56 protein-coding genes (1 of these 56 cut by a window edge) are annotated in these 52,969 nt (G+C 66.6%); 24 read left to right on the forward strand and 32 right to left on the reverse strand.

All coding sequences use genetic code 11. The features are described 5' to 3' along the window. Nucleotides 1–477 precede the first annotated feature (477 nt). The 7 genes from ACLIIZ_RS16295 to ACLIIZ_RS16325 are packed head-to-tail and all read right to left on the reverse strand — an operon-like array spanning nucleotide 478 to nucleotide 7,719. Nucleotides 478–1,305, reverse strand: a complete 828-nt coding sequence (locus ACLIIZ_RS16295; RefSeq protein WP_416693831.1) for a substrate-binding domain-containing protein — start codon at nucleotides 1,303–1,305, stop codon at nucleotides 478–480. Beyond that, nucleotides 1,302–1,871 (reverse strand): globin domain-containing protein, encoded by a 570-nt coding sequence (locus ACLIIZ_RS16300; RefSeq protein ID WP_416693832.1) that lies wholly within the window; start codon nucleotides 1,869–1,871, stop codon nucleotides 1,302–1,304. Before ACLIIZ_RS16300 ends, ACLIIZ_RS16295 begins: the two co-directional genes overlap by 4 nt. Nucleotides 1,872–1,900: 29 nt before the next feature. Further along, nucleotides 1,901–2,686 (reverse strand): ABC transporter ATP-binding protein, encoded by a 786-nt coding sequence (locus ACLIIZ_RS16305; protein WP_416693833.1) that lies wholly within the window; start codon nucleotides 2,684–2,686, stop codon nucleotides 1,901–1,903. Further along, nucleotides 2,683–3,708: a FecCD family ABC transporter permease gene (locus ACLIIZ_RS16310; protein WP_416693834.1), complete on the reverse strand. Its 1,026-nt coding sequence runs from the start codon at nucleotides 3,706–3,708 to the stop codon at nucleotides 2,683–2,685. Before ACLIIZ_RS16310 ends, ACLIIZ_RS16305 begins: the two co-directional genes overlap by 4 nt. Then, nucleotides 3,708–4,457, reverse strand: a complete 750-nt coding sequence (locus tag ACLIIZ_RS16315; RefSeq protein WP_416693835.1) for an energy transducer TonB — start codon at nucleotides 4,455–4,457, stop codon at nucleotides 3,708–3,710. Before ACLIIZ_RS16315 ends, ACLIIZ_RS16310 begins: the two co-directional genes overlap by 1 nt. A gap of 4 nt (nucleotides 4,458–4,461) precedes the next feature. Next, on the reverse strand, nucleotides 4,462–5,478 hold the full coding sequence (locus ACLIIZ_RS16320; RefSeq protein ID WP_416693836.1) for an ABC transporter substrate-binding protein: 1,017 nt from the start codon (nucleotides 5,476–5,478) through the stop codon (nucleotides 4,462–4,464). Nucleotides 5,479–5,487: 9 nt separating this feature from the next. Next, entirely contained in the window at nucleotides 5,488–7,719 is a 2,232-nt protein-coding gene (locus tag ACLIIZ_RS16325; RefSeq protein WP_416693837.1) for a TonB-dependent receptor, read from the reverse strand. A 319-nt stretch (nucleotides 7,720–8,038) separates the two neighbouring features. Between ACLIIZ_RS16325 and ACLIIZ_RS16330 the strand changes: the two genes are divergently transcribed. Continuing rightward, nucleotides 8,039–10,834, forward strand: coding sequence for a cache domain-containing protein (locus ACLIIZ_RS16330; RefSeq protein WP_416693838.1), 2,796 nt, complete (start codon nucleotides 8,039–8,041; stop codon nucleotides 10,832–10,834). Between the two features lie 3 nt (nucleotides 10,835–10,837). Here ACLIIZ_RS16330 and ACLIIZ_RS16335 read toward each other — a convergent pair whose 3' ends face one another. Together ACLIIZ_RS16335 and ACLIIZ_RS16340 are read right to left on the reverse strand one after the other, a co-directional pair. After that, the gene (locus tag ACLIIZ_RS16335) at nucleotides 10,838–11,062 is read right to left on the reverse strand and encodes a hypothetical protein (RefSeq protein ID WP_416693839.1); all 225 of its coding nucleotides are present in this window, start codon (nucleotides 11,060–11,062) and stop codon (nucleotides 10,838–10,840) included. Between the two features lie 62 nt (nucleotides 11,063–11,124). Next, nucleotides 11,125–11,700 carry a cob(I)yrinic acid a,c-diamide adenosyltransferase gene (locus tag ACLIIZ_RS16340; protein WP_416693840.1) on the reverse strand — a complete coding sequence of 192 codons (576 nt, stop codon included), beginning with the start codon at nucleotides 11,698–11,700 and terminating at the stop codon, nucleotides 11,125–11,127. Between the two features lie 63 nt (nucleotides 11,701–11,763). Here ACLIIZ_RS16340 and hyi point away from each other — a divergent pair, with 63 nt between their 5' ends. Both hyi and ACLIIZ_RS16350 read left to right on the forward strand, forming a co-directional pair. After that, on the forward strand, nucleotides 11,764–12,537 hold the full coding sequence (gene hyi, locus ACLIIZ_RS16345) for a hydroxypyruvate isomerase (RefSeq protein WP_416693841.1): 774 nt from the start codon (nucleotides 11,764–11,766) through the stop codon (nucleotides 12,535–12,537). Further along, entirely contained in the window at nucleotides 12,534–13,820 is a 1,287-nt protein-coding gene (locus ACLIIZ_RS16350; protein WP_416693842.1) for a glycerate kinase type-2 family protein, read from the forward strand. The genes hyi and ACLIIZ_RS16350 overlap by 4 nt, the downstream gene beginning before the upstream one ends. A gap of 7 nt (nucleotides 13,821–13,827) precedes the next feature. On the opposite strand, the gene ACLIIZ_RS16355 is transcribed toward ACLIIZ_RS16350, so the two are convergent. Continuing rightward, a complete protein-coding gene (locus ACLIIZ_RS16355; RefSeq protein ID WP_416693843.1) occupies nucleotides 13,828–15,105 on the reverse strand; it encodes a GGDEF domain-containing protein in 1,278 nt (425 codons plus the stop codon). A 141-nt stretch (nucleotides 15,106–15,246) separates the two neighbouring features. Here ACLIIZ_RS16355 and ACLIIZ_RS16360 point away from each other — a divergent pair, with 141 nt between their 5' ends. Genes ACLIIZ_RS16360 through ACLIIZ_RS16380 form a run of 5 tightly spaced genes read left to right on the forward strand, consistent with a single transcriptional unit; the run spans nucleotide 15,247 to nucleotide 20,710 of the window. After that, the gene (locus tag ACLIIZ_RS16360) at nucleotides 15,247–16,725 is read left to right on the forward strand and encodes an FAD-linked oxidase C-terminal domain-containing protein (RefSeq protein WP_416693844.1); all 1,479 of its coding nucleotides are present in this window, start codon (nucleotides 15,247–15,249) and stop codon (nucleotides 16,723–16,725) included. Then, entirely contained in the window at nucleotides 16,725–17,780 is a 1,056-nt protein-coding gene (gene glcE, locus ACLIIZ_RS16365) for a glycolate oxidase subunit GlcE (protein ID WP_416693845.1), read from the forward strand. Before ACLIIZ_RS16360 ends, glcE begins: the two co-directional genes overlap by 1 nt. Further along, nucleotides 17,780–19,009, forward strand: a complete 1,230-nt coding sequence (gene glcF, locus ACLIIZ_RS16370) for a glycolate oxidase subunit GlcF (RefSeq protein WP_416693846.1) — start codon at nucleotides 17,780–17,782, stop codon at nucleotides 19,007–19,009. The genes glcE and glcF overlap by 1 nt, the downstream gene beginning before the upstream one ends. Then, the gene (locus ACLIIZ_RS16375) at nucleotides 19,006–19,899 is read left to right on the forward strand and encodes an HDOD domain-containing protein (protein ID WP_416693847.1); all 894 of its coding nucleotides are present in this window, start codon (nucleotides 19,006–19,008) and stop codon (nucleotides 19,897–19,899) included. The genes glcF and ACLIIZ_RS16375 overlap by 4 nt, the downstream gene beginning before the upstream one ends. A 49-nt stretch (nucleotides 19,900–19,948) precedes the next feature. Further along, a complete protein-coding gene (locus ACLIIZ_RS16380) occupies nucleotides 19,949–20,710 on the forward strand; it encodes a PP2C family protein-serine/threonine phosphatase (protein ID WP_416693848.1) in 762 nt (253 codons plus the stop codon). A gap of 9 nt (nucleotides 20,711–20,719) precedes the next feature. Here the strand turns inward: ACLIIZ_RS16380 and ACLIIZ_RS16385 are convergent, their stop codons facing one another. The 4 genes from ACLIIZ_RS16385 to ACLIIZ_RS16400 all read right to left on the reverse strand — a co-directional run bounded on the left by ACLIIZ_RS16385 (nucleotide 20,720) and on the right by ACLIIZ_RS16400 (nucleotide 25,636). Next, the gene (locus ACLIIZ_RS16385; protein ID WP_416693918.1) at nucleotides 20,720–22,093 is read right to left on the reverse strand and encodes a DEAD/DEAH box helicase; all 1,374 of its coding nucleotides are present in this window, start codon (nucleotides 22,091–22,093) and stop codon (nucleotides 20,720–20,722) included. 185 nt (nucleotides 22,094–22,278) lie between these two features. Continuing rightward, the gene (locus ACLIIZ_RS16390) at nucleotides 22,279–22,641 is read right to left on the reverse strand and encodes a response regulator (protein ID WP_416693849.1); all 363 of its coding nucleotides are present in this window, start codon (nucleotides 22,639–22,641) and stop codon (nucleotides 22,279–22,281) included. Then, nucleotides 22,634–25,174, reverse strand: a complete 2,541-nt coding sequence (locus ACLIIZ_RS16395) for a sensor histidine kinase (protein ID WP_416693850.1) — start codon at nucleotides 25,172–25,174, stop codon at nucleotides 22,634–22,636. The genes ACLIIZ_RS16390 and ACLIIZ_RS16395 overlap by 8 nt, the downstream gene beginning before the upstream one ends. A gap of 33 nt (nucleotides 25,175–25,207) precedes the next feature. Further along, a complete protein-coding gene (locus ACLIIZ_RS16400; protein WP_416693851.1) occupies nucleotides 25,208–25,636 on the reverse strand; it encodes a hypothetical protein in 429 nt (142 codons plus the stop codon). 95 nt (nucleotides 25,637–25,731) lie between these two features. On the opposite strand from ACLIIZ_RS16400, the gene ACLIIZ_RS16405 reads away from it, so the two are divergent. Continuing rightward, nucleotides 25,732–27,000, forward strand: a complete 1,269-nt coding sequence (locus ACLIIZ_RS16405; RefSeq protein ID WP_416693852.1) for an extracellular solute-binding protein — start codon at nucleotides 25,732–25,734, stop codon at nucleotides 26,998–27,000. Next, nucleotides 27,000–27,731 carry a glycerophosphodiester phosphodiesterase family protein gene (locus ACLIIZ_RS16410; protein WP_416693853.1) on the forward strand — a complete coding sequence of 244 codons (732 nt, stop codon included), beginning with the start codon at nucleotides 27,000–27,002 and terminating at the stop codon, nucleotides 27,729–27,731. Before ACLIIZ_RS16405 ends, ACLIIZ_RS16410 begins: the two co-directional genes overlap by 1 nt. Here ACLIIZ_RS16410 and ACLIIZ_RS16415 read toward each other — a convergent pair. Continuing rightward, a complete protein-coding gene (locus ACLIIZ_RS16415) occupies nucleotides 27,705–27,872 on the reverse strand; it encodes a hypothetical protein (RefSeq protein WP_416693854.1) in 168 nt (55 codons plus the stop codon). The two genes, ACLIIZ_RS16410 and ACLIIZ_RS16415, sit on opposite strands and share 27 nt — an antisense overlap. A gap of 166 nt (nucleotides 27,873–28,038) precedes the next feature. Between ACLIIZ_RS16415 and ACLIIZ_RS16420 the strand changes: the two genes are divergently transcribed. The 3 genes from ACLIIZ_RS16420 (at nucleotide 28,039) to ACLIIZ_RS16430 (ending at nucleotide 31,279) form a co-directional block, all read left to right on the forward strand. Continuing rightward, nucleotides 28,039–28,242, forward strand: coding sequence for a hypothetical protein (locus ACLIIZ_RS16420; protein ID WP_416693855.1), 204 nt, complete (start codon nucleotides 28,039–28,041; stop codon nucleotides 28,240–28,242). A gap of 113 nt (nucleotides 28,243–28,355) precedes the next feature. Beyond that, complete coding sequence (alaS, locus tag ACLIIZ_RS16425; RefSeq protein ID WP_416693856.1) at nucleotides 28,356–30,977, forward strand: alanine--tRNA ligase; 2,622 nt, start codon at nucleotides 28,356–28,358, stop codon at nucleotides 30,975–30,977. After that, nucleotides 30,974–31,279 carry a hypothetical protein gene (locus ACLIIZ_RS16430; protein WP_416693857.1) on the forward strand — a complete coding sequence of 102 codons (306 nt, stop codon included), beginning with the start codon at nucleotides 30,974–30,976 and terminating at the stop codon, nucleotides 31,277–31,279. Before alaS ends, ACLIIZ_RS16430 begins: the two co-directional genes overlap by 4 nt. A gap of 4 nt (nucleotides 31,280–31,283) precedes the next feature. On the opposite strand, the gene ACLIIZ_RS16435 is transcribed toward ACLIIZ_RS16430, so the two are convergent. Next, complete coding sequence (locus ACLIIZ_RS16435) at nucleotides 31,284–31,601, reverse strand: hypothetical protein (protein WP_416693858.1); 318 nt, start codon at nucleotides 31,599–31,601, stop codon at nucleotides 31,284–31,286. A 240-nt stretch (nucleotides 31,602–31,841) separates the two neighbouring features. Here ACLIIZ_RS16435 and ACLIIZ_RS16440 point away from each other — a divergent pair, with 240 nt between their 5' ends. Continuing rightward, nucleotides 31,842–32,453 (forward strand): OmpW/AlkL family protein, encoded by a 612-nt coding sequence (locus ACLIIZ_RS16440; protein ID WP_416693859.1) that lies wholly within the window; start codon nucleotides 31,842–31,844, stop codon nucleotides 32,451–32,453. Between the two features lie 41 nt (nucleotides 32,454–32,494). Here ACLIIZ_RS16440 and ACLIIZ_RS16445 read toward each other — a convergent pair whose 3' ends face one another. The 7 genes from ACLIIZ_RS16445 to ACLIIZ_RS16475 are packed head-to-tail and all read right to left on the reverse strand — an operon-like array spanning nucleotide 32,495 to nucleotide 38,722. After that, on the reverse strand, nucleotides 32,495–33,739 hold the full coding sequence (locus tag ACLIIZ_RS16445) for an EAL and HDOD domain-containing protein (RefSeq protein WP_416693860.1): 1,245 nt from the start codon (nucleotides 33,737–33,739) through the stop codon (nucleotides 32,495–32,497). A gap of 8 nt (nucleotides 33,740–33,747) precedes the next feature. Beyond that, a complete protein-coding gene (locus ACLIIZ_RS16450; protein ID WP_416693861.1) occupies nucleotides 33,748–35,127 on the reverse strand; it encodes a phosphomannomutase/phosphoglucomutase in 1,380 nt (459 codons plus the stop codon). 9 nt (nucleotides 35,128–35,136) lie between these two features. Next, on the reverse strand, nucleotides 35,137–36,105 hold the full coding sequence (locus ACLIIZ_RS16455) for a YheT family hydrolase (RefSeq protein WP_416693862.1): 969 nt from the start codon (nucleotides 36,103–36,105) through the stop codon (nucleotides 35,137–35,139). Further along, entirely contained in the window at nucleotides 36,102–36,545 is a 444-nt protein-coding gene (locus ACLIIZ_RS16460) for a YybH family protein (protein WP_416693863.1), read from the reverse strand. Before ACLIIZ_RS16460 ends, ACLIIZ_RS16455 begins: the two co-directional genes overlap by 4 nt. Further along, a complete protein-coding gene (gene waaF, locus ACLIIZ_RS16465; protein WP_416693864.1) occupies nucleotides 36,542–37,555 on the reverse strand; it encodes a lipopolysaccharide heptosyltransferase II in 1,014 nt (337 codons plus the stop codon). Before waaF ends, ACLIIZ_RS16460 begins: the two co-directional genes overlap by 4 nt. A 36-nt stretch (nucleotides 37,556–37,591) precedes the next feature. After that, a complete protein-coding gene (locus ACLIIZ_RS16470; protein WP_374327341.1) occupies nucleotides 37,592–37,780 on the reverse strand; it encodes a zinc-finger domain-containing protein in 189 nt (62 codons plus the stop codon). Nucleotides 37,781–37,801: 21 nt separating this feature from the next. Then, a complete protein-coding gene (locus ACLIIZ_RS16475) occupies nucleotides 37,802–38,722 on the reverse strand; it encodes a branched-chain amino acid transaminase (RefSeq protein ID WP_374327340.1) in 921 nt (306 codons plus the stop codon). Between the two features lie 90 nt (nucleotides 38,723–38,812). On the opposite strand from ACLIIZ_RS16475, the gene ACLIIZ_RS16480 reads away from it, so the two are divergent. The 3 genes from ACLIIZ_RS16480 to mnmA are packed head-to-tail and all read left to right on the forward strand — an operon-like array spanning nucleotide 38,813 to nucleotide 40,897. Next, nucleotides 38,813–39,259 carry an NUDIX hydrolase gene (locus ACLIIZ_RS16480; protein ID WP_416693865.1) on the forward strand — a complete coding sequence of 149 codons (447 nt, stop codon included), beginning with the start codon at nucleotides 38,813–38,815 and terminating at the stop codon, nucleotides 39,257–39,259. Beyond that, nucleotides 39,259–39,807, forward strand: coding sequence for a hypothetical protein (locus tag ACLIIZ_RS16485; RefSeq protein WP_416693866.1), 549 nt, complete (start codon nucleotides 39,259–39,261; stop codon nucleotides 39,805–39,807). Before ACLIIZ_RS16480 ends, ACLIIZ_RS16485 begins: the two co-directional genes overlap by 1 nt. Then, nucleotides 39,800–40,897, forward strand: coding sequence for a tRNA 2-thiouridine(34) synthase MnmA (gene mnmA, locus ACLIIZ_RS16490; protein WP_416693867.1), 1,098 nt, complete (start codon nucleotides 39,800–39,802; stop codon nucleotides 40,895–40,897). Before ACLIIZ_RS16485 ends, mnmA begins: the two co-directional genes overlap by 8 nt. A gap of 6 nt (nucleotides 40,898–40,903) precedes the next feature. Here the strand turns inward: mnmA and ACLIIZ_RS16495 are convergent, their stop codons facing one another. Then, nucleotides 40,904–41,476: an HD-GYP domain-containing protein gene (locus tag ACLIIZ_RS16495; protein WP_416693868.1), complete on the reverse strand. Its 573-nt coding sequence runs from the start codon at nucleotides 41,474–41,476 to the stop codon at nucleotides 40,904–40,906. Nucleotides 41,477–41,576: 100 nt separating this feature from the next. Beyond that, nucleotides 41,577–42,185: a glutathione S-transferase gene (locus ACLIIZ_RS16500; RefSeq protein ID WP_416693869.1), complete on the reverse strand. Its 609-nt coding sequence runs from the start codon at nucleotides 42,183–42,185 to the stop codon at nucleotides 41,577–41,579. 94 nt (nucleotides 42,186–42,279) lie between these two features. Between ACLIIZ_RS16500 and purB the strand changes: the two genes are divergently transcribed. From purB to ACLIIZ_RS16520, 4 genes are all read left to right on the forward strand, one after another. Beyond that, complete coding sequence (gene purB / locus ACLIIZ_RS16505) at nucleotides 42,280–43,647, forward strand: adenylosuccinate lyase (RefSeq protein WP_416693870.1); 1,368 nt, start codon at nucleotides 42,280–42,282, stop codon at nucleotides 43,645–43,647. Further along, a complete protein-coding gene (locus ACLIIZ_RS16510; protein WP_416693871.1) occupies nucleotides 43,647–43,919 on the forward strand; it encodes a hypothetical protein in 273 nt (90 codons plus the stop codon). Before purB ends, ACLIIZ_RS16510 begins: the two co-directional genes overlap by 1 nt. Before the next feature lie 11 nt (nucleotides 43,920–43,930). After that, nucleotides 43,931–44,248, forward strand: coding sequence for a DUF2322 family protein (locus ACLIIZ_RS16515; protein WP_416693872.1), 318 nt, complete (start codon nucleotides 43,931–43,933; stop codon nucleotides 44,246–44,248). Between the two features lie 98 nt (nucleotides 44,249–44,346). Continuing rightward, a complete protein-coding gene (locus ACLIIZ_RS16520) occupies nucleotides 44,347–44,895 on the forward strand; it encodes a hypothetical protein (RefSeq protein WP_416693873.1) in 549 nt (182 codons plus the stop codon). Between the two features lie 615 nt (nucleotides 44,896–45,510). Here ACLIIZ_RS16520 and ACLIIZ_RS16525 read toward each other — a convergent pair. Next, nucleotides 45,511–45,813, reverse strand: a complete 303-nt coding sequence (locus ACLIIZ_RS16525; protein ID WP_416693874.1) for a hypothetical protein — start codon at nucleotides 45,811–45,813, stop codon at nucleotides 45,511–45,513. A gap of 242 nt (nucleotides 45,814–46,055) precedes the next feature. On the opposite strand from ACLIIZ_RS16525, the gene ACLIIZ_RS16530 reads away from it, so the two are divergent. The 3 genes from ACLIIZ_RS16530 (at nucleotide 46,056) to ACLIIZ_RS16540 (ending at nucleotide 49,403) form a co-directional block, all read left to right on the forward strand. Then, on the forward strand, nucleotides 46,056–46,514 hold the full coding sequence (locus tag ACLIIZ_RS16530) for a c-type cytochrome (RefSeq protein WP_416693875.1): 459 nt from the start codon (nucleotides 46,056–46,058) through the stop codon (nucleotides 46,512–46,514). 85 nt (nucleotides 46,515–46,599) lie between these two features. After that, on the forward strand, nucleotides 46,600–47,292 hold the full coding sequence (locus tag ACLIIZ_RS16535; protein WP_416693876.1) for a cytochrome b/b6 domain-containing protein: 693 nt from the start codon (nucleotides 46,600–46,602) through the stop codon (nucleotides 47,290–47,292). An 83-nt stretch (nucleotides 47,293–47,375) separates the two neighbouring features. After that, a complete protein-coding gene (locus ACLIIZ_RS16540) occupies nucleotides 47,376–49,403 on the forward strand; it encodes a sensor domain-containing diguanylate cyclase (RefSeq protein WP_416693877.1) in 2,028 nt (675 codons plus the stop codon). Here the strand turns inward: ACLIIZ_RS16540 and nifM are convergent. The 6 genes in view from nifM to nifV are tightly spaced (at most 9 nt apart) and all read right to left on the reverse strand, a layout consistent with a single transcriptional unit that may run on beyond the window. Continuing rightward, a complete protein-coding gene (gene nifM / locus ACLIIZ_RS16545; protein ID WP_416693878.1) occupies nucleotides 49,369–50,196 on the reverse strand; it encodes a nitrogen fixation protein NifM in 828 nt (275 codons plus the stop codon). The genes ACLIIZ_RS16540 and nifM overlap by 35 nt on opposite strands. 4 nt (nucleotides 50,197–50,200) lie before the next feature. Next, nucleotides 50,201–50,656, reverse strand: coding sequence for a nitrogen fixation protein NifZ (locus ACLIIZ_RS16550; RefSeq protein ID WP_416693879.1), 456 nt, complete (start codon nucleotides 50,654–50,656; stop codon nucleotides 50,201–50,203). Then, nucleotides 50,653–50,994 (reverse strand): nitrogenase-stabilizing/protective protein NifW, encoded by a 342-nt coding sequence (gene nifW / locus ACLIIZ_RS16555; protein ID WP_416693880.1) that lies wholly within the window; start codon nucleotides 50,992–50,994, stop codon nucleotides 50,653–50,655. Before nifW ends, ACLIIZ_RS16550 begins: the two co-directional genes overlap by 4 nt. A gap of 9 nt (nucleotides 50,995–51,003) precedes the next feature. Next, a complete protein-coding gene (locus tag ACLIIZ_RS16560; RefSeq protein ID WP_416693881.1) occupies nucleotides 51,004–51,543 on the reverse strand; it encodes a hypothetical protein in 540 nt (179 codons plus the stop codon). A gap of 1 nt (nucleotide 51,544) precedes the next feature. Beyond that, a complete protein-coding gene (gene cysE, locus ACLIIZ_RS16565; protein WP_416693882.1) occupies nucleotides 51,545–52,312 on the reverse strand; it encodes a serine O-acetyltransferase in 768 nt (255 codons plus the stop codon). Then, nucleotides 52,305–52,969 carry the 3' portion of a homocitrate synthase gene (gene nifV, locus ACLIIZ_RS16570; protein WP_416693883.1) on the reverse strand. The gene runs 472 nt beyond the window's last position, so 665 of the gene's 1,137 nt are visible here — the last part of the coding sequence; its start codon lies off the right edge, out of view; it ends in the stop codon at nucleotides 52,305–52,307. Before nifV ends, cysE begins: the two co-directional genes overlap by 8 nt.

Below are 52,969 nucleotides of genomic sequence, written 5' to 3' on the forward strand. Positions count from 1 at the left end.
CGGTTAGAGCGCGGGGTGTGGCCGCCAAATGTTAATCGACCTCTCGTCCACCCTCTCCCACCCGCACATCATCGCCCATCGCGCGGCTTTCATGTTCGGGGGCGAGACTCTGAATCATGATGGTTAGGTTAGATCGTGATCGCGAAGCGAGCCGCGATCTGAACCGGTTGTTGAACAAGCCCGGTCCGATTTCTCTGGAAATAGCTTTTTGTGGTCAGCCCGGAAAGCGGGCCGGAGGCCCGGCAGCGCTGCCGGATGGCGCCGGATTCGGCGCTTGTGCCTGAAAGATCAGGCGATTTTCCCGCCTGATCGGGCGTTTTTCCCCGTTTTCCGGCCGAGCGCGGCCGTGGCGCCGGCGGGCGCGTCGTTTTGCCGGGCGGCTTGGCTTACCCGGCCGTCTCCGTGGCTGCTTCAGTGTCACGTCGTCGCTTTCCGGTGGGGGCGATGCCTCGCCGGGAAAAGGGGCCAGGTTCGTCTTTATTCCTCCAACCCGAAAACCCACGGCCCGTCGCGTTGCGCGGCGAGGCCGGCGAGCGCCTGCTGGCCGGCGGGGCTGAGCAGATATTCGGCGAGGCGGTGGGCGCGGGCGCGGCGTTCCGGGTCGGCCGGGTGGCGGGGGCCGGGTTCGGCGGCGACGTAGACGCGGCGCATTCGCGGGTCACCCCTGAACAGCACACGCAGGCCGGCGTCGGGCATCTTGCCGAAGGCGACCGGGATGTGGCCGACGACGACGTAGGCGTGCTGCGTGGCGGCGGCCTTGAGGATGCCTTGCGGCGATTCGTGGTCGTCGAAGCGCATCTGGTTGGCGCCCAGGCGTAGCCCGGCGGCGCGCAGCAGGCCGGCGACGATGGTGAAGCTGCCGGGATCGCGAAAGCCGATCATCGGCGCGTCGGCGGCGAGGATGCGGCGCAGCGCGTCGGTGCCGTCGCGGGCGTGGGCGATGTCGGCCGGGTCGTCGGGCGGGCCGGCGAAGACGTGCTCGTTCTTCGCCCAGGCGCGCAGCGGCGCGGCGTGGCCGGCGGCCTGCAGGGCATAGGTCTCGTCGCTGCCGTGCATGAGCAGCAGGTCGGCGTCGCCGTTGCGGAAGGCGGGGACGACGCCTTCCTTGGGCGCGGCGGCGACGGTTTCGATGGTCAGGCCGGTGGCTTGCGCGGCCTGTTCGGCGAGCGCCGGCCAGATGCCGCTGAGGACCAGCCCGCCGACCACGGCGACGCGCACCGGCGGTTCGGCGGCGACTGCCGGCGCCAGCGCGAGCAGGCCGAGCAGGGCGGCGAGCGCCGCCCGTCGCACCCGGGCCGGCCTCATGCGGCGAGCGCCGCGCCGTAGCGGGCCTGCGCTTCGCTCCAACTGATGCGCACCGGCTGCGCCTTCATCGTCCGCCGGTTGATCATGCGCACCGACATCGCTTCCAGCCAGGTCCACCATTCTTCGCGCAGTTCGGCCGGGAAGCCGGTTTCGTGCATGGCGATGAACAGGTGCTCGATCCACACCTCGCGGCTGCGTTCGTCGACGGAGAACGGGAAGTGGCGGGTGCGGATGCAGCCGCCGCCGCGCGTCGCGGTGTAGTTGCGCGGTCCGCCGCAGGTCTCGACGACGAAGTCGGCGATCAGGCCGCACAGCTTCTCGAACTGCGCGTCGGGAACGTCGAACATGTGGCCGATCTCGCTGTGGCGCAGGCGGCCGTGGTGGTGGAAGACGAGTTCGCGCAGACCTGTCTCGCCGACGGTGGCGAGGACGCGGGCGCTGGGAAACTGCACTTCGGGCAGGTCGAGGTCGTGCGCCGCCGGGACCAGGCGGCCGACTTCGGGGCGGTGCGTGCCGCAGGCATGGGGGACGGCTTCCGGGGTCGGGCTGGCGGACGATTGGCACATGGTGTTCTCCTGGGAATGGAAGGATGGAATCAAGTGGAAAGGCAGGGGGCGACGACCAGTCGCCCGTCGGGCAGGCGCACCGGCGCGATGGCGACGCCGTACAGTTCGCTCAGGCGCGCGGCGGTGAGGACGTCGGCCGGCGCGCCGTCGGCGACGATGCGGCCGTGCTGGAGCATGGCGACGCGGTCGGAACCGGCCAGCACATGGTCGGGGTGGTGGGTGGTCTTGAGGATGCCGTAGCCGTCGACGGCGAGCGAGTGCAAGAGGTCGAGCAGGGCGATCTGGTTGCCGTAATCGAGGCCGGTCGCCGGTTCGTCCATCACCAGCAGGCGGCTGCCCTGTGCCAGCGCCCGGGCGATCAGCGCCAGTTGCCGCTCGCCGCCGGAAATCTCGGTATAGGGCCGGGCGGCGAGATGTTCGATGCCGAGCCGGGCGATCGCCTGCTCGACGGCGTCGCGGTCGTCCCCGGAAAGCGCGGCGAACAGGCCGCTCGCCGGCAGCCGGCCGAGGCTGACGATCTGCCGCACGGTGTAGGGAAAGGGCGTGGCATGCACCTGCGGTACGTAGGCGAGCTTGCCCGCCAGTTCGCGGCGCGCGTAGGCGGCGAGCGGCTGGCCGTCGAGGCTGACGCGGCCGGCGCTCGGCGTCAGCAGGCCGAGCAGGATGCGCAGCAGCGTGCTCTTGCCGGCGCCGTTGGCGCCGAGCAGCGAGACCACTTCGCCGGGGCGCAGGGCGAGGCTGGCGCCATCCAGCACGACGCGGCCCCGGTAGGCGTGCTCGATCGCCTGGCCGCAGAGCACGGGCGCGCCGTTCACAGCCACCCCCGGCGCACGCGGCCGAGAACCAGGACGAAGGCGACGACGCCGATCAGTTCGGTGACGATGCCGATCGGCACTTCGGTGCTCGCCACGGTGCGCGCCAGGCCGTCGGCGGCGAGCAGGAAGCAGGCGCCGAGCGCGGCGCTGGTCGGCAGCAGCACGGCATTGCCGGGGCCGACCAGGAGGCGGGCGATGTGCGGCACGATCAGCCCGACCCAGCCGATGATGCCGGCCAGCGACACGGTCAGCGCCGAGATCAGCGTCGCCAGCGCGACGATGCCAAAGCGCAGGGCGCGCACCGGCACGCCGAGCGCGCGCGCCTCGTCGTCGCCCATGCTGAGCGCGTCGAGGCCGCGCCCGAGGGTGCCGAGGAGGAGCACGCCGACGCCGATCGGCACGGCCAGCACGCCGATCTGGCCGAGATCGGCGAGCGCCAGGCTGCCCATCAGCCAATGCACGATCGCCGGCAACTGGTTGTAGGGGTCGGCGGCGTACTTGACCATCGACAGCAGCGACGTGAACAGCGCGCCGGAAATCACGCCGCCGAGCACCATCATGATGATGCTGCCGTTGCCGAACAGCGTCGCGATGCCGACACCGACGCCGACCGCGGCGACGCCCATGGCGAAGGCCAGCGCCTGGACCAGCGCCCAGGGCAGGTCGAGCAGGATGCCGAGGGCGGCGCCGAAGGCCGAACCGGCGAGCACGCCGAGCAGGCCGGGCGACACCAGTGGGTTGCGGAAGACGCCCTGGAAGGCGGCGCCGGCGCTGGCCAGCGCGCTGCCGACGAGGACGGCGGCGAGCACGCGCGGCAGGCGGATGCGGACGATCAGGTTGAACAGCGTGTCGTACTCGCGCGCCGGCAGTTCGACGAGGCCGAGCGCGGCGCCGAGGAAACGCAGGATGTCGGCGAGCGGCAGCGGGTAGCGGCCGATGCACAGGGCGAACAGCATCGCCGCGGCGACCGCCGCCAGCAGGCCGGGGCCGAGACGCGGCCAGGGCAGCGCGGCGGCGCGCATCAGCCGGCCTCCTGCAGGCTGAACTGGATCGGCACGACGACCCAGGCGGCGATCGCCTGCTCGCCCTGGCGGGCCGGCACGAAGCGCCAGCGGCGCACGGCGTCGAGCGCCGCCGCGTCGAGCCGGTCGTGGCCGCAACTCTGCTGCAGCACGACTTCGTCGGGCTGGCCGGAAGGCAGCACGCGGACGCGCAGCAACACGCGCCCCGCCTCGCCGTAGCGGCGGCTGGTCGCCGGGTAGGCGGGCGCCGGGTTGCGCAGGTAGGCGGCGTTGAAGACGGGGGGCGAGGTGGGTTGCGGGCTGGGCTGCGATGCGGGTTGCGATGCGGGTTGCGATGCGGCCGGGGCGGTGCTCGGGGAGGCGGCTTGTGACAAGGCGGGCGACGCGGTGGGCGACGTGGCCGCTTCCGGGCTGGCGGTGGCTGGAGCGTTGGCCGGGAGGCTTGGGGTAACGCTCCTGGCTGCGGCGCTGGTGGTGATTGCCGGTCGTTTCGCCGGCATTTTGTTGGCGCTCGGGGCGCGTTTTTCTCTGGGGCTGGGGGGCTGCGGGCGGGGCGTTGCGGGGGGACTGTTGGTGACCCAGGTAAGCTGCAGCGGCCCTGGCGTCTTTGCCGCCAGCGGCCGCTCGGCGGTGATCGCCAGGCCAGCGCAGGCCAGCGTGTGGATCGCCGCCGAGACGGCGAACGCCGGCCAGCGCCGCGTCGTCTGTTCGCGGTAGGCTGGGCGCAGGCGGCAGAGCGCTGGGTTCATCGGCTTACTCGAACAGCCGGTCGATCTGCGCGTCGTCCGGGGCGACGGCGAAGAACAACTGGAGGAAGGCGCGCGTGTCGGCGTGCCGGGCGAAGCGGAAATCGCCCGGGTAGAAGACGCTCGCCAGCCATTGCGCGCCGAGCGCGCGCATCAGCGACGGCGGCCGGTCCATCCAGTTGTGCGGCCATTTCGGCACCAGGTGCACGCGGCCGTTGCGGATCGCGCTGATCTGCTGCCAGCGCGGATCGCGGCGGACTTCGGCGAAGAAGTTGCGCTCGTGGGTGACGATCACCTCGGGGTCGAGCGCGATCACCTGTTCCAGGCTGATCCGCTCCATGCCCATGATGCTTTTCTGCATGCAGCGATAGACGTTGTAGCCGCCGGCCAGCTCGATCGCCTCGGTGTGGAAGGAGCGGTTGCAGTCGGTGGCCAGGCCGTCCGGGCCTTCGGCGTAATAGACGCGCGGGCGTTTCGCTTCCGGCACGGCGTCGACGAAGTTGGCGAGCCGGGCGAGCGCCTGCTCGATGTAGCGGGCCTGCGCCTCGGCGGTCTGCTCGCGGCCGAGCAGGCGGCCGGTGTAGCGCAGCGCCGCCGGCCAGTCGGCGAGCCGGTCGAGTTTGACGAAGAGCACCGGGACGCCGGTTCTGGCGAAGGCGTCGCTGATCTTCTGGCGGTCGGCGAAGGCGTTCTGCCAGGCGAGCGCGATGTCGGGGCGCAGGCCGAGCACGGTTTCGGCGTTCATCTGGGCGCCGCTGCCGAAGCTGCCGCCGCCGACCGGCAGCGCCAGCAGGCGGGGCGGGAAGAAGGCCTTGCCCGGCTCGGCGACGGCGAAGCTGAGGGCGACCATCTTGTCCGGCGCCAGCGCGTGCAGCAGCACGCTGAGCGGCGGCGCGGCGGCGAAGACGCGGTCGATGCGCTCCGGGACCTCGACCCGGCGACCGTTCATGTCGGTGACTTCGCGCGCCGCCGCCGGCAGGGCGGCGAGCAGCGCGAGGAGGGCGGCGGCGAGCTGGCGTTTCATCGCTGTTCCTCAGAAGCCCAGGTTGAGCGAGGCGAACAGGGTGCGCGGCGCGCCGGGGAAGAAGATGCGGTTGCCGGCATTGACGTTGATTTCGCTGGTGCTGATCTGGCCGATGTACTTGCGGTCGAACAGGTTCATCACGCCGACTGTCGCCGTCCACCGGCCCCAGCCGGTCTGCCGGCCGTAGCTGGCGGTGAGGTCGGCGAGCCAGTAGCCGGGCACGCGCTGGTCGTAGTTGCTGCTCGCCCAGCGCTTGCCGACGTACTGCGCCATCGGCGCCACGGTGAAGCCCTGGTAACGCCAGATGGCGCCCAGGTTGGCCATCCATTTCGGGACGTCGGGCAACTGCTTGCCTTCGACCGGCAACACGGCACCGCCGACCGTCTGCATGTCTTCGACGAAGCGCGAGCGGCTATAGGAGAGCGCCGAGACCAGTTGCAGCGTCGTCGTCGGCGACCAGCCGGCGGCCAACTGGAAGCCGAAGGCTTCGGTCTTGCCGACGTTCTGCGACCAGACGGTGTTGGTCGCCGGGTCGTAGGCGCTGACGCCCTTGTTCTTCGAGCGGCTGTAATAGACGGTCGGGTCGAGGTAGAAGCGGTCGTGGCGGATGCGTGCGCCGATGTCGATGGCGGTGGCGATTTCCGGCTTCAACTGGTCCCAGTACCACTGGCTGGTGAAGCCGGCCGGTGGCGTCTGGTTGAAGGCGTCGAAGGACGGGCCGCCGATGGTCTGGCCGGCATTGACGCGCAGTTCGACGAGCGGCGTCAATTGGTAGCTGGCGCCGAGCTGCGGCAGCCAGCGGCCGAAGCTGCGGCTGTCCACGCTGCGAGCGGCGACCGGGGTGGCGCGGTCGGCGGCGGCGTCGGCCGAAACGTCCCAACTGGCGCCGGTGGTCGTGCTGGCGTCGTAGGCGGTGATGGCGGGCAGGGTTTCGCGGGCGTAGCGCAGGCTGCCGCTGAGCTTCAGGCGGTCGAACTGGCGCAGGGCGGTGAAATAGGTGCTGTGGAACTCGTGGCGGTCGGTCACTTCGGAGAGCAGCGCCCAGCGCTGGAAGACCAGCTTGCCGCCGACGATCTTGTAGAGCTTGCGGGTGGTCGGCGGGCCGGGCGGTTCGGTCGAGGTCCAGCTATGGCCGAACTTGACCTCGGTGCCGGCCAGGCGGCTGGCGAACTCGGCGGTGGCGCCGTAGGTGCTGTGATCGAGCAGCCATTCCTGGACTTGCTGAGCTGTGCTGCCCTCGTACAGGTACTTGCCCTTTTCCCTGGCATAGAAGGGCTTGAAGCTGAGGCTGGTGTCGCCGCTGAAGGCGTAGCGGATGTTCGCCAGCAGCGCTTCGTTGCGGAATTTCTGGCGGTTGAAATCGTAGTAGTCGGAACGGCTGGGATCGACGCCGTAATCGGCGCGCCGGTAAGTCGACAGGTCGCGCGCCTCGGCGTAGGTGAGGCCGCGATAGTTGTGCTGCGCCTGGTCGTTGCGGGCGTAGAGGACGTCGATGTCGAGCTTGCCGAAGTGCTGGCTGATACCGAGTTCGATGTTCTCGCGGTCGCCCGGCGCTTCGCCGTGGCCGCGCCATTTGTCGGCCTGGGTGTGCGAGGCGGAGAAGAAGAAGGCGGTGCCGCTCGCCAGGCGGCCGCTGTCGGCGCGCAGGAAGGCGCGCTGGAAACCGTCGCTGCCCAGGCTCAGGCCGATCTCGCCGCCGGCCTTGGCCTGCGGCCAGCGCAGTTTGCTGTCGAGGGCGCCGGAGGTGTTGAAGAGGCCGCCGCGGTCGGCGGCGATCGCTCCCTGCGCGAAATCGACCTGGCGCAGGTTTTCCTTGTCGAACAGGAAGAGGTAGCCGGGTCCGGGGCCGGGGCCGCCGAGCGTGAGCCCCTCGACGGTGCCGGAAACGCCGTGGGTGCTGACTTCGCCGCGCACCCGCATGCCCTTCTGGCCGCCTTGCGAATTGTTCAGCCCCCAGGCGTCGACCGGCGTGACCTTGACGCCGGGCACTTCGGCGACGCTGGTGTAGGGATTGCTGCCGCCCGGCGTGTCGAACAGGCGCATCGCCTCGCGGTCGACCCGGTACAGCGTGGCCGGCGTCGCCGCTTCGGGCAGGACGAACTCGCCGTCCGGGTTGCCGCGGGCGGTGACTTCCACGGTGTCGAGCACGGTATCGGCGTGGGCGAAGGCGGAGGCAAGCGCCCCGGTCAACAAGATCGCCAGACGGCGACGCTGGAAACCGCTGTTCCCTGAAGATTGCATGGCATTTCCCCTTGATGGATTTTCTGTGCTGAGTTGTTATGTAGTTATATACATAACGATAAGTCCGGATCAGCAATTGCCGTGCCCGCATCAAATGGTTGTTATACGGTGGATAACGCAGGGGTGGTTGTTTCGTTATGTTGTAATAAATACAACGATGTCGGGAGTCTGACAATCCGTGTCGGGAAACGGCGTTGATCTGTCGGCGATGCGCCGACGGTCTGTTCGCCACGGCGCCCGGAAAATTGCCCTGCACAACGCGGGCCTTCCCAGTACCATTGTTACTCCTTTAGTAATAGTTGGTCGGGCGCTCGTTGTAATGAAATCCGAATTCGCCGATGAGAAATCCGTCACCCGCACCCATCTGCTGGGGACGCTGGGGGTCATCGTCGTGTTGACCGTCGCGCTTGGCGCCTTCTTTTCCTGGAGCAGCCTGGCCCAGCATCGCCAGTCCCTGGATCGCCTGCAGCGCGTGGCGGCCGAGACGCAGCGCCAGCGCCTGGGCAGCGAGATGGCGCGGGCGCTCGAACATGTCGAGTTTGCCCGTTCGCGGACCGAGATCGTGCTGCGGCAGAACCTGCAGGCGCAGGTCGACGGCGCGCTGCAGGTGGCCGCGGCGATCCACGCCCGGGAGTCGGGACGTCGCCCGCCAGCCGAAGTGCAGCGCCTGATCATCGAGGCCTTGCGCCCGGTACGTTTCTTCGATGGGCGGGGCTACTTCTTCATCGACGACATGCAGGGCAAGTTCATCCTGCTGCCGACCTCGCCCGATCTGGAAGGGACGACCAAGCTCGACAATCAGGACGATCAGGGGCATTACATCATGCGCGGCCTGATCGCGGCAGCGCGCCAGCCGGCCGGCCTGGGCTTTTCCCGCTATCGCTGGTATTCCCCGGAAAATCCCCGGGAAATGGCCGACAAGCTTGCCTACGTCCGCCATTTTGCGCCTTATGACTGGCTGATCGGCACCGGTGACTACACCCACAAGTGGGAGGAATACCAGAAGGGCGAGGCGCTGGCGCGCCTGCGCGAACTGCATTTCGGCGAGAGCGGTCACGTCGCAGTGGTCGACGCCGAGGGGCGCATCCTGTTGGCCGAGGACGCCGCCAGCGAGGGCAAGCGGCGCAGCGAGCTTTCACCGCTGCAGGCGCAGGCCTGGACGGCGATTCTCGAGGCCCGGCAGAATGGTCGGGAAACCGTTTCCTATCTCTGGCAACGCGCTGTCGGCGGGGAAGCGGTGTCGCGCACGGCGCAGGTCAGGCTGGTCCAGCCCTGGGGATGGACGGTGGTGGTGGCGATCGACGAGGACGAGATGCAGCGGGCGCTGGCCGCCGAGGTGGAGCGTCATGTGCCGATCGATGGCGAGAAGCTCGGCAACCTGCTGCTCGCCCTTGGCCTGGCGCTGCTGCTCGGGCTGGCGGCGTCGTTCTGCTTTTCCCTGTGGTCGAACAAGATCTTCCGCCGCTATCACCGGCAGAACGCGGCCTACGCCCGGGAGTTGCTGGAAAGCGAAGCGTACAGCCGGATCCTGTTTGCCGGTTCGGTGGTGCCGATGGTCGTCATGGAACCGGACAGCGGGCGCTTCGTCGATTGCAACGACGCGGCGGTGCGCATTTACGGCTACAACAGCCGCGAAGCGGTGCTCGGCCTGACCCCGGTCGCCGTTTCCGACGTCACGCAATACGACGGCAGCGATTCGGCAAGCGCCGCCGCCCGTCACATCGCCGCTTGCCGGGCCCAGGGCAGCGTCGTCTTCGCCTGGCGTCACCGGCGCCCCGACGGCACGATCTGGGATGCCGACGTCACCTTGTTCGAACTGCCGCACAACGCGCGGCGACTGATGTTGTTCCAGTTGCAGGATGTAACCGCGCGGCGCAACGCCGACGCCGAACTGGCGCGTTATCGCGACCACCTCGAACATGAGGTGGCGATCCGTACCGAGGCCCTGACCGCGGCGAAGGATGCGGCGGAAGCCGCCAACGTCGCAAAGAGCGCCTTCCTCGCCAACATGTCGCACGAGATCCGCACGCCGCTCAACGCGATCACCGGCATGGCCTATCTGATCCGTCGCGATGGCGTCGGCGAGAAACAGGCGGACCGTCTGGACAAGATCGACGCGGCGGGGAGGCATCTGCTGGACATTCTCAACGCCGTGCTCGACCTGTCGAAGATCGAGGCCGGGCGTTTCGTTCTCGAGGATGCCGAGGTCGATGTCGCGCTCGTCCTCGACAACGTGATGGCAATGGTCATCGACCGCGCCCGCGAGAAGGGGCTGGAACTGCGCATCGAGGCCGGCCAGCTACCGGTCTTGCGCGGCGATGCGGTGCGCCTGCAGCAGGCCTTGCTCAACTATGCCGCCAATGCTGTCAAATTCACCGAACACGGCCAGGTGACGATGCGGGTTCGGATCGAGAGCGAGTCCGGCGACCGGGTTCGGTTGCGTTTCGAGGTCGTGGACAGCGGCGTCGGCATCGCGCCGGAGGTTATTCCCGAGCTGTTCGCCATCTTCACCCAGGCCGACAATTCGGTGACCCGGCGCTACGGCGGTACCGGGCTGGGGCTGGCGATCACCCGCCGCATCGCCCGACTGATGGGCGGCGACGCCGGGGTGGAAAGCACGCCGGGTGAGGGCAGCACTTTCTGGTTCACCGTCGAGCTGCCGAAAGCGCAGTCGTCCGTGGCGCCGCCCAGTGTGCCGGAGCGCAGCGCCGAGGCGCGGCTGGCGCGCGAATGCGCCGGTCGCCGCGTCCTGCTGGTCGAGGACGAGGAGGTCAACCGCGAGATCGCCCGCGAACTGCTGGAAGCGGTGAACCTGGTCGTCGATGTCGCGGAAGACGGGCTGGAGGCGCTGGAAAAAGCGGCGGCGACGCGCTACGACCTGATCCTGATGGACATGCAGATGCCGCACATGGATGGTCCGGAAGCCGCCCGCCGCATCCTGGCGCAGGTTGGCGGGCAGTTGCCGATCGTCGCCATGACCGCCAACGTTTACGCCGAGGATCGCGTCCGCTGCAGCGAGGCCGGCATGGTCGATTTCATCGCCAAGCCGCTCAAGCCCGAAGTTTTCTTCACCACGCTGTTGCGTTGGCTGGGGCGCGGCGAGCCAGCCGGCTGAGCCTCAGGCCATGCTCGACAGCGCGGCCAGCAGGTCGCCGTTGTCGGAGGCGTTGCCGGCCATGCCGGCATCGATCAGGCCGCCCTGGGTTTCGACATGGGCGACGTAGCCGTGCGCACGCAGGGTATGGGCCCAGTCGTCGGCGGTCTTGCGGGTGGGGTGCCACGGCCCCTGTTCGACGACGGGGCGGGCGGTACCGTTACGGTATTTGGTGACGACGCGATACACGATGGCTGCCGGTGAAAACTGCGTTTGAAATTATCGGTCAGTCGCGTCGTCCCGAGCAAGCTTCAGGCGGCGTTCTTGCCCTTCTGCCAGAGCACGTCGCCGCGCCCGCCGGCCCGGTTGAGGGCGCGCCCGAAGACGAACAGCAGGTCGGACAGTCGGTTGATGTAGCGGCGGGCGGCATCGGACAGCGTTTCGGCGTGGTGCAGGGCGACCATCGCCCGCTCGGCGCGGCGGCAGACGGTGCGGCTGAGGTGGGCGAGCGCCGCCGGCCGGGTGCCGCCGGGCAGGATGAATTCCTTGAGCATCGGCAGTTCGCTGTTGAAGGTTTCGGCCAACGCCTCCAGTCGCTCGACCTGGGCGTCCTTCATCACCGCCATGCCGGGCAGGCAGAGTTCGCCGCCGAGGTCGAAGAGGTCGTGCTGGATGTCGAGCAGCGCGCCGCGCACGGTTTCCGGTAACTCCTCGCAGAGCAGCACGCCGAGGCTGGAATTGAGTTCGTCGACCTCGCCGATGGCGGCGATGCGCAGGCTGTCCTTGGTCGTCCGGCTGCCGTCGCCGAGCCCGGTGGTGCCGGCGTCGCCGGTGCGGGTGACGATCTTCGACAGGCGATTGCCTTTGCGTTCATTTTCGTTATCCACGTTTGCCTTCTCCTTGGTGAACGGCGAATTATACTTTCGGGTCTCGTAAAGACTGTCGCCGCCATGCCAAAGTTCGCCGCCAACCTCAGTTTCCTGTTCGTCGACGTCCCTTTCCCGGCGCGTTTCGCGCGCGCCGCGGCGGCCGGTTTCGCCGGCGTCGAGTACCTCTTTCCCTATGCCTGGCCGGCTGCCGAAATTGCCGGCTGGCTGCGTGCCGCCGGCTTGCAGCAGGTGCTGTTCAACCTGCCGCCCGGTGACTGGGACGCCGGCGAGCGGGGTATCGCCTGCCTGCCGGGGCGCGAAAAGGAATTCGCCGCCGGCGTCGACACGGCGCTGGCTTACGCGCAGGCGCTCGATTGCCGGCAGGTGCACTGCATGGCCGGCTTGCGCCCGGCCGGCGCCGACGATGCCGCGCTCACCGCCACCTACGTCGCCAACCTGCGCCATGCCGCCGACCGCTTCGCCGGCATCGGCGCGACGGTGCTGATCGAACCGATCAACAGCCGCATCGACATGCCCGGTTACTGGCTCGACGACATCCGCCACGCGGTCGCGCTGCTGGATTTGATCGACCGGCCCAATGTCCGCCTGCAGCTCGATCTCTACCACGCGCAGATCATCCAGGGCGACCTGGCGCGCTGCATCGAGGCCAACATCGAGCGTATCGGCCACCTCCAGATCGCCGACAACCCGGGGCGTCACGAGCCGGGCAGCGGCGAAATCAATCATCCCTTCCTCTTTGCCTTGCTCGACCGGCTCGGTTACGGCGGCTGGATCGGCTGCGAGTACAAGCCGCTGACGACGACCGAGGCCGGCCTCGGCTGGTTGCCGCGATGAACGCCTGGCGCGACGAGCCGCGTGCTTTCCTGCGCCGCCTGTTCGACGCCGGACTGGCGGCGGCCGATCCGGCGTGTTGCGTGCCGCCGGCGCTGGCCGCGCTTGATCCGCCGGGGCCGGGCGGCCGGCTGATCGTCGTCGGTGCCGGCAAGGCGTCGGCGGCGATGGCCAGGGCGGTCGAGGAGCACTGGCCCGGCCCGCTGTCCGGGCTGGTCGTCACCCGTTACGGGCATGGCGTGCCCTGTTCGCGCATCGAAATCGTCGAGGCCGCGCACCCGGTGCCGGATGCGGCCGGCGCAGCAGCGGCGGCGCGTATCCTCGCTCTGGTTTCCGGGCTGAGCGCCAACGACCGCGTGCTGGCGCTGATTTCCGGCGGCGGTTCGGCGCTGCTGGCGGCACCGGCGCCGGGTATCACACTGGCGCAGAAGCGGGCGCTCACTGACGCCTTGTTGCGCTCGGGGGCGGCGATCGGCGAGATCAACTGCGTGCGCAAGCACCTCTCGGCAATCAAGGGCGGGCGCCTGGCGCTCGCCGCCTGGCCGGCACCGCTGCTGACGCTGGCGATTTCCGACGTGCCCGGCGACGACCCGGCGGTGATCGCTTCCGGGCCGACGGTCGGCGACCCGACGACGGCGGCCGACGCCCTGCGCATCCTCGACGCCTACGCGATTCCGCTCGCCGCGCCGCTGCGCGCCTGGCTGGCCAGCGGCGCCGCCGAGACGCCGAAGCCGGACGATCCGCGGCTGGCCGGCGCGACTTACCGCCTGCTCGCCTCGCCGCGCCAGATGCTTGAAGCGGCGGCGGCCGAAGCGCGCCGTTGCGGCGTCACGCCGCTGCTGCTCGGCGACGCGCTGGAGGGTGAGGCGCGCGAGGCCGGCAAGGTGCACGCCGGCATCGCGCTGGCCTGCGCCCGCCACGCTTTTCCGGCGAGCCCGCCGTGCGTCCTGCTGTCCGGCGGCGAAACGACGGTGACGCTGGGCGGCGCCAGCGGCCGCGGCGGGCGCAATAGCGAATTCCTGCTCGGGCTGGCGCTGGCCCTTGGCGGCGCGCCGGGCATCCATGCGCTGGCCGCCGACAGCGACGGCATCGACGGTAGCGATGACAACGCCGGCGCCTTTGTCGCGCCCGATACCCTGGCCCGGGCGCGGGCGCTTGGTCTGGACGGCCAGGCGGCGCTCGCCGCGCACGATGCCTGGGGCTATTTTGCGGCGCTCGGCGACCTGCTGCTGACCGGGCCGACGCGGACCAACGTCAACGACTTCCGCGCCATCCTGATCGCCTGAAGCGGCGTCAGACGACCCGGTTGCGGCCGCCGCGCTTGGCGGCGTAGAGCTTGCCGTCGCAGGCGGCGATCACTTCATGAACCAGGCGGGTGTCGACGACTTCGTAGGTGCCCGGTGCCACCTCGCTGACGCCGAAACTGGCGCTGAGCGGCAGCGGCGGATCGTGCGGGACCGGGCAGGCTTCGATGCGCAGGCGCAGCTTCTCGGCCAGCAGGCGCGCCTGCGGCAGCTTGGTTGACGGGCAGACGAGGAGGAATTCCTCGCCGCCGTAGCGGAAGATCAGGTCGGACTGGCGCAGCGTGTCGCGGACGATGCCGGCCAGGTGTTCGAGCGCCAGGTCGCCGGTCTGGTGGCCGTAGCGGTCGTTCAGGTCCTTGAAGTGGTCGATGTCGAACATGATCACCGAGAACGCCGACTCGGTCGCCTTGGCGATCTCCATCTGGTTGGCCAGCACGCGGTCGAGGAAGCGCCGGCTGAGGAAGCCGGTCAGCGTGTCCTTGCTATAGACGCTCATGATGACGATGCTGTTGAGCAGCGAAATCTCGTTGCCCAGTTCGAGCGAATAGGTTTCCGCTTTCTTGAGGATCGCGTAGACCGGGCCGCTCGCTCGTGGCTGGACGATCAGCTCGTCGATTTCGGCGATGATGTGGTGCATCGCCTCATGCAGTTCGCGGATCTGCGCGATGTAACTGTGATCGCGGATCAGGCGGACACCTTCGTCGCTCAGCCATTTGCCGAACTTGCAGTGGTTCGGGTCGAGTTCCGGCATGCCCTGCGGGTCGCGCTGGCGGGTCGCTTCGATCAGCGTCGCCATCCATTCGAGATGGCTTTCGAAGTAGCTGAGCAGGTTCTTGTCGTTGAGCGCGCGGATATGCGACAGACGCAGATGATTGCGGGTGCCGAGCCGGTTGAGGAAGATCTCGAGGTAAATGGCGGCGAAGCTCTCTTCCATCTCCTCGAACAGGGTCATGATCCGCTGCGCGTCGGCAATTGCTCCGTCGTCCAGCGCCAGCTTGAGCATCTGGTTGCGCAGCGTGCCGAACTGGTAAGAGAACAGCATGAACGGCGTGTCGGTGGCGGCCAGCTGACGCATCATCGTCTGGCAGCGCGTCTCGTCGTCGCAGCCCAGCGAATCGGCCAGGCAGGCCTTCAGGTTGGGCCAGTTGAAAGTCATGCTCTCGGCGGCAACGAGTTGATTTGCCGGGGCATCGGGTTGGCGCTGTTCCAATGCGGTGAGCATGCGTTCGAGCAAGGCTCGATTGGCCGGTGTCCTCCATGCGGTCATGCGCGATTTCCTGTCAGATTGGATCGGGGGGAATGTCGTTCGATTATATCGGGCTTGAACTATGCCAAAAGTAAATATTTGCAGTCTCTGATAGGGTTTCCCCGATAGGCCTTTGCGCGTCGTCGATTTAGAATCGTCGGCATGAACCCCGACACTTCCCCGTCCTGCGACCGCGATACTCTGCTCCGGCGCTTGCGCAACATCCTGCCGCCGCATTGTCTGCTGGTCGATGCCGAAGACCTGCGCCCCTACGAGTGCGACGGGCTGACCGCCTACCGCGAACTGCCGCTGGCGGTCTGCTTGCCGGAAAGCGAAGGGCTGGTGATCGACGTGCTGCGCACCTGCCACCAGCTCGGCATGCCGGTCGTCGCACGCGGCGCCGGCACCGGCCTGTCGGGCGGCGCGATGCCGCACGCCGAGGGCGTCGTGCTGTCGCTCGCCCGTTTTAACCGGATTTTGCGGGTTGACCGCGCCAGTCGTACCGCCGTCGTCCAGCCCGGCGTGCGCAACCTCGCCGTGTCGGAAGCGGCGGCGCCCTACGGCCTGTATTACGCACCCGACCCGTCGTCGCAGATTGCCTGCACGCTGGGTGGCAACGTCGCCGAGAACTCGGGCGGCGTGCATTGCCTGAAATACGGCCTGACCGTGCATAACGTGCTGCGCGTGCGTATGGTCAGCATCGAAGGGGAGATTTTCGAGATCGGCAGCGGCGCGCCGGATGCGCCGGGCTACGACCTGCTGGCGCTGTGCATCGGCTCCGAAGGTCTGCTCGGCGTGGTCACCGAAGTGACGGTCAAGCTGGTGCCCAAGCCGGAACTGGCGCAGGTGGTGATGGCCTCGTTCGACGACGTCGCCAAGGCCGGCGACGCGGTCGCCGCGATCATCGCCGCCGGCATCATCCCGGCCGGGCTGGAGATGATGGACAAGCCGGCGACCGCCGCCGTCGAGCCCTTCGTCAAGGCTGGCTACGACCTCGACGCCGAGGCGATCCTGTTGTGCGAAGCCGATGGCACGCCGGAGGAAGTCGCCGAGGAGATTGCCCGCGTGCGCGAGGTGTTGACCGCCAGCGGCGCGCGCGACCTGCGCGTCTCGCAGTCGGAAGCCGAACGGCTCAGGTTCTGGGCCGGGCGCAAGGCGGCGTTTCCGGCCGTCGGCCGCATCACGCCCGACTACTACTGCATGGACGGGACGATTCCGCGCAAACGCCTGGCCGAAATGCTGTCGGCGATCGCCGCGATGGAAGCCAAATACGGCCTGCGCTGCGCCAACGTCTTCCACGCTGGCGACGGCAACCTGCATCCGCTGATCATGTACGACATGGCCAAGCCGGGCGACTGGGAGAAGGCCGAGGCCTTCGGCGCCGAGATTCTCGAACTGTCGGTCGCGCTCGGCGGCTCGATCACCGGCGAGCACGGCGTCGGCATCGAAAAGATCAACCAGATGTGCGTGCAGTACGCGACGCCCGAGCTGGAAACCTTCCACGCGGTCAAGGCGGCGTTCGACGACAAGCGCCTGCTCAACCCGGAAAAGGCGGTCCCCAGTCTGCACCGCTGCGCCGAATACGGGCGCATGCACGTGCATCGCGGCGAACTGAAATTCCCCGATCTGGAGCGCTTCTGATGACGCTGGACGAAATCGTCGCCGCCGTTCGCGCCGCCCACGCCGGGCACACGCCGCTGCGCCTGCGCGGCGCCGGCAGCAAGGATTTCTACGGCGGCCTGCTGGCCGGCGAGGTGCTCGACCTGAGCGGCCATCGCGGCATCGTCGATTACGAGCCGACCGAGCTTTACGTCACCGCGAAATGCGGCACGCCGCTTGCCGAGATCGATGCGGCGCTGGCCGAACATGGCCAGATGCTGGCCTGCGAGCCGCCGCGTTTCGCCGGGGCGACGCTCGGCGGCTGTATCGCCGCTGGCCTCTCCGGCCCGCGCCGGATGCAGGCGGGGGCGGTGCGCGACTTCGTGCTCGGCGTCAGGCTGGTCGATGGTCGCGGCCAGGTGTTGAATTTTGGCGGCCAGGTGATGAAGAACGTCGCCGGCTACGACGTTTCGCGGCTGATCGCCGGCAGCCTGGGCACGCTCGGCGTGATCGCCGAGGCGACGCTGAAGGTGTTGCCGAAGCCGGTTGCCGAGACGACGCTGGAATTCGTCTGCGCCGCCGACGAGGCGGTGCGCCGGCTGAACGACTGGGGCGCGCAGCCGCTGCCGGTGTCGGCCGCGTTCTGGCACGAGGGGCGGCTGTGGCTGCGCCTCTCCGGGGCCGCAGCAGCGGTCGACGCGGCGGCGCGCAAGCTGGGCGGCAAGGTGGTGGCGGACGCCGGGCGCTGGTGGGACGAAGTGCGCGAACAGCGCCACGCTGCTTTCGCGGCGCCGGTGCTGTGGCGGGTCGCCCTGCCATCCACCGCGCCGGCCCTGGCGGTCGACGGACTGCAGGCAATCGAATGGGGCGGCGCCCTGCGCTGGTACGCCGGTGAGATCGACGCGGCAAGCCTGCGCGCTGCCGCCGACGTGGCCGGAGGCCATGCGGCGCTGTACCGGGCGCCGGAATCGCTGCGCTGCCGCGTCGATCCGTTCACGCCGCTGCCCCCGGCGCTGCTCGCGCTGCACCGGCGGCTGAAGAAGGTCTTCGACCCGGCCGGCATCCTCAACCCCGGCCGGCTCTACGCGGAGTTCTGATGGACTGCCGGATCGCCGACGAATACCGCGACACGCACGCCGGCCGGGTGGCCGGCGAAATCCTGCGCAAGTGCGTGCATTGCGGTTTCTGCACCGCCACCTGCCCGACCTACCAGTTGCTCGGCGACGAACTCGACGGGCCGCGCGGCCGCATCTACCTGATCAAGCAGGTGCTCGAAGGTCAGCCGGTCACCGCCAAGACCCGGCTTCACCTTGATCGCTGCCTGACCTGCCGCTCCTGCGAATCGACTTGCCCGTCCGGCGTCGAATACGGCCACCTGCTCGATATCGGCCGCCAGCTCGTCGAGGACAAGCTGCAGCGCCCGTTGAACGAGGCGCTGCCGCGCGCGCTGCTGAAAACCGTGTTGCCCGAGCCGGCGCTGTTCGGGCCGGCAGTGGCGCTCGGTCGCGCGCTCAAGCCGCTGCTGCCGTCGGTACTCGCCGACAAGCTGCCGCCGGCAGCGGCCGACGCCCGGCCGTGGCCGGAGAAAGGCAGACATTCCCGGCGCATGCTGGCGCTCGCCGGCTGTGTCCAGCCTTCGCTGGCGCCGAACATCAACGCGGCGACGGCGCGCGTGCTCGACCGCCTCGGCATCGAACTGTTCGAAGAGAAGAAGGCCGGCTGCTGCGGCGCCGTGCGCCACCACCTCAACGACCAGGCGGCGGCGCGGGCCGATATGCGGCGCAATATCGACGCCTGCTGGCCGCATGTCGAAGCCGGGGTCGAGGCCATTGTCGTCACCGCTTCCGGTTGCGGTGTGCAGGTGCGCGACTACGGTCACCTGCTGGCCGACGATGCGGATTACGCCGAAAAGGCGGCACGGGTCAGCGCGCTGTGCCGCGATCCTTCGGAAGTGGTCGCCGCCGAAGGCGGTCGCTTGCGCGCCTTGCTGGCACCGGCCGAACGTGGCAAGCTCGCCTTTCAGTCGCCATGTACCCTGCAACACGGATTGAAGATTCGCGGTGTTGTGGAAAACCTCCTGGCAGCGGCCGGGTATCTGCTGACGCCGGTGGCCGATGGCCACCTGTGCTGCGGTTCGGCGGGAACGTATTCGCTGCTGCAGCCGGCGCTGTCACAACAGTTGCGCGCCAACAAGCTGGCGGCGCTGACCGCCGGCGGAGCGGCGCTGATCGCCACCGCCAACATCGGTTGCCTGACACATTTGCAGGCCGGCGCAACGACGCCGGTCCGCCACTGGATAGAATTGATTGACGAGGCTTTGGAATGAGCAGCAAAGGGAATTCGGTGCCGGAAATCACGCGTTCGCTGGGGGCGGAAGATGCTGCCCGGGTGCGGCGCGTCCTCGAGGGCGGCATCAAGATTCCGCCGCAGCCGCGCGTGCTCGACGAGATGCGGCGGATGATGAACCGCCAGGAATACGATGTCCGCCGTCTGGCCAGGACCATCCAGCAGGACCCGGGGCTGAGCGCGATGCTGTTCAAGGTGGTCGGCAATGCGGCGTATCGCCAGCACCAGCCGTTCGAGACCATCGAGCAGATCCTGCATGCGGTCGGTGTCAAGCAGACCTTCAACCTGGTGCAGGCGATCGCCCTGATCGACGCTGGCACGCCGACGGCCGACAAGCGCATTTACGAGGCCTTCTGGTCGCGTTCGCAGGCGGTCGGCCAGCTGGCGATGCTGGTTGCCGAAGAGCGCGTCGCCGTCTGCAACATCTTCGCCGATCAGGCCTACCTGGCCGGCATCTTCCACGCCTGCGGCGTGCCTCTGCTGCTGCAGCGCTTTTCTTCCTACGGCATGGAGTTGCGTCTGGCGACGCCGGGGCACTGGGTGGATTGGCGGGAAGAGGATCGCAAGTTCAATACCGACCACGCCGTCGTCGGCTATCTGGTCGCCCGTCACTGGTGCCTGCCCGGATTCATCTGCGACGCGATCCGCCACCAGCACGCACTGGCCGATCTCGGCGACCACGAGGCACGCAGCATGGTGGCGATCCTTGCCCTGGCCATCGACATCCACGCCCGCGATCAGCGGATTCCGAATCCCGAGTGGGACGAGGTGCGCAACGTACTGCTGCCTGAACTCGGACTCGACGAAGAATCCTTGCCGGAATTCATCGATGTCGTGCTCGAACGCTTCAACCACGCCACCCACGTTTGATTCCGGGCGCGGTGTTTCGTGCTAATCTGCCCGGCAAAAGGGAGGAATGATGGCGATAGCCATTGATGCCTGCGCGGCACAACATCAGGGCGACCGGCGCGAACAACAGGATCGGGTGGCGATCCTGCCGCATCCGCGCAGCCGGGGCGTGGCCTTGGCCGTCGTCGCCGACGGCATGGGCGGCCATACCGGCGGCGCGCTGGCTGCCGAGCAGGTGATCCACACCGCGCGCAACAATCTCGAACATTTCGCGCCGAGCGAGGAAAGCGCCCACTGGCTGCTGGAAAACAGCATGCGCGAAGCGCACACGATGATCAAGGCATCGCGCTTCATGAACGAGAAGGACCCGCACAGCACGGCGGTGATGCTGCTGCTGCAGCCGGGCAAGCTCAGCTGGGGGTATTGCGGCGACAGCCGCTTCTACGCTTACCGCGGTCGCCAGTTGCTGACGCGCACGGTCGATCATTCCTACGTCGAACATCTAGTGGCTCAGGGCAAGATCACTGCGGCGCAGGCGCTGACCCATCCCAACCGCAACATCCTGGTGACCTCGCTGGGTGGCCAGGACGAACCGCTGTTCACCTTCGGCGAAACCGCCGACCTGCAGCCCGGCGACAGCTTCATGCTGTGCTCGGACGGGGTCTGGGGTTATTTCGACGAAGCCGAACTGGGCGCAGCGCTGGCCGACAACACGGCGCGCGGAGCTTGCGAGACGATCATCGAGCAGGCGCGGCGGCGGGCGGCGGGCGGCGGCGACAACCTGTCGCTGGCGGTGATCCGCCTGCTCAAGCCGGCAGCGCCGGCCCGCTGAAGAGACGTCTCAGGACTTGCGGCCGAGGCCGCCGAGCAGCGCGGCAACCACCCGTTTCGGCTTGTGCGGGTCGGCCTTGGCCGGTGCTTGCGGCGAATCGGGAATCTCGCCCTGCGGCTTGGTCGATTCGTAGGGCTTGCTGAAGTCGAAGCCGTCGGCGGCGATCATCGGGTTGCGCCGGGTGCGTTGCGGGCGTTCGCTGCGTTCCGCGCGCTCCGGACGGCTGGCGATCGGCGCCCGCGGCGGCGGGGCGCCGCGCTTCTTCTTGTTGCCCGGCGGGTATTCGTATTCCGGCTCGGGTTCGAAACCGGCCACTTCAACCTGTTCGATCGGCCGCTTGATCAGCTTTTCGATATCGACCAGGTAGCCGACTTCGTGCGCGCTGACCAGCGAAATGGCATTGCCCATCTTGCCGGCGCGGCCGGTGCGGCCGATGCGGTGTACGTAGTCTTCCGGCGTGTGCGGCAATTCGTAGTTGATCACGTAGGGCAGGTCGTCGACGTCGAGGCCGCGGGCGGCGACGTCGGTGGCGATCAGCGCGTGCGTCTCGCCGCCCTTGAAGGCTTCCAGCGCCTTGATACGGTCGAGCTGGCTCTTGTCGCCGTGGATGGCGTCGGCCTTGATGCCGGCGCGCTGCAGTTCGCGGGTCAGGCGCGAGCAGCCCTGCTTGGTGCGCATGAAGACGATGCACTGGCGGATCTCGCCGGACTTCAGCAGCTTGGTCAGCAGGCCGCGCTTGCCCCATTCGGAAACCGGATGGACGCGGTGGGTGATGGTTTCGGAAACCTGGTTGCGGCGGGCGACTTCGACCAGTACCGGCTGCTTGAGCATGGTGTCGGCGAGCTTCTTGATCTCTTCCGAGAAGGTGGCCGAAAAGAGCAGGCTTTGCCGCTGTTGCGGCAGCATGTTGAGGATGCGGGTGACGTCGGGGATGAAGCCCATGTCGAGCATGCGGTCGGCTTCGTCGAGGACCAGCGCCTGCACCGAGTTGAAGCTGACGCTCTTCGATTCGACGTGGTCGAGCAGACGCCCCGGCGTGGCGACGAGGATTTCGACGCCCTTCTTCAGTTCGGCGATCTGCGGCTTGATGTCGACGCCGCCGAAGGCGCACAGGGCGCGGATCGGCGTGTGCTTGCTGTAATCCTTGACCGATTCGAACACCTGCATCGCCAGTTCGCGCGTCGGCGCCAGGATCAGCGCGCGCACCGGGTGCTTGGCCGGCGACGGGCTGCTGCTGGCGAAGGGCAGGATGCGCTGCAGGATCGGCAGGGTGAACGCGGCGGTCTTGCCGGTGCCGGTCTGGGCGCCGCCCATGATGTCCTTGCCGCTGATGACCAGCGGGATGGCCTGGGCCTGGATCGGCGTCGGCTTGCTGTAGCCCATGTCGGTGACGGCGCGCAGCAGTTCGGGCGCCAGGCCGAGGTCGGCAAAGGTGAGGTCGGCAGCGGGTTCTGCGGGGGCTTGGGCGGATGCGGGATCGGCCGGGGGATTGATTTCTGACATGGGGCGGCATTATACGCGCGAAGGCGCCTGCCGATGCGATTGCGCTGTAATCGGCGGCGGCCGGGTCAGAGGTCGCTGACCAGTGCCTCGAGACGCTCGCGGCTGATCGGCTTCACTAGGATCTCGTCGAAACCGGCGGCCAGGAAGGCTTCGCGCTCTTCGGGGAAGGCGTGGGCGGTGTAGGCGACGATGCGGACCGGCCGTGTGCCGTAACGCTGGCGCAAGGCCTGGCAGGTTTCCTCGCCGCTCAGCCCGGGCATGCTGATGTCGAGCAGGACCAGCTGAAACTCCCTTTTTTCCGCCAGTTCGAGTGCAACCGCACCGCTTTCCGCCTCCTGCGTCTGCCAGCCGAGCTTGCGTAGCAGGGCGCTGGCGATGATGCGGTTGGTCGGGTGGTCATCGACGATCAACGCGTTGCGCTCAGGCATGGCTGTCCTTGTCCGGCAGGTAGATGGTGAAGGTGGAACCGGCGCCGGGTTGCGATACCAGTTCGACCCGGCCGCCCATTTGTTCCGTCAGTTGCTTGACCAGCGCCAGCCCGAGGCCGGTGCCGCCGTGTTCGCGGGTGAGGAAGTTTTCCAGTTGCTTGAATTTCTCGAACACCACGGCCTGGTGCTCGGGGGCGATGCCCGGGCCGGTGTCGCTGACCGAAATCGCCACCATGCCCTGGGCGCGTCGCGCCGCCAGCGTCACGCTGCCGCTTTCGGTGAATTTCACCGCGTTGCCGAGCAGGTTGTTGAGGACCTGGCGCAGCCGGTTGGGGTCGGCGCGCAGGAAATTCGGCAAATCGTCGGCCAGATCCAGCGACAGGCTCAGTCCCTTGGCTTCGGCGTTGGCCCGGTGCAGCACGATGACGGCTTCGAGGAAGCCGTGCAGCGGCAGTTCGCTGTACTGGAACTGCATTTCGCCGGCTTCGATCTTGGCCAGGTCGAGGATTTCGCTGACCAGCACCAGCAGGTGCTGGCCGCTCTGGTGAATGATGTTGGCGTATTCGGCTTGCCCGCTGTCGGCCAGTTCGCCGCGCAGCAGGTCGGCGAAGCCGAGGATGCCGTTGAGCGGGGTGCGCAGTTCGTGCGAGACGGTGGCGAGGAAGGCGGTCTTCGCCTGGCTGGCTTCCTCGGCCTTCTGGCGGGCCTCGTCGAGGCGGCGGAAGGATTCCTCGACGGAATCGGCCATCGCGTTGAAGGAGCGCGCCATCTCGCCCATTTCGTCGGTGGCGCGGTCGTCCAGGCGGCGGCCGAGGTCGCCGTCGCGGAAGGCGCGGATGCCGGCGATCATCGAGGTGATGCGGCCGGTGAGCAGGTTGGCGATCCAGATGGCGATGAAGATGACGACGACGACCATCGCCAGCGTCGATCCCCAGAGACCGATCGCCGTCGTGCGCAGGCTGTCGGCGATGCCGTCGAGCAGGTCGCCGCGCTGTGCCTTGAACTGGCGGTCCTTTTCGGCGACCAGGGTGTTGATCTTGGCGGCGGTCTCGGTCGCCGCGGCGTGGAAGTCATCGACGTTGGCGCCGATCGTCACGAAACCGAAACCCTGCGGCGTTTTGCCGTACTGGCCGGTGTAGTAGGGGATGGCGGCGGCGGTGGTGAGTTTCCAGAGGTCGGAGAAGAAGATCACGAAGGAGCCGGAACCGCCGTGTTCGGTCAGCGCGTTCCAGCCGTCGCATTGCGGCGAGAAGTTGAGGTAGCGGCAATCGAGCCCGAGCTGTCCGGCCTTGATCTGTTCCTTGGCCGGCTTACGCTTGAGGCTCTGGTCGTGGAAGGGTTCGACGCCGGCCAGGAACTCGTGCGCCGGCTTGCCGCTGGCCTGCCACTGGCCGTACAGCTCGCTGTCCAGCCAGGGCGGGACGGGGTCACCGGTCTGCGGATCGTAGCCGGCGATCATGTAGTCGCGCGGGTGCGAGATGGCGCGGCTCTTGTGATCCCAGATGAAGGCGTAGTTGCCCTTGATCGCGTCGATGATCGGCGTGTAGCGTTCGGCGGTCGGCATCAGCCGGTCGGTGAACTGGCGGATGTGGTCGTGGTCGAGCGCCAGCGTCACGTAACCGATGACGCGGTCGTTGCGGACGACCGGCGTCGCCCAGCGGACGATGCCGCGGAAACGCCGGCCGATCGGGTTCTCGGTGCCGGCGTAGGCGGCCTTCTCGGGGGCGAACGGGGTGCCGATCTTCTCCAGTCGTTCCGGCAGGTAGGGGCCGATCAGGTCGGTGCGGACATAGGCGCCGATGACGTCCGAAACGTAGATCTCACCGGGTTTCAGCTTCCGCAGTTCGGGGAAGTAGGTTTCTGCCTTGACGAAGGTGTTGCGCCGGTCGGCGACGTTCTTCAGCGAATGCTCGGTAAGATCGCCCGCGGTGGCCTTGATCTTTTCGTTACCGGCGAGATCGACGAAGCTCATCTCGACGAACAGCGGGCGCAGTTCCGGCTCGCCCAGGTATTCCGGCGCCCGGGCATGGAAGTCGCGGGCGTTGTCGGGCAGGACCGGGCGCGTCACCTTGGCCGCGCGTGTCACCATCTCGACCGGCTCCCAGGATTTGCCGTCGGCGGCCAGTTGCCACGGGCCATGGCGGTACAGGGTGCGCTGGCGCCGGGCGAGGAAGCGGCGGAACGCCACCTCCGACAGTTCGCTGTCGGCCGCCTGCAGGATGTCGGCGTCGCGGGCGTAGAGGAAGCGGGCGATGTTGCGGGCAGCGTCGGTGGTCAGCGTCTCGATCGCTTCACGCGAGCGCTCGTCAAGGGCGCGGATCGAGTCCTCGGTGACGGTCTTGCCGATTTCCTGGATGGTCTGCAGCGAGGCGTCGGCCATGCCGGCCGCCTTGACCGAAACCTCGGCGCCAAGCTGGCGTGCGGTATGCCAGGCGAACCAGGCGAGCAGCAGCAGGGGAATGACCTTGATCAGCACGAAGATCGCGATCAGCTTGCCGCGGATGCCGCGCAGGAATTTTGGCTGGCGATTCATCGCATCCCTCCTCCTCCGGCGGGCTGCAGTCGATCACGATTTGCCGTGTTCGGCTGTCGTTTCCTTGTTGTCCGTGGCGGTGGCCGGAGCGGCGGTATCACCTTCTTTGACAGTCGCCGCTTCCGCTTCCGCTGCGGCGGGGGCGGGGCGTTTCTTCTTGCTGCCCGGCGGTTCCGGCGGCGGCAATTGCGGGGTGATGGTCTCCAGCTTGTTCTCCCGCATGTATTCGTCCATCTCACGCCAGCCCTCGTAAATACTGGCCTTCGGCAACCAGCTATAGATCGAGTAGCAATCCTCGATGGCTCTTCCGGATTGGCGGCAGGCGCTGCCCACGGCCTTGCCTTCCGCCTCGTTCTTGGCCGCCTTGGCGGCCGGGTCCTCGAGGCCGAGCTTGCTGGCGACCTGGTCGCAGCCGGGCAGCGCGATGACGGAGAGGGCGAGGAACAAGGTGCGCAGATTCATGCGCCGGATTCTCGCACAACTGTCACGAACTGTGAAAAATCGGCGGCCCTTCCGGGGGCTATAATTCGCTTCGTTTTATTTGCTGGATGGGGCAGATGTCGCAAGTTTTTCGTGTATTACTGGTCGCCGCCGCTGCGGTGCTTCCCTTTTCGGTCGCTGCCGCCAAGCCGGCGCCAGCGCCGGCTCCCGTGCCAACCCTGGCGCACAATCTGGATGCCGCCAACGAAGCCAAGCTGGCGGCCGTGATCGAGCGTTTCCACAAGGAAACCGGTGGGCAGATCAAGCTGGTCCGCTTGCACAAGGGCGACAAGCCGGCAACCCTGAACCTGCTCGGCCGCTATCAGACGGAAGATGTCTTCAGCCAGCCGAAAGCCTTCGTGCCGCTTTACTCGATGATGAGCAAGGCGGGCGTGGCCTTGTCGGTGCAGTTGTCGGAAGTCCTCAAGCCGAGCGTCACCGACGGCAGGGGGCGCCTGGTCGCCTTGCCGGTGCTTTATTCGACGCCGGTGATGTTCTACAACAAGCTGGCTTTCCGCAAAGCCGGGCTCGACCCCGAGCAGCCGCCGAAGACCTGGTTCGAAATGCAGGGCTATCTCGACAAGCTGCAGGCGGTGGGCTACGACTGTCCTTATGCTTCGTCCTGGCCGACCTGGGTGCATATCGACAATGTCAGCGCGGTCTCCGGCGTGCCGGCGATCGACGCCAAGACCGGTCTGAAATTCAATGGCCTGCCGCAGGTCAAGCACGTGGCGATGATGGCCACCTGGAGCAAGGCGCACTATTTCCGCCAGTACGGCAATGCCGACGAGGCGAGTGCGCGTTTCAAGGAAGGCGAATGCGCGATCATCACCACCGATTCCCGGGAATACGCGGACTTCCAGGACGCCCGTGGCGTTGAACTGGGGGTCGCGCCGATGCCTTACCACGACGACGTCTATGGCGGCCGCCGGCCGACGCTGGTCGGCGGCTCGTCGCTGTGGGTCGGTGCCGGCAAGTCGGCGGCCGAGTACAAGCAGGCGGCGAAGTTCGTCAATTACCTGCTGTCGCCGGAAATCCAGGTCGAACTGGTGCGTAACCACGGCGGTCTGCCGCTCACCGAAGCCGCCCGTCTGGCCTCGCTCAGCCGCCTGCTGCAGGATGGCCGGCAGGCGCTGGAAGCCGCCTACGCCTCGCTACGCGGGCCGGGGAGCGGGCCGGTGGCGCAGGTCAGCCGCGTCGACGACACCCGCCTGATCACCGATGAGGAGCTCGCCGCCGTCTGGGCCGACCGCAAGCCGGCCAAGGCGGCGCTCGATACCGCGGTGATGCGCGGCAATTCCTTGCTCAAGGCGCAGCCGGCGCTGAAGAAGCTGCAACCCTTCTGATGCTTGCGCCGCCGCCGCCGCGATACTTTGCGCATCGCGGCGGCGGCACGCTGGCGCCGGAAAACACGCTGGCCGGCATCCGGCTGGCGGCGCGACTCGGCTACCGGGCGGTCGAGTTCGACGTCATGTTGTCGGGCTCCGGCACGCCCGTGCTGATCCACGACGAAACGCTGGAGCGCACGACCAACGGCAGCGGCGCCGTCGCGACGACCGACGACGCGGCGCTGTTCGCCCTTGACGCCGGTGGCGAACCGCCGCCCCGTTTTGCCCAGGCTGTCCGCCTGTGCGGCGAATTCGGTCTGCTCGCCAATGTCGAGGTCAAACCGGCGAGCGGATTCGAGCGCCAGACCGCGCAGCGCGTAGCGGCCGAGGTCAGGGCAGACTGGCTGGCATCGCCGCTGCTGTTTTCCTCGTTTTCCCGCACTGCGCTGCAGGTGCTGCAAGCGGAAATTCCCGATCTGCCGCGCGCCTGGTTGCTTGCCGCGCTGCCCGACGACTGGCGGGCAGAAGCGCGGCGCCTGGGCGTCGTCGCGCTGCACCTCGACCTGGCGCTGGTGACGCCGGCACTGGTCCGCGAATGCGCCGGGCTCGGCCTGGCGGTGCGCGCCTACACGCTGCAGACACCGGCGCTGGCCGATTACCTGTTCGGGATCGGCGTTGCCGGGGTGTTCGTCGACCCGCTCGATCGCTTTCTGCCGCAGGCGCTAGCCGATCGCTCCGCCATCGGCTAAGGCGCCGCGGGTTGCAACAAGCTGTTTCGCCACCGGTCGGCAGCGACCTTTGCTTACAAAGCCTTGCATTGCCGGCGTGATTTCCTGCTCGTTCGGCACTTCAATGGGAAGCGTCGAAACCCCAGCAAGGAGAATCATCATGAAAGCCATCCGTTCCCTTCTCGTCGTCACCCTGTCCCTGGCGGTCAGCGGTCTTGCCCTGGCCGGTCAAGGCTCGCCGCGCGTCGATCACGAGCAGTTCCGCCAGTAGCAGCGCATCGAGCAGGGCGTCGCCCGGGGCAGTCTGACCCGGCACGAGACGCTGCAATTGCAGCGCGGGCAGCACCGGATCGCCCGCATGGAAGCGCGGGCCAAGGCCGACGGCGTCGTCACCCGGCACGAGCGGGCAATGCTGCACCAGGCGCAGGCCCGGGAAAGTGCGCGCATCCAGCGCCAGAAGAACGATCGCCAGCATGCCCGCTGGCAGGACAAGCGCTGGCAGCATGAGCGTTACGCCCGCTACGGCATGTAATGCGCATCTGCCGGTGTCGCCCGTCGTATTGGGCGGACAAACCCGCCGTCCGGCGGGTTTTTCTTTTAAAATCACGGATTCCGTATTTAGCGAGCCCGCCGGGCAGAACCTTCATGAAAAGCGCCGAAATCCGCCAGAAATTCCTCGACTTCTTCGCCGCCAAGGGGCACCAGATCGTCGCCTCCTCGTCGCTCGTCCCGCACGACGACCCGACGCTGCTGTTCACCAACGCCGGCATGAACCAGTTCAAGGATGTTTTCCTCGGCTTCGACAAGCGGCCCTACACGCGCGCGACCACCTCGCAGAAATGCGTGCGCGCCGGCGGCAAGCACAACGACCTCGAGAACGTCGGCTACACCGCGCGTCACCACACCTTCTTCGAGATGCTCGGCAACTTCAGCTTCGGCGACTACTTCAAGCGCGACGCGATCAAGTACGCCTGGGAACTGCTGACCGAGGTCTATGGCCTGCCGAAAGACAAGCTGATGGTCACGGTCTATGCCGAGGACGACGAGGCCTACGACATCTGGCACAAGGAAGTCGGCGTGCCGGCCGAGAAGATCGTGCGCATCGGCGACAACAAGGGCGCCCGCTACGCTTCCGACAACTTCTGGATGATGGGCGATACCGGCCCCTGCGGCCCGTGCACCGAGATCTTCTACGACCACGGCGAAAAGCACTGGGGCGGCCCTCCGGGATCGCCGGAAGAAGACGGCGACCGCTTCATCGAGATCTGGAACAACGTCTTCATGCAGTTCAACCGCGACGAAGCCGGCGTGATGCACCCGCTGCCCAAGCCGTCGGTGGACACTGGCATGGGTCTGGAACGCATCTCCGCCGTGCTGCAGGGCGTGCATGCCAACTACGAGATCGACCTGTTCCAGGCGCTGATCGCCGCTGCCGCTCGCGAAACCAGCGACGCCGACATGAATTCGCCGTCGCTGAAGGTGCTCGCCGACCACATCCGCGCCTGCTCCTTCCTGATCGCCGACGGCGTCATCCCGGGCAATGAAGGTCGCGGCTACGTCCTGCGCCGCATCATCCGCCGCGCCATCCGCCACGGCTACAAGCTCGGCGCCCGCGCCGCCTTCTTCCACAAGATGGTGCCCGACCTGGTCGGCGAGATGGGCGAGGCCTATCCGGAACTCAAGGAAAACCAGGCCAAGGTCGTCGCCACGCTGAAGCAGGAAGAAGACCGCTTCTTCGCGACGATCGAGAACGGCATGGAAATCCTCGAAGGCGAACTCGCTGCGATGGCCGACAAGGGTGTTACGGTGTTCAACGGCGAAACCGCGTTCAAGCTGCACGACACCTACGGCTTCCCGCTCGATCTGACCGCCGACATCTGCCGCGAGCGCAACGTCACCGTCGACGGCGCCGCCTTCGATGCCGCAATGGCCCGCCAGAAGGAACAGGCGCGCGCCGCCGGCAAGTTCAAGATGGCGGTCAATCTGGAATACGCCGGCGCCGAAACGACCTTCCACGGCTACGAGTCGCTCGAAGCCAAGGGCAAGGTGCTGGCGCTGTACAAGGACGGAGCGGCGGTCGCTGAACTGCACGAAGGCGACCTCGGCGTCGTCGTTCTCGACCACACCCCGTTCTACGCCGAATCCGGCGGCCAGTGCGGCGACCGCGGCGAACTCAAGGGCGTCGGCGGCATCTTCGCGGTCGAGGATACGTTGAAGATCCAGGCAGCCGTGTTCGGCCACCACGGCATCCTGAAGACCGGCAAGCTGGCGCTCGGCCAGGAAGTCGGCGCCCGCGTCGATGCCGTCGCCCGCGCCGCCACCGCCCGCAACCACTCGGTCACCCACCTGATGCACAAGGCGCTGCGCGAAGTGCTCGGCGCCCATGTCCAGCAGAAGGGCTCGCAGGTCGATCCGGACAAGACCCGTTTCGACTTCGCGCACAATTCGCCGCTGAGCGCCGAGGAAATCCGCGAGGTCGAGGAAATCGTCAACGCCGAGATTCTCGCCAACGCCGCCACCGACAGCCGCGTGATGGGCATCGACGACGCCCAGAAGTCGGGCGCGATGATGCTCTTCGGCGAGAAGTACGGTGATGAAGTGCGTGTCGTCGCCATCGGCTCCTCCAAGGAACTGTGCGGCGGTACCCACGTTGCCCGCAGCGGCGACATCGGTCTGTTCAAGATCGTCTCGGAAGCCGGCGTCGCTGCCGGCGTGCGCCGTGTCGAAGCGATCACCGGCAACAACGCGCTGGCCTATGTGCAGACCCAGGAAAGCCGCGTCGCCGGCATTTCGGCGCTGTTGAAGACGCAGCCGGACGACATCGGCGAACGCGTTGCCGGCATCCTCGACCATGTCCGCGCGCTGGAAAAGGAAGTCGCCCGTCTGAAATCCAAACTGGCCGCTTCGCAGGGCGACGACCTGCTGGCGCAGGCGGTCGAGGTCAAGGGCGCCAGGCTGCTGGCGACCACACTCGACGGCGCCGACGTGGCGACGCTGCGCGAGACGATGGACAAGTTGAAGGACAAGCTGAAATCGGCGGCCATCGTGCTGGCGTCGGTGGCCGACGGCAAGGTGACGCTGATCGCCGGCGTCACCGCCGACCTGACCGGCAAGGTCAAGGCCGGCGAGCTGGTCAACCTGGTCGCCCAGCAGGTCGGCGGCAAGGGTGGCGGTCGGCCGGACATGGCGCAGGCCGGCGGCACCCAGCCGGAAAATCTGCCGGCGGCGCTGGCCTCGGTCGCCGCCTGGGTCGAAGGCAAGCTGTGACGCGCGCGCTGCTGCTGATCGCCGCGCTGGCCTGCGGGCCAGCGCTGGCGGCCGAACTCGACCGGACGCCGCTCGACGCGGTGACCGCCGACGGTCAGCCGGTCCGGCTGTTTCCGAACGGTCGCTGGGAGTATGTGGACCAGGCGAAGGCCGCGGCAGCGCAGAAAGTGGCCGCCGACTACCCGGAAAACAAGACCCGTCCGGTCGAATCGCAGGGCATCGTGTTCGGCGGCATCGGCCGCTACGTGATGCCGGGCGACAAGGATTACAACCGCGGTTCGCTGAATCCGAAGCTGCGCTGAGCGCTCAGCGCAGCAGTTCGCGGGACGGGGTTTCGCGGACGCATTCGCCGTCGATGATGTCCCCGTCGGCGGCGCGGCTCGCGGTCGCTGCCGCCGGCGTCGCTTCGCGCAGCGCCTTGCGCAGGGCGCGCGTCTTCCACCAGAACCAGCCGGCGAAGAGCAGGCCGATCACCGCCGCCACTGCCAGCGCCACCAGCGAGAACATCACGCCGAGCACCAGCAGGCCAACGCTGAACAGCGCGGTCAGCAGTTTGCCAGCGATGCCTTGCGGGGCACGCGCAAACCGGATGTCAGATGAAAAGGGGGGTGACGCTCTGGGCATGGCTGGGGTCTGGCTCGTCCTGAAAAGTGGCTATTGTCCCTCAAGTGGCTGGTTGCGTTGTGCTTCGAGCGCGCCGTTTTGTAACAGCGCGTTGCATGAATTCGGAATATTAGGATGTGATAATGTTTTTTCTATCAGAAAAAACCGCATAAATTGTTTATTGCATTTTGATTTGGGTCAATATCCGGAATGTGCAGAGGTCTAGCATCGTCGTTTTCTACAACGACAAAGGGAGTGTTCATGTTCAAGCCAGTTCTTTCGTCCGCCCTGCTTGCCGCCGCACTGGCGGCTTCGCTGCCGGCCCAGGCCGCCGATCAGGGGAGCTTCATGGTGCGGGCCCGTGCGGTTCATATCAACTTCGAAAACGACCAGAGCAACGCGGTCAAGACCCTGGATATCGCGGCGCAGAACCGCTGGATTCCGGAAGTCGACCTCAGCTACTTCTTCACCCCGAACATCGCTGCCGAACTGGTCCTGACCTATCCGCAGAAGGTCAAGGTTGATGCCGGATCGACCAAGATCGGCACGATCAAGGCGCTGCCGCCTTCCCTGATGCTGCAGTATCACTTCACCAATCTCGGCGCCTTCAAGCCCTATGTCGGCCTTGGCGTGAATTACACGGTGTTCTACGACCGCGGCAATTTCGTCATTCCGGGGGCAGATGTCGAGCGTTCCAGCTTCGGTGTGGCAGCCCAGGTTGGCTTCGATTACGCGCTGGACAAGAACTGGTCGGTGAACATGGACGTCAAGTACATCCAGATGGATACCGACGTCAAGGTTGGCAATACCAAACTCGGCAACCTCGATCTCAACCCGATCACCGCTGGTATCGGCATCGGTTACCGTTTCTGAGCGTCAGTAGCCGGTTGGCAAAAGGGGCTTCGGCCCCTTTTTCATTTTTCCGATGCCAATGTGCCGGCCCATGCCAGCGCAGCGGTCTGCGCGCGGTTCAGGGCCTTGGCGCCGAGTTCGGGCTGCTGCGCGAGTTGTTCGGCGAGCCCTGTCAGGTCGCCGCTTTCGCTGCATTCCGTGATGCCCAGGAGTTTGGCCAGGATGCCTTGGTCATCGCAGAGCGCGGTTTTGACGTCGTCGGCGATCGGTAGCGGGGTGACGATGTCGCGGATCGGCAGGCCGATCAGGGCAGGCATCAGCGACATGATGCCGACCATGAAGGCCTGATCGGCAAAACTGGCATCGCCCGGCCGGATCTCTTCGGCGAGCAATTCCATCAGGCGGCCGCGGGTGGCCGCCATCAGCAGCAGGGCGTTGTTGTCGGTGTTGGGTTTGCCCGAGGCGAAGAGCAGCAGTTGCAGCCAGCGCTGCAACTGGCGTCGGCCGAGCAGGGTGATCGCCTGGTTGAGCGAGCTGACGTGCCCGGTCATGCCGCCGGCGACCGAGTTGCTCATGCGCAGCAGGTTGACGGTGAGGCCGGGTTCGGATTTGAGCGCTGCCTCGATCTTGCCGGTGTCGGCATCGGCAAGCAGCAGTCCCATCAGCTTCATCAGCGACAGTTGCGAGTGGTCGAGGCGACGACCGGCGATGATCGTCGGTCGGGCGAAGAAATAGCCCTGGAACAGGGAGAAGCCTAGCTGCAGGCATTGCTCCATCTGTTCCCGCGAATCGACCTTCTCGGCGAGCAGGGTCTTGCCCTTGGGCCGCAGTTGCAGCGTCAGCTGCATCAACTGGACGCGGCTGAGCGCCTGGATGTCGATCTTGATGATGTCGACCAGGGTCAGCAGTTCGTCGTACTCGGGCGTGAATTCGACGACATCGTCCAGGGCCAGCGCGAAACCGCCGGCTTTCAGCGCCCGGCAGCGGTCGATGACGGCCGGCGTGGGTTTGACCGTTTCGAGGATTTCCAGCACCACCGTGTGTCGGGGCAGGAGTTCGAGCATGTCGCTGAACAGGAATTCCTGGTCGACATTGATGAAGCCCCGGCAATTGCCGAGCGCCGCCTCGACGCCGAGTTCGGCGAAGGCATTGGCGATCACCGTTGCCGTTGCGGCGACGCCGTCGGTGACGGTGGCCGTGTTGTCCTGGCTGCCGCTGCGAAAGAGCAGTTCGTAAGCGTAGAGCCGCTGTTCGCGGTCGAGGATGGGCTGTCGCCCGAGAAACAGTTGTTCGGCGTCTACGCTCACGACGGGGCTCAGAAAGGAAGCGCGATACCCGGCCAGACGGCGCTCAGTGCCTGGCGGAAAGCTGCCTGGATGCGCGCCAGCGCGGCGGTGTCGTCGGCTTCGAAGCGCAGCACGACGACTGGCGTCGTGTTCGACGGGCGGGCCAGACCGAAACCGTCCGGGTATTCGACGCGCACGCCGTCGATGGTGATCACTTCGCTGGCGCCGTCGAACCGGCCTGCCGCTTTCAGCTTGTCGATCAGCGCGAAGGGTTCGCCTTCGGCCATCTTGATGTTGAGTTCCGGGGTCGACGGCGAATTCGGCAGGGTTTTCAGCGGCGCGTTGGCATCGGCCGCGCGGCTCAATATTTCGAGCAGGCGGGCGCCGGTGTACAAGCCGTCGTCGAAGCCGTACCAGCGTTCCTTGAAGAAGGTGTGGCCGGACATCTCACCGGCCAGCGGGGCGCCGGTTTCCTTGAGCTTGGCCTTGACCAGCGCGTGGCCGGTGTTCCACATCAGCGGCACGCCGCCGTGCTGGCGAATCCACGGCGCCAGCAGACGGGTACATTTGACGTCGTAAATGACGGTGCCGCCCGGCACGCGGGAGAGCACGTCGGCGGCGAAGAGCATCAACTGGCGGTCCGGATAGATGATCTCGCCATCCTTGGTGACCACGCCGAGGCGATCGCCGTCGCCGTCGAAGGCGATGCCGATTTCAGCGTCGCTATCCTTGTGTGCCTGGATCACGTCGGCCAGATTCTCGGGCTTCGACGGGTCCGGGTGGTGGTTCGGGAAGTTGCCGTCAACCTCGCAGTAAAGCGGCACGATGTCGCAACCGAGGCGCTGGAACAGTTCCGGGGCGATTGCGCCGGCGACGCCGTTGCCGCAATCCATGACGATTTTCAGCGGGCGGGCGAGCTTGACGTCGGCGACGATCTTTTCAACATAGGCGCCGAGCACGTCGGCGCTGCGTTTTTCGCCTTGGCCGGATTTCAGCTTGCCGGCTTCGATGCGCTTCTTCAGATCCTGAATCGCGTCGAGCGCCAGCGTCGTGCCGCCGATCACCATCTTCAGCCCGTTGTAGTCCGGCGGGTTGTGGCTGCCGGTGACCGAGACGCAGGAATGGCAGCCCAGTTCGTAGGCGGCGAAATAGGTGACCGGGGTTGGCACGCAGCCGACGTCGATCGCGTCGCAGCCGGTGGACACGATACCGTCCATCAGCGCGCCGGCCAGTTCCGGGCCGGAGAGGCGACCGTCGCGGCCGACGGCGATGGCGGACTGGCCTTGTTCCAGCGCCAGCGAACCGAGCGCCTGGCCGATCAGGCGGACAACATCGGCAGTCAGCGACTTGTTGACGATGCCCCGGATGTCGTAGGCCTTGAAGATTTCCGCGGGGAGTGGCTGGCTCATGATTCCTGCCTATGGCGTTTCGAAAAGGAAGAAGTGTAAAAGCCTTTGCGCCAGCCAGTCCAGCCGCCCGGGAAAGCCCCCGTTGACGAAACCGACATGGCCGCCGCCGGCCGGCTGTTCGAGGCGGACGCAGGGAGCGGCTTCGGCGCTGCTCGGCAGGTAAGGGGCGGGCAGGAAAGGGTCGTTGCGCGGATTGACGACCAGCGCCGGCAGCGCGATCGATTGCAGATAGGCCTTGGCCGAACTGCGCTGCCAGTAGTCGTCGGCACCGGCAAAACCATGCACCGGTCCGGTGACCGCGTCGTCGAATTCCCACAGCGTTCGTGCCCGGCGCATCCGGGTTTCGTCGAACAGCCCGGGAAAGCGCCGCAGGCGCTCGGCTGAAACCCGCTTCAGGGTGGCCAGGAAGTGCGCGGTGTAAATGCGGTTGAAGCCTTGTGCCAAGTGATGGCCGCAGGCGGCAAGATCGAGCGGCGGACAGAAAGCGGCGACGCCGGTGACGACGGCGACCGCTGCCGCACCTTGTTCGCCAGCCCACTTGAGCAGGGCATTGCCGCCCAGCGAGACGCCAGCGGCGTGCACCCGGCCGCCGTATTGCCCCTGGACCCGGCGCAGGATCCAGTCGATTTCGGCGGAATCGCCGGAATGGTAGGCACGCGGCTGGCGGTTGAGTTCGCCGGAGCAGCCACGGAAATGCGGCAGCACGCAACGCCAGCCGACGGCGCGACAGGCGAGCGCGGTGGAGATCGCGTAATGGCTGCGCGAACTGCCTTCCAGACCATGGAACAGGACCAGCGTCGGTGCCGTGTCGGCGGCATCGACGAAGTCGACGTCGATGAAGTCGTCGTCCGGTGTTTCCCAGCGTTCGCGGCGCAGCGGCAGCGGGCGCGGCTTGCGCAGCAGCGGCCACAGCGTCTGGGCGTGGCCGCCCGGTAGCCAGGCCGGGGCGTGGTAGGACGTCAGCGCTGGCGCAATCAATGCAGGGTGTGCGGGATGGCGTCGGCCATCGCCTGGTGGCCATCGTCGGCGGCCGAGGCGTGGCGGCAGGCGAGCCGCCAGCCGTGGGCGCCGCGCACATAGACATGGGTGACGTGGAGCGGCCCGTGCGGCGCCGGATCGTCGCCGACGAACAGGGTTTCGCTCAGGTGATGCACCGCCATCACCGATCCCTGCCAGCGGGCGACGGTTTCGCAGTGGATGCGCAGGCGGGTGCTGGAAAAGATCGCCCGCCAGCTTTCGCGGATCAGCGGCACACCGGTCAGCCGGGCACCGGTCGGGTGGACGCAGACGCTTTCATCCTCCTCGCTCCAGCAATGCATCAGCAGGTCGGCATCGCCGCTGGCCAGCGCGTCGTAGAAGGCGTGCTCGACGTCGTCCGGCGAGGCCAGGGTGGTGGAAGGCGGGGTGGGCTGGCTCATGCTTGCATCCATTTCTGACAGGCGGCGAAAACCTGCGCCGGCAGCAGCCGGTTCAGGCAGTCGAGGTGGCCGAGCGGGCAGTCGCGCTTGAAGCACGGACTGCAGTCGAGTTGCAGGCTGACGATGTCGGCGCGCTCGGAGAGCGGCGGCGTGAACCCGGGCGACGACGAGCCGTAGAGGGCGACGATCGGCCGGTCGACGGCGGCGGCGACGTGCATCAGCCCGGAGTCGTTGCAGACGACGAAATCGGCCAGTGCCAGCAGGTCCACCGCCTGGTCGAGGCGGGTGGCGCCGCACAGGTTGCGGCAGCAGCCGGGGGCGAGGGCGGCGATCTCCTCGGCAACACCATGGTCCTTCGGCGAGCCGAACAGCCAGACGACGTAGCCGGCGGCGGCCAGGTTCCGCGCCAGTTCGGCGAAATGCGCCGCCGGCCAGCGCTTGGCCGGGCCGTATTCGGCGCCCGGGCAGAAGGCGACCAGCTTGTCCGGGCGGACCATGGAGAGTTCGGAGAGCGTTCGCTGCCGGTCGTCGTCGGTCGAGCGCAGCCGGGGATGCGGGATCGGCCGATGCAGCACGCCACCCGGCGCTGCGGCGAGTTGTGCGAAGCGCTCGACCATCAGCGGCAATGTGGCTTCATCGAGATGGTGGCGAACGTTGATCAGGCCGTAACGCGCTTCGCCGGTGAAGCCGACACGTTGCGGAATGCCGGCGAAAAACGGCAGCAGTGCCGATTTCAGCGAGTTGGGCAGGACCCAGGCGGCGTCGTAGCCGCGCCCGGCAAGCTCGCGGCCAAGGCGCCAGCGCGCCTTGAGCGAGAGTTCGCCGTGGGCGAAAGGGTTGTCGACGATGTCGTCGATTTCCGCCATGCGCCGCAGTACCGGTGCCACCCAGCGTGGGGCGAGGGCGTCGAGGCGCAGTCCGGGATGGCGTTCGCGCAGGCGCGCGAACAGCGGCTGCGCCATGATGGTGTCGCCGATCCAGGACGGCGCGACGATCAGGGCCTTGTTCATGGAAAAACGGCGGGTTTCACACCCGCCGCCTCTGGCTCAGTGATGGCCCTTGGGCGCTTCGCCCGCGAAGGTGTAGCGGGTGCCGCAGTAGGGACAAACCGCTTCGCCGGTCTTCAGCACGTCGAGGAAGACGCGCGGGTGCTGGCTCCACAGCGCGGAACCCGGCTGCGGGCAGTGCAGCGGCAGGTCGGCGGCGCTGACTTCGACGGTCTTGTGGTCGGACATCGTTCTCTCCCTGAGCTTGGATCAGACGTGGGCCAGCCAGTCGGCGTGCGCCGCCGAGCGGCCATAGACCACGTCGAAATATTTTTCCTGCAATGCCTTGGTGATCGGGCCGCGGTGGCCGGGGCCGATCTGCCGGTTGTCGAGTTCGCGGATCGGCGTCACTTCGGCGGCGGTGCCGGTGAAGAAGGCTTCGTCGGCGCAGTAGACTTCGTCGCGGGTGATGCGCTTCTCGATCACCTCGATGCCCAGTTCGCCGGCCAGTTGCATGACCGTGGCGCGGGTGATGCCTTCCAGGCAGGCCGTCAGGTCCGGCGTGTACAGCTTGCCCTTCTTGACGATGAACAGGTTCTCGCCGGCGCCTTCGCAGGCATAGCCTTCCGGGTCGAGGAGCAGGGCTTCGTCGTAGCCGTCGGTGGTCGCCTCGTTGTTGGCGAGGATCGAGTTCATGTAGTTACCCGAGGCCTTGGCGCGGACCATGGTGATATTCACATGGTGGCGGGTGTAGGACGAGGTCTTGATGCGGATGCCGCGCTGCATGCCTTCCTCGCCGAGGTAGGCGCCCCAGGGCCAGGCGGCGATGATCACGTGCACCTTGGCGCCCTTGGGCGAGACGCCCATCTTTTCCGAGCCGTAGAAGGCGAGCGGGCGCAGGTAGCCGGATTCCAGCTTGTTGGCGCGGATGACTTCCTTCTGCGCTTCGTTCAGCTCTTCCTGCGAGTAGGGCATCTGCATCTGGAAGATGTGCGCCGAGCGGAACAGGCGCTCGGTATGTTCCTTGAGGCGGAAGATCGCGGTGCCGGATTCGGTCTTGTAGGCGCGCACGCCCTCGAAGACGCCCATGCCGTAGTGCAGGGAATGGGTGAGGACGTGGGTGGTCGCTTCGCGCCAGGGCACGAGCTTGCCATCCTGCCAAATGAAACCGTCGCGATCCGACATGGACATGGTGGAATTCTCCGTGATGCACTCTTGAAAGCATGAAATTTTAGCCGAAATCAGCGGCTAAAATAATGCTTTTGACGCAGGAAGCCTTGCATGATCTGGAAGCCGAACGTGACTGTTGCCGCCGTCGTCTATCGCGATGGCAGGTTTTTGCTGGTCGAGGAAGAAACCGAGACCGGGCTCGCCTTCAATCAGCCGGCCGGCCATCTCGAGCAGGGCGAGGCGCTGCTTGACGCCGTGGTGCGCGAGGCGCTTGAGGAAACCGCCTACGATTTCAAGCCGACGCACCTGGTCGGCATCTACAACTGGCCGCATCCGACCAAGGATCTGACTTACCTGCGCTTCGCCTTCGCCGGCGAACTGCGCGGTCACGATCCCGCGCGCAAGCTCGACGACGGCATCGTCGGCGCCCGCTGGCTGACGCTCGACGAAGTCCGGGCGACGCAGGAACGCCATCGCAGTCCGCTGATCCTGCGCTGCTGCGAGGACTATCTGGCCGGGCGGCGTTACCCGCTCGACCTGCTGGTGCATTACGGTTGATGCGACAGGCTGCTCTCGCCGCGGCCTTTTTTCTGCTCTCGGGGGCGGCGACGGCGGACGAGATGGTGGCCGTCTGTTACGGTTATGGCTGCAGCGCGCAAGCCGAGATCCGCTATTCCACAGGGCAACAGGGGGAAGTCCGGCGCCTGCTGGCGTACGCCGGCGATCCGGCCAGCGAGCGCATCATCCTGGGCAAGGTCGTCGGTCGCCTCTATCGCTGGGCTGGCGAACAGTCGCCGGTGCGTGAAGACCGGGGAGGCAACTATGCCGACAGCGACGCGCCGGGGAAGATGGATTGCATCGACCATTCGACCTCGACGACGCGCCTGCTGGAAATGCTGCAACGCCTCGGCTACCTGCGCTGGCATCGGGTGCTGGCGGCGGAGCCGCGTTACCTGCTGGGCGTGATTGCCAACCACTGGTCGGCGGTGATCGAGGAAAAGGGCGGCGGCCGCTACGTCGTCGATAGCTGGTTTGTGAACAACGGAGAACCGGCGGTGATCCTGCCGCTGGAAGAATGGAAGAAAGGGGCTGGGCCCGATGTCTAAGGGAACCGTGGTAGTGGGATTGTCCGGCGGCGTCGATTCGTCGGTCGCGGCGCTGTTGTTGAAGCGCCAGGGCTGGAAGGTGATCGGCCTGTTCATGAAGAACTGGGAAGACGACGACAACGACGAATACTGCTCGTCGCGCCAGGATCTGGTTGACGTGATGAGCGTCGCCGACGTCATCGGCATCGACGTCGAGGTGGTCAATTTCGCCGCCGAGTACCGCGAGCGCGTGTTCGCCGAGTTCCTGCGCGAATACCAGGCCGGGCGGACGCCGAACCCGGACATCCTGTGCAACTCGGAGATCAAGTTCAAGGCCTTCCTCGACCACGCCCTGCAGCTCGGCGCCGAGAAGATCGCCACCGGCCACTACGCCGGTGTGCGCGAATTCAATGGCGAATACCAGTTGCTGAAAGCCGAGGACGGGACCAAGGACCAGAGCTATTTCCTCTACCGCCTGAACCAGGCGCAGCTGTCGAAGACGCTGTTCCCGCTGGCCGACATCTACAAGCGCGAGGTCAGGAAAATCGCTGAGGCCGAGGGCCTGCACGTCGCCACCAAGAAGGATTCGACCGGCATCTGCTTCATCGGCGAACGGCCGTTCAAGGACTTCCTCAGTCGCTACCTGCCGCCGAAGCAGGGCGAAATCCGCCGTCTCGACGACGGCAAGGTGCTGGGCAGCCACGACGGCCTGATGTATCACACCATCGGCCAGCGCAAGGGCTTGCACATCGGCGGCCTGAAGGAGAAGGGGCAGGCCGGTGGTGGCGACCACGACGCCTGGTTCGTCGCTGGCAAGGACATGGAAAAGAACGTGCTCTACGTCGTCCAGGGCCACGACCATCCGGCGCTGCTGCGCGACGACCTGATCGCCGAGCAACTGAGCTGGGTGTCCGGACAGGCGCCACACACCCATTGGGTGTACACCGCCAAGCCGCGCTACCGGACTGCCGACCAGCCCTGCGAGGTCGAGCGCGTCGATGGCGAAAGTTGCGAAATCCGCTTCGCCGAGCCGCAATGGGCGCTCACCCCCGGCCAGTCGGTGGTGCTTTACGAAAGCCGGGTCTGCCTGGGCGGCGGTGTCATCCGCTGAAGCGGCTCAGCCGGCGCGTCGGGGCGAATGCTCGATGACGTGGCAGAAGGCGTGCAGCAGGTCGGGGTCGAACTTCTCGGCGTCCGGGCCGGCCAGGATGTCGATGATTTCCCGGTGTGGCCGCCCCGGGTGATAGGGGCGGCTGGTCGCCAGCGCGTCGTAATTGTCGGCCAGTGCCAGTACCCGCGCCGTCAGCGGAATGTCGGTATGGCGCAGACCGTCCGGGTAGCCCGAGCCGTCGAAATTCTCGTGATGATGACGGACCAGCGCTGCCAGCTCCGGCGCCCGCTCGTCGTCGACGGCGCGGACGATGCGTTCGCCGATCAGCGTGTGCTGGCGCATCGTCTCCCTTTCCGCCGGCTCGAAGCGTCCCGGCTTGAGCAGGACGCGGTCGGGAATGCCGATCTTGCCGATGTCGTGCAGGCAGGCGCCGAGCGCCAGCAGGTCGAGCTCGTCGTCGCGCAGCGCGATATGGCGCCCCAGTTCAAGCGCCAGGTCGGCCACCCGGTCGGAGTGGCTGCGCGTCTCCGGGTCGCGCTCAGCGAGGGCGATGCACAGGGAATTGAGTTTGCGGTTCATGGGGCTACCTGTCTCCGGAATGCCAGGTTGACCTCACCGCGGGACGCGAGTTCGAAAAAAAGGCGCCTGTCGGCGCCTTTGTTCCACAGTGCTTCCGGGGTCAGACGACTGGTATGGTGTCGATGAACGACTGGCGCTGCATCAGCTTCTCGTAGAGGCGGGCCAGGTTCGGGTGGTCGGTCGCCCAGTCGAGGTCGGGGAAGCGCAGGCAGAGGTAGCCGAGGGCGACGCCGACGGCGATGTCGGCGAGCGAGAAATGGGTGCCCATGCAGTAGCTCTTGTCGCCGAGGTGGGTTTCCATGAAGCGCAGGGTGCGGGCGATCGCGTCGCGCTGGCGGGCGATCCAGTCCGGGCTCTGTTCGTTGGCCGGGCGCAGGCCTTCCATCACGGCGCTGACGGCGGCGTCGCACAATCCGTCGGCCAGCGCCTCCCAGCGCTTGACCTCGGTGCGTTCGCGGTTGGGCGCCGGCAACAGCTTGTTGTTCGGCGTGATGTTGTCGATGTGCTCGACGATCACGCGGGAATCGAACAGTGCCGTGTCGTCGTCGAGCAGCAGGGTCGGGATGCGTCCCAGCGGATTGAGGTCGGGTACCGAACTGTCCGGACTCCGCGGGTGGTCGACGATGAACTCGTATTCCTTCTTCTTTTCCGCCAGTACGACCCGTACTTTGCGGGTATAGGGGCTGGTGTGCGAACCGATCAGCTTCATTACAGGCTCTGGGATTGGGGTGCGCAATTATAGCGTATGGCGCAGGGTGCGGTCGGGCGGGTAAAATCCTGCCCTTAACGATAAGGATGCTTCCATGGAATTCAACCCCCTGACCGCGCTTTCCCCGCTTGATGGCCGCTATGCCGGCAAGGTCAATGCGCTGCGCGAACACTTCTCCGAATTCGGCCTGATCCGGGCCCGCCTCAAGGTCGAAATCGAATGGCTGAAGGCCCTTGCCGCCGAGCCGCATTTCACGGAAATTGCCGCCTTCTCGCCGGCCACCATCGCCGAACTCGACGCCCTGGTCGCCAATTTCGGCCCGGCCCAGGCGGCCGAGGTCAAGGCCATCGAAGCGACCACCAACCATGACGTCAAGGCGCTCGAATACTGGATCAAGGGCAACACCAAGGGTAACGCCGAAGTGGTCAAGGTCAGCGAATTCATCCACTTCGCCTGCACCTCGGAAGACATCAACAACCTGTCGCACGCGCTGATGTGCCAGGGCGCCCGCGAACAGGCGATGCTGCCGACGCTGGACCAGGTCATCGAGAAGCTGCGCGAACTGGCCCATGCCTACGCCGACATCCCGATGATGAGCCGCACGCACGGCCAGCCGGCCACCCCGTCGACGATGGGCAAGGAAATGGCCAACGTCGCCTACCGCCTGCAACGTGCCCGCGCCCGCATCGCCGGCGTCGAGCTGCTCGGCAAGATCAACGGCGCGGTCGGCAACTACAACGCCCACCTCGCCGCCTACCCCGGCTACGACTGGGAAGGCTTCGCCAAGAAGTTCGTCGAATCGCTCGGCCTGACCTTCAATCCCTACACCATCCAGATCGAGCCGCACGACGCGCTGGCCGAGCTGTTCGACGCCTTCGCGCGCGCCAACAGCATTCTGGTCGATCTCGACCGCGACGTCTGGGGCTACATCTCGCTCGGTTTCTTCAAGCAGAAGGTCAAGGCTGGCGAAATCGGCTCGTCGACGATGCCGCACAAGGTCAATCCGATCGACTTCGAGAACTCCGAAGGCAACCTCGGCCTGGCCAACGCTGTCCTCAAGCACCTCGCCGAGAAGCTGCCGATCTCCCGCTGGCAGCGTGACCTGACCGACTCCACCGTGCTCCGTAACATGGGCGTCGGCCTCGGCTACACGCTGCTCGGCTACGACTCGCTGTTGAAGGGCCTGGGCAAGCTGGAAATCAACACCGACCTGATGAAGGCCGACCTCGACGCCAACTGGGAACTGCTCGCCGAGCCGATCCAGACGGTGATGCGCCGCTACGCCGTGCCCAACGCCTACGAAAAACTCAAGGAACTGACCCGCGGCACCCGCGTCTCGCGCGACGGCATGCAGGCTTTCGTCTCGACGCTGGACATTCCGGAAGCCGCCAAGGCCGAGCTGCTCAAGCTGACCCCGTGGGATTACACCGGCAAGGCCGCCGAACTGGCCAAGCGCATCTGATGGCCTGTCCCGACTGCGGCGGCGAATCGCCGGACGGCGCCGCCGTCTGCCCGAATTGCGCCACCCTGCGTCGCATCGCCCGCCTGCGCGTGAGCAGCAGCGCGTTGAAGGGCGGTGTCGGCGGTCTGGCGCTGGGACTGCTGCTGGTTACCGTGCTGCTGGCCCAGGGCGAGCACGCGGTTTCCGTCAAGGCGCTGCTGCTCGCGCTGCCCCTTGTCCTCGCCGCGCTGGGCGCGGTGATCGGCTGGCGGCGCGCTTCTTCCTCTTCCTGATCCCGATTGCCATGTCTTTCGCTGAAAACCTCAAGAAACTCCCCGGTATCACCCACCTTGCCGCGCTCAACCTGCTCGACGCCGACGGCAATGTCGTCGCCAGCATCGAAAACAAGGCCGGCAGCCAGGGCTCGCTCGCCGTCTACAACCACCTCGCCCAGACCTACGGTTCGATCAACGCCGAAGCCGCAAAGAAGGGCATCGAAATCTTTGCCGAGCATGGCGAAGACGAGCGCGCCAACCCCGGCAAGCACCCGAACATCGCCCGCCTGCTGCAGATCGAGGCCGGCGCGCCGGCCTTGCGGGTGAAGCACGTGTTCGCGGTGTGATAGCCGCGGCGCCCGGGGATTGATGTCCGCGGTGCATCCCTGATCCCGGGTTTTATTTCATAATGCCGATTCGATAATTTTTATCAGGGAGAGGCAGTGTGGAATTTCGTGATCTACGGGGCAAGGTCGTTCTGACCGCGTTTTCGGTGTTTTTTTGCTGCATGACGCTTGGCTGTTCATCGAAGACAGCGGAAGAAAAGGGCAAGGAAATGGCATCGGAGAAAATCGATCTCGTCAAAGGGGTCGGCGCCGCGCTCGAAGAAAAGGGAGGCGCAGCGGCCGAATCCGTGACCAGCGGCCTTGGCAGCATCGTAAGCGGGGTCAAGAAAGGCGTCGCGAAATCCGACAAGCGTGTCGTCAACGATGCGTCGCTGGCGGCGGCCGGGTTTCAAGTGACGGCGGTCCAGGAAACGCCGCCGGGGACGGAACTCGAGAGTCGCGGCATCGACGCCTATCTCGTCGCCGAACGGAAGGTGGCAGGGTTGCTCAAGGTCACGGTGTACGACGTGCTGGACAAGGAGATCGGCAGGACGAAGATCCCGTTTGCGCTGGATGCGGAGCAAGGGAAGTATTTTCGTATTCCGCTGGAGCAGCAGATCGAATTCGGGAAGATTGAAAAGCTGTCCTTTGTGTTTCAGGCTTCCTGATTTTTGATTTTCTTGCTGATGCGCTGTTTTCCGCGCCTGACGCGCGGGCGTGCTTGGTTGTTGAACCGCTTGGTTCCGCCGCTGACCGGCGGGCGTACTTTCTTTTTTGTGGAAAAAAGAAAGTAGCCAAAGAAAAAGCCACCCCAGGTTGCGCGGTCGGCTGCGCCGACTCCCCTGCGCTACTCGAAGGGCCGGGCGGCTGCGCAACTCGGCCCTGCGGGCCTCAGACAGTGCTCGCCGACTGCCCCCGGCCCTTCTCCGTTGCTCGGCGCTCCACATGGGGGCCCCGAAAGGCGTCTCTGCTGAATGGCCAAGGTTTAAACCTTGTATGTTTCCGTTCCGCTCGGTTTTCCGGGCCCCTTGGGAGGCGCCGAGCAACGCAGGCGTTGGCGGATCAAGGGCGAGCACTGTCTGAGGGGCAAAGCCCCGAGTTGCGCAGCCCCCGCCAAGGCCGAGTAGCGCAGGGCACACGCGCAGCGGGCGCCGACCTAGGGTCGCCTTCTTCTTTGGCTACTTTCTTCTTGGCGAAACAAGAAGAAAGTACGCCCGCCGGTCAGCGGCGGAACCCAACGGTTAATCAACCAAAGACGCCCACGCGTCAGGTGCGGAACCCGCTCAGTCCTCCGCTTCGACAAATACCCACTCCCGCTCCTCCGCCCGCAGGTGGAGCCGACCGTCGGCGATTTCGACCTGTAGTCCGGGATAGTCGAGGCTGAGCGCAGCGGTGAAATTGTTGCCGTTGCGGTAGCCGAGTTGCAGGCTGCCGGTTTGCGCCAGGACTTCGAGGCGGCCCTGGCAGGCCGGGCAGCGGGCGGCGAGGATGCCGTGTTCGCCGTCGAGCAGTTCGTCACAGGCGTCGAGCCAGGCCGAGGAGGGAAGCTTGGCGCCGCAGAGCGGGCAGTTGGCGTCACGTTTCATGCGTACTCCGGCAGGATGTTGTTGCGCCAGCTTAGCGCGGAAGTCGATTTGGCGCTGCGTTGCGGGCCCGGTTCAGGTTTGCCATTGGCCTATCGTTCGAATTCGTTCAACGTTTTCGTGAATATCACTCAGCGAGCCTTCTCTCCGGAGCCTGGGCGGGCGCGTATAATCGCCGGGGAACTTCGGGGGAGTAGTGGTTCGCTCAATCAATCATTTTCCTTCAACACAACGGAGATTACACGATGAAACGCAAGTTGCTGCTAGCCTTGGTCGCCACCGCAACCGTCGCCACCGCTCACGCTCAGGTCAAGGTCGAGGATGCCATCAAGTGGCGCCAGTCGGCATATGCCACGATGGGCTGGAGCATGGGTCGGATCAAGGCCAACCTCGACGGTACCTACAACAAGGATGAGGTGGTCAAGGCCGCCAACGTCATTCAGGCGATCGCCAATTCCGGCATGGGCGCGCTTTATGTGCCGGGCAGCGACAAGGGTAAGGGCTGGGCCGAAACCCGCGTCAAGCCCGAACTGTTCACCGATGGCGCCAAGGTCGGCAAACTGGCTGGCGATTTCAACCAGGCCGCCAACGAGCTGGCCAAGGTTGCCGCCAGCGGCGACGCGGCAGCGGTGAAGACGGCGTTCGGCAAGGTCGGCGGTAGCTGCAAGGCCTGTCACGACGATTACCGCAAGGACAACAAGTAAGGTTCCGGCGTTCTGAACGCAGGGATCGGGGCGCCGCGAGGCGCCCTTGTCGTTTGGCGCGAAGGAATACGAAAAGAGGTATGCAATGAACAGCAAGAAAATCCGGGTCTGGGATCTGCCGACCCGTCTCTTCCACTGGCTACTGGTGCTGGCGGTGCTCGCTCTGGTGGTAACCGGTAAGGTAGGCGGCAACCTGATCGACTGGCATGGCAGGATTGGCGTCGGGCTCGCCGGACTGATCGCCTTCCGCCTGGTCTGGGGCGTCGCCGGCTCGACCTATGCCCGCTTCGGCCAGTTCTTCCCGACGCCGGCGCGGATTTCCGCCTACCTGCGCCGCGGCCATCGTGGCGTTGGCCATAATCCGCTGGGGGCCTTGTCGGTGTTTGCCCTGCTCGGCCTGCTGAGCATTCAGTTGTTGACCGGCCTCGTGGCCAACGATGACATCGCCTTCGTCGGCCCGCTCTTCGATCTGGTCGGCCGTGATCTGAGCAACGTGGCGACCGGCTGGCACAAGGCCGTGGTCAACCTGCTGATCCTGCTGGTGGCGCTGCACATCGCGGCGATCGTCTTCTATGCCCGGGTGAAGAAGGACAACCTGGTCAAGCCGATGCTCACCGGCTGGAAGGAAGTGAACGAGGGCGAGACAGCGCAAGGTGGAGGCTGGCTGGCGCTGCTTGTCGCCCTGGCGATTGCCGGGCTCGCCGTGTACCTGGCCAGCGGTAGCTGGTTGCCGGAGCCGCCGCCACCGCCACCGGCTGTTGAAACCCCGGCTTGGTGAGACTTTTCGGCAAAAAACTTCAATTGCGACCGGAGGGCCGGTGCCTATAATGGACCGAGTTCATTTTCTGCCATCCGGAAGCCATGTCCTATCGCGTCATCGTCGCGTTGGCCAGTCTGTTGCTGATGTCGGTTTTTGCCGGTGTCGCGCTGTTTGGCGCGCGCCTCGCCGATGGTCGTCTGGCGGAAAGCCTGGAGAGCGAAGCGAGGCGCCTGAAAACAGCTTACGAGTTGTCGCAGGGCGAACTCGAGCAGCAGATGATGGCGCTGGCCGGGACGATCGCCGCCGATCCGGAGACGATCCGCCTGATGCGTGCCGCTGGCGAGGCGGTGGCGGCCGAGGGCGGTGCTGCCGGCGGTGCGCGGGCGGCCGCGGTGCGCGCCGCGTTGGCGGCGCACCGGCAGCAGCAGTGGGACTACCTGCAACGGGAGGTCGGTGTCCGCCAGATGCAGTATCTGTTGCCGGACCTCACTTCCTTCCTGCGTTTTCACGCGCCGACGCAGTTCGGCGACAGCCTGGGCGAACTGCGTTACCTGTTGCGTAACGTCGAGGAGTTGCGGCAAGTGGCCAGCGGTTTCGAGACTGGCCGCGCTTTTGCCGGCATCCGCGGGGCGGCGCCGGTGCTCGATCGTTTGCCGGACGGGCGCGAGAATCTCGTCGGCTTGCTGGAAATCGGCATCGCTTTCGACGGTTACATCCAGCGCTTGAGCGAGCGCACCGCGGTCGGCTTCGGCGTACTGCTCGATCCGCAGGCGGTCACCGCAGCGATGTGGGAGAACTACCGGCCGCTGGCCCCGAAAGAGCAGCCGGGCGCCTGCTGCTACCTGCTGGCCGCCTCGCGCGGCGAGCTGGCCGAGTGGATGGCGGCCAGCGCGCTGCCCGAGTACGGCGGCAGTTTCCGCAGCGATCTGCTGCGCCATGATGGCCATGATTTCCAGCTGATCCGCTTTCCCCTGCGCGATTACCCGGGGCGTCTCGATCCGGCGCGACCGGCGATCGGTTCGGTGCTGATCTGGCAGGACGTCGGCAGCATCATCGCGAGCACGCGCGAATTCAAGCAGCGAGCCTTCCAGAACCTGTTGATCGCCTATCTCGTGACGCAGTTGCTGCTGTTTTTCCTGGTCAGCGCCTCGCGCCGCGAATGGCAGAACCAGCTCGCCGGGCAGACGGCGCGCATCGCCGAATTGCTGCATCAGAACGAGGTGCTGCTGCGCACCGCCGGCGAGGGGATTTTCGGGGTCGATCGCGAACAGGTGGTCACCTTCATCAATCCGGCGGCGCAGAAGATGCTGGGCTATGCGCAGGACGCCGTGATCGGCCAGCGCCTGCACGCGCTGATTCATCTGCGCGGTCCGGATGGGCAGCCTTGCGAGGAGGCGGCCTGTCCGGTGGCGCTGACCCTGGGCGACGGTCAGACGCGGACCCAGGAGGAATGGCTGCGCCGCAGCGACGGCGGCATCTTCCCGGTGCGCATGACGGTGTCGCCGATCCGCGAAGGTCTGGGCTATGGCGGTGCCGTCGTCGTTTTTCACGACATCGGCGAACTCAAGGAGAAGGAAGCCGCATTGACCCGGCTGGCCCGGACCGACACGCTGACCGGACTGAACAACCGTGGTTATTTCCTCGAACTGCTCGGCATCGAGATCAGTCGCTGGCAGCGCAATGGGCACCACGTGGCCTTGTTGATGATCGACCTCGACTGCTTCAAGCGGGTCAACGACACCTGGGGCCACGCCGTCGGCGACGAGGTGCTGCGCCATTTTTCCGAGGTTCTGCGCCGTTCGCTGCGCCGCGTCGATATCGCGGGTCGCCTGGGGGGCGAGGAGTTCGCCGTGCTTTTGCCCGGTGACAACGAGGTGGCCGCGCTTGCCGCTGCCGAGCGCCTGCGCCAGAACGTCGCCAACGAGGCGGCGTCTACCAGTGCCGGCGCCATCACGGTCACCATCAGCATCGGCGTCACCCTGTTCCGGGCCGGCGACAGCAGTCACGAGCAGCCGCTGCGGCGCGCCGATCAGGCGCTTTACCGGGCCAAGCAGGCCGGCCGCAACCGGGTCGAAGCCGACTTCGCGGCCGAACTCAAGCCTGGCGACGCTGCGCCAGCAGACCGCTGATCCAGCGTTTCTGCGCTTCCCGGCGGCGTTTGTCGGTGAGGCGTTCGATGATGCGCTCGCGCACCTCGGCGAAGGGTAGCAGGCCGCTGGGCAGGATTTCGTCGCAACGCAGGATGTGCAGGCCGACTTCCGATTCGAGCACGCTGCTGATGCCATCCTCGGCCAGGGCAAAGGCCGCCGCTTCGAGCTCCGGGAACAGTTGCTTGCGGCGGACGACGCCGAGCAGTCCGCCTTCGAGCGCGGTCGGACACTGCGAGTGGCGCAGCGCGGCGGCGGCGAATTTCTCGCGCTCGTGCGCCGTCGTGCGTAGCTTTTCCAGCGTCTTGCGGGCCTCGGCGGCCTGTTGCGGGGAATTGTAGGTGATCAGGATGTGGCGCAGGCGGCGCGCTTCCGGCCGGTCGAAGGCGTCCTGGTGCAGGCGGTAGTAGATTTCCGCGTCGACCTCGCTGACCGGCGCTTCGGCGGCGGCGACGCGGTCGAGCACGGCTTCGACGCGCAGGTCGCGGGCGACCGCCTTCTCCAGCTCGGCTTCGCTGAGCCCGATGCGCTCGAGATCCTGGGCGAAGGCGTCGGCATCCGGGTAGCGGCCGCGAATCTCGGCGATGCGGGTCTGCAGCGTCGGTCCCGGCACCATCACGTGGGTTGCCTGCGGACTGGCCAGGATGCGCTGTTCGATGCCGTCCTGGCGGGTTGCCACTTCGCTGAGGCGGTTGCGCTCCGGGTCGCTGAGCGTTTCCGGCCCCTTTTGAAACAGTTCCCAGGAAAGTTTCAGTTCGAGATAGGCATGCAACATGGTCTTACTCCCCGTCGACAAGGGGTTCCAGGGTAGCTTCCGGGATTTGCAGCAGGCGCCCCGGCAGACTGTCGAAATGGATGTGATAGGCAACGCCGCCCGGCGCGTCGCGGATCACCTTGATGACTTCGCCGATCGCCCCGAGTTCGACCAGGACCTTGCCGTCCACGGCGAGCTGGCGGGCGCTGCGTACCTTCTCGCGGAATTCGAAACGCGACGGCGTCCAGGTTTCGTCGATGTCGATCAGCTCTTCCTCGCGACAGCCGACGATCTTGCCCAGTTCGAGAAAGTTCACCGAGTAGATGATCTGATCCTGCAGGAAGGTGCCGACATCGACGACGACGCCGGTGCTGCCGCGGCGCACCAGCGGCTCGCCGGGGTCGAGCCCAGGGTAGGTGCCGTCGTTGCGCACGTTGCGGATCAGGCGCACGGTGTCGCCATATTCCCAGCGTGGTCTCATTGCCGGAAGACCTTGTCCAGCGAGACGAAGGAACTCATGCCACCTTCCGGCGTGGCGACGTGCTGGAAGACGGCGAAGACCTTCTCGGTCAGCGCGTCGGAGACGGTGAAGTCGAGATAGGCGCGTTCCAGCCAGAGGCGGTAGATGGCGCGCTGCTGTTCCTCTTCCGGCGGCAGGTTGGGCGCCTGACGGGCCAGGTAGTCGTGGAAGCGCTGCAGGATGTGCAGGCGGTTTACATGGACCACCGAGGCGTCGTAGGGGATTTCGAAATAGTCCAGGAAGTCTTCGGCGGAGACCAGGTCTTCCATCGCTTCGGCTAGGGTCAGGGTGTCTTCCATGATGCCTCCTCAGGCTGCAACAAGTTTCAAATCGGGAATGTTCTCTTCGTCTTCCGTGTTGCCACGGAAGGCGTCGACCACTTCGAGCAGCTTGCCGGCGCCGAGCTGGTCGCGGCTGTCGAGCGCGGCCAACTTGCACAGGCGCTGGCGGGAATCGGCGATGCGGCCGAGACGAAGCAGGACGACGCTGGCCGCCTTCAGCGCTAGCAGGTAGAAGCGCAGCATGCCGAAGGAGCTGGCGGCGGCGGCGGCCAGCCGCGTTTCGTCGATACGCTCCCAGGCCGGCAGGCCGAGCCGGCGGCCGGAGAGCTGCATGGCGAGTTCGGCGACCTGCAGCGCGTCTTCCAGACGGTGCTGGTAGAAGTAGTAGCGGTAGATGCCGACCAGCACGGTCAGGCTGTCCGGAGCCAGCAGGTGGGCGCGCAGCAGCGACAGTTCGGCGGCCGGTTCGCCGTATTCGCTGGCCGCCTGGACAAGGAGCGCGGCGGCTTCAGCCGCCAGCGGCTCCTCGAAGTACAGCGTGTCGTCGGCGAAATCGAGCAGGTCCATGTCAGTGCATCGCCTCGCTCTCGCAGCACAGGTCGCCGGCGCTGCAGGTCTGGCAGTCGCTGGCGGTGTGCGGCGCCGGTTCGTGGCGCAGCGTCGCCAGTTCCTTTTCCAGCGTCTCGATGCGTTCGATCAGGCAGGCGATCGAGCGTGCCACCGGGTCGGGCAGCACGTTGTGTTCGAGGTCGATGCTGCCCGGCTTGCGCGCGGCGCGGGTATCGACGATGCGGCCGGGAATGCCGACCACGGTGCGGTCGGCCGGGACGTTCTTGACCACCACCGAGTTGGCGCCGACGCGGACCCGCTCGCCGATCGTGATCGGCCCGAGAATCTTGGCGCCGGCGCCGACGACGACGCCGTTTTCCAGCGTCGGGTGGCGTTTGCCCTTGCGCCACGAGGTGCCGCCCAGCGTGACCCCGTGGTAGAGCGTGACGTCGTCGCCGATCTCGGCGGTTTCGCCGATCACGACGCAGGCGCCGTGATCGATGAAGAAGCGGCGGCCGATCGTCGCCCCCGGGTGGATGTCGACGTTGGTCAGCATGCGGGCGAAGAAGGAGAGGAAGCGCGCCGCGTAGCGCCAGCCGCCATGCCACAGGCGGTGGGCGACGCGGTAGGCGAGGATGGCGTGCAGGCCGGGGTAGGTGGTCAGCACCTCGAGCGTCGAGCGGGCCGCCGGGTCGCGTTCGAAAACGCAGGCGAGGTCTTCACGGAGCGTGGCGCGCAGGCCCGGTGCGGGAACGGTGGGGGCGGTCATGGTCAGGGTGTCAGACATGGAGCGGGCTCCTGAGGGAGGCGAGCAGGCCGATCAGGTCGGCCGTCTCGGGCGGATGCTTGTGGCTGGCGACGAAAGCGCGCACCTGCGGCAACAGCGCCTGCGCCTGGGCTTCGTCGAGGTCGACGCCGAGGCCGGCATAGACCACCTGCACGGCGCGCGAACCGGAATGCTTACCGAGCACGATGCGGTGCGCCTGGCCGACTTCCTGCGGGTCGAAACCCTGGTAGTTGTCCGGATGCTTGAGCAGGCCATCGACATGGATGCCGGCTTCGTGCGTGAAGGCGCCAGCGCCGACGACGCTCTTCTGCCAGGGCACGGCACGCCCGGAAGCGCTGGCGACGAGCGCCGAGAGCGCCGGAAAACCGCGCAGTTCGACGCCGGTTTCGATGCCGTGCAATTTCTTCAGACCGAGCACGACTTCTTCCAGCGGCGCGTTGCCGGCGCGTTCGCCCAGCCCGTTGACCGTGGTGTTGACGTGCGTCGCGCCGGCCTTGCAGGCGGCCAGCGTGTTGGCGGTGGCCAGCCCCATGTCGTCGTGCGCGTGCATCTCGATTTCGAGGCCGGTATTGGCACGCAGGCGGGCGATCCGGTCGAAGGTGGTGAATGGCTCAAGGATGCCCAGGGTGTCGGCGAAGCGCAGGCGACGGGCGCCGC

It is taken from the genome of Azonexus caeni (assembly GCF_048146105.1).
In the GTDB taxonomy this organism is placed as follows: Bacteria; Pseudomonadota; Gammaproteobacteria; order Burkholderiales; family Rhodocyclaceae; genus Azonexus; species Azonexus aromaticus_B.

Coding starts and splice junctions, on each gene's coding strand:
- ACLIIZ_RS16410 (WP_416693853.1), top strand. CDS start 27,000: ATGCTTGCGCCGCCGCCGCCGCGATACTTTGCGCATCGCGGCGGCGGC.
- glcE (WP_416693845.1), top strand. CDS start 16,725: ATGACGCTGGACGAAATCGTCGCCGCCGTTCGCGCCGCCCACGCCGGG.
- ACLIIZ_RS16540 (WP_416693877.1), top strand. CDS start 47,376: ATGTCCTATCGCGTCATCGTCGCGTTGGCCAGTCTGTTGCTGATGTCG.
- ACLIIZ_RS16525 (WP_416693874.1), bottom strand. CDS start 45,813: ATGAAACGTGACGCCAACTGCCCGCTCTGCGGCGCCAAGCTTCCCTCC.
- ACLIIZ_RS16415 (WP_416693854.1), bottom strand. CDS start 27,872: ATGATGATTCTCCTTGCTGGGGTTTCGACGCTTCCCATTGAAGTGCCG.
- glcF (WP_416693846.1), top strand. CDS start 17,780: ATGGACTGCCGGATCGCCGACGAATACCGCGACACGCACGCCGGCCGG.
- ACLIIZ_RS16300 (WP_416693832.1), bottom strand. CDS start 1,871: ATGTGCCAATCGTCCGCCAGCCCGACCCCGGAAGCCGTCCCCCATGCC.
- ACLIIZ_RS16485 (WP_416693866.1), top strand. CDS start 39,259: ATGCGACAGGCTGCTCTCGCCGCGGCCTTTTTTCTGCTCTCGGGGGCG.
- ACLIIZ_RS16390 (WP_416693849.1), bottom strand. CDS start 22,641: ATGCCTGAGCGCAACGCGTTGATCGTCGATGACCACCCGACCAACCGC.
- ACLIIZ_RS16385 (WP_416693918.1), bottom strand. CDS start 22,093: ATGGGCTACAGCAAGCCGACGCCGATCCAGGCCCAGGCCATCCCGCTG.
- purB (WP_416693870.1), top strand. CDS start 42,280: ATGGAATTCAACCCCCTGACCGCGCTTTCCCCGCTTGATGGCCGCTAT.
- ACLIIZ_RS16515 (WP_416693872.1), top strand. CDS start 43,931: ATGTCTTTCGCTGAAAACCTCAAGAAACTCCCCGGTATCACCCACCTT.
- ACLIIZ_RS16495 (WP_416693868.1), bottom strand. CDS start 41,476: ATGAACCGCAAACTCAATTCCCTGTGCATCGCCCTCGCTGAGCGCGAC.
- ACLIIZ_RS16405 (WP_416693852.1), top strand. CDS start 25,732: ATGTCGCAAGTTTTTCGTGTATTACTGGTCGCCGCCGCTGCGGTGCTT.
- ACLIIZ_RS16435 (WP_416693858.1), bottom strand. CDS start 31,601: ATGCCCAGAGCGTCACCCCCCTTTTCATCTGACATCCGGTTTGCGCGT.
- ACLIIZ_RS16360 (WP_416693844.1), top strand. CDS start 15,247: ATGAACCCCGACACTTCCCCGTCCTGCGACCGCGATACTCTGCTCCGG.
- ACLIIZ_RS16480 (WP_416693865.1), top strand. CDS start 38,813: ATGATCTGGAAGCCGAACGTGACTGTTGCCGCCGTCGTCTATCGCGAT.
- ACLIIZ_RS16355 (WP_416693843.1), bottom strand. CDS start 15,105: ATGACCGCATGGAGGACACCGGCCAATCGAGCCTTGCTCGAACGCATG.
- ACLIIZ_RS16375 (WP_416693847.1), top strand. CDS start 19,006: ATGAGCAGCAAAGGGAATTCGGTGCCGGAAATCACGCGTTCGCTGGGG.
- ACLIIZ_RS16475 (WP_374327340.1), bottom strand. CDS start 38,722: ATGTCCATGTCGGATCGCGACGGTTTCATTTGGCAGGATGGCAAGCTC.
- ACLIIZ_RS16320 (WP_416693836.1), bottom strand. CDS start 5,478: ATGAAACGCCAGCTCGCCGCCGCCCTCCTCGCGCTGCTCGCCGCCCTG.
- ACLIIZ_RS16325 (WP_416693837.1), bottom strand. CDS start 7,719: ATGCAATCTTCAGGGAACAGCGGTTTCCAGCGTCGCCGTCTGGCGATC.
- nifW (WP_416693880.1), bottom strand. CDS start 50,994: ATGGAAGACACCCTGACCCTAGCCGAAGCGATGGAAGACCTGGTCTCC.
- hyi (WP_416693841.1), top strand. CDS start 11,764: ATGCCAAAGTTCGCCGCCAACCTCAGTTTCCTGTTCGTCGACGTCCCT.
- ACLIIZ_RS16380 (WP_416693848.1), top strand. CDS start 19,949: ATGGCGATAGCCATTGATGCCTGCGCGGCACAACATCAGGGCGACCGG.
- ACLIIZ_RS16460 (WP_416693863.1), bottom strand. CDS start 36,545: ATGAGCCAGCCCACCCCGCCTTCCACCACCCTGGCCTCGCCGGACGAC.
- ACLIIZ_RS16350 (WP_416693842.1), top strand. CDS start 12,534: ATGAACGCCTGGCGCGACGAGCCGCGTGCTTTCCTGCGCCGCCTGTTC.
- cysE (WP_416693882.1), bottom strand. CDS start 52,312: ATGTCTGACACCCTGACCATGACCGCCCCCACCGTTCCCGCACCGGGC.
- ACLIIZ_RS16400 (WP_416693851.1), bottom strand. CDS start 25,636: ATGAATCTGCGCACCTTGTTCCTCGCCCTCTCCGTCATCGCGCTGCCC.
- ACLIIZ_RS16500 (WP_416693869.1), bottom strand. CDS start 42,185: ATGAAGCTGATCGGTTCGCACACCAGCCCCTATACCCGCAAAGTACGG.
- ACLIIZ_RS16550 (WP_416693879.1), bottom strand. CDS start 50,656: ATGAGACCACGCTGGGAATATGGCGACACCGTGCGCCTGATCCGCAAC.
- ACLIIZ_RS16470 (WP_374327341.1), bottom strand. CDS start 37,780: ATGTCCGACCACAAGACCGTCGAAGTCAGCGCCGCCGACCTGCCGCTG.
- ACLIIZ_RS16330 (WP_416693838.1), top strand. CDS start 8,039: ATGAAATCCGAATTCGCCGATGAGAAATCCGTCACCCGCACCCATCTG.
- ACLIIZ_RS16530 (WP_416693875.1), top strand. CDS start 46,056: ATGAAACGCAAGTTGCTGCTAGCCTTGGTCGCCACCGCAACCGTCGCC.
- alaS (WP_416693856.1), top strand. CDS start 28,356: ATGAAAAGCGCCGAAATCCGCCAGAAATTCCTCGACTTCTTCGCCGCC.
- ACLIIZ_RS16440 (WP_416693859.1), top strand. CDS start 31,842: ATGTTCAAGCCAGTTCTTTCGTCCGCCCTGCTTGCCGCCGCACTGGCG.
- waaF (WP_416693864.1), bottom strand. CDS start 37,555: ATGAACAAGGCCCTGATCGTCGCGCCGTCCTGGATCGGCGACACCATC.
- ACLIIZ_RS16315 (WP_416693835.1), bottom strand. CDS start 4,457: ATGAACCCAGCGCTCTGCCGCCTGCGCCCAGCCTACCGCGAACAGACG.
- mnmA (WP_416693867.1), top strand. CDS start 39,800: ATGTCTAAGGGAACCGTGGTAGTGGGATTGTCCGGCGGCGTCGATTCG.
- ACLIIZ_RS16560 (WP_416693881.1), bottom strand. CDS start 51,543: ATGGACCTGCTCGATTTCGCCGACGACACGCTGTACTTCGAGGAGCCG.
- ACLIIZ_RS16395 (WP_416693850.1), bottom strand. CDS start 25,174: ATGAATCGCCAGCCAAAATTCCTGCGCGGCATCCGCGGCAAGCTGATC.
- ACLIIZ_RS16510 (WP_416693871.1), top strand. CDS start 43,647: ATGGCCTGTCCCGACTGCGGCGGCGAATCGCCGGACGGCGCCGCCGTC.
- nifM (WP_416693878.1), bottom strand. CDS start 50,196: ATGTTGCATGCCTATCTCGAACTGAAACTTTCCTGGGAACTGTTTCAA.
- ACLIIZ_RS16535 (WP_416693876.1), top strand. CDS start 46,600: ATGAACAGCAAGAAAATCCGGGTCTGGGATCTGCCGACCCGTCTCTTC.
- ACLIIZ_RS16310 (WP_416693834.1), bottom strand. CDS start 3,708: ATGCGCGCCGCCGCGCTGCCCTGGCCGCGTCTCGGCCCCGGCCTGCTG.
- ACLIIZ_RS16295 (WP_416693831.1), bottom strand. CDS start 1,305: ATGAGGCCGGCCCGGGTGCGACGGGCGGCGCTCGCCGCCCTGCTCGGC.
- ACLIIZ_RS16450 (WP_416693861.1), bottom strand. CDS start 35,127: ATGAGCCAGCCACTCCCCGCGGAAATCTTCAAGGCCTACGACATCCGG.